This window comes from Bradyrhizobium sp. LeoA1Lang, from assembly GCF_055413685.1.
In genome coordinates, this window is the sequence record NZ_JBVAPG010000035.1 from 1 (window position 1) to 53,278 (window position 53,278).

The 53,278-nt window shown below is 63.4% G+C and carries 60 protein-coding genes (1 of these 60 cut by a window edge); 30 read left to right on the forward strand and 30 right to left on the reverse strand.

The window, feature by feature from the left end; translation table 11 throughout:
* Positions 1-518: 518 nt before the first annotated feature.
* Positions 519-962 (forward strand): hypothetical protein, encoded by a 444-nt coding sequence (locus tag ACZYOF_RS14460; RefSeq protein WP_463716171.1) that lies wholly within the window; start codon positions 519-521, stop codon positions 960-962.
* 176 nt (positions 963-1,138) lie between these two features.
* On the opposite strand, the gene chrA is transcribed toward ACZYOF_RS14460, so the two are convergent.
* Together chrA and ACZYOF_RS14470 are read right to left on the reverse strand one after the other, a co-directional pair.
* A complete protein-coding gene (chrA, locus tag ACZYOF_RS14465) occupies positions 1,139-2,371 on the reverse strand; it encodes a chromate efflux transporter (RefSeq protein WP_463716172.1) in 1,233 nt (410 codons plus the stop codon).
* 537 nt (positions 2,372-2,908) lie between these two features.
* The gene (locus tag ACZYOF_RS14470) at positions 2,909-4,387 is read right to left on the reverse strand and encodes a protein adenylyltransferase SelO (RefSeq protein WP_463716173.1); all 1,479 of its coding nucleotides are present in this window, start codon (positions 4,385-4,387) and stop codon (positions 2,909-2,911) included.
* A 192-nt stretch (positions 4,388-4,579) separates the two neighbouring features.
* On the opposite strand from ACZYOF_RS14470, the gene aspS reads away from it, so the two are divergent.
* On the forward strand, positions 4,580-6,352 hold the full coding sequence (gene aspS, locus ACZYOF_RS14475; protein WP_463716174.1) for an aspartate--tRNA ligase: 1,773 nt from the start codon (positions 4,580-4,582) through the stop codon (positions 6,350-6,352).
* 105 nt (positions 6,353-6,457) lie between these two features.
* Here the strand turns inward: aspS and ACZYOF_RS14480 are convergent, their stop codons facing one another.
* A complete protein-coding gene (locus ACZYOF_RS14480; RefSeq protein ID WP_463716175.1) occupies positions 6,458-8,434 on the reverse strand; it encodes a hypothetical protein in 1,977 nt (658 codons plus the stop codon).
* 244 nt (positions 8,435-8,678) lie between these two features.
* Here ACZYOF_RS14480 and ACZYOF_RS14485 point away from each other — a divergent pair, with 244 nt between their 5' ends.
* Positions 8,679-10,988 (forward strand): NADP-dependent malic enzyme, encoded by a 2,310-nt coding sequence (locus ACZYOF_RS14485; protein WP_463716176.1) that lies wholly within the window; start codon positions 8,679-8,681, stop codon positions 10,986-10,988.
* Between the two features lie 88 nt (positions 10,989-11,076).
* Complete coding sequence (locus ACZYOF_RS14490; protein ID WP_130579522.1) at positions 11,077-11,529, forward strand: DoxX family protein; 453 nt, start codon at positions 11,077-11,079, stop codon at positions 11,527-11,529.
* 106 nt (positions 11,530-11,635) lie between these two features.
* On the opposite strand, the gene ACZYOF_RS14495 is transcribed toward ACZYOF_RS14490, so the two are convergent.
* From ACZYOF_RS14495 to ACZYOF_RS14520, 6 genes are all read right to left on the reverse strand, one after another.
* Positions 11,636-12,196 carry a dihydrofolate reductase family protein gene (locus ACZYOF_RS14495; protein WP_463716177.1) on the reverse strand — a complete coding sequence of 187 codons (561 nt, stop codon included), beginning with the start codon at positions 12,194-12,196 and terminating at the stop codon, positions 11,636-11,638.
* A gap of 14 nt (positions 12,197-12,210) precedes the next feature.
* Positions 12,211-13,212 (reverse strand): polysaccharide deacetylase family protein, encoded by a 1,002-nt coding sequence (locus tag ACZYOF_RS14500; protein ID WP_463716178.1) that lies wholly within the window; start codon positions 13,210-13,212, stop codon positions 12,211-12,213.
* A gap of 144 nt (positions 13,213-13,356) precedes the next feature.
* Positions 13,357-13,932: a glutathione peroxidase gene (locus ACZYOF_RS14505; protein ID WP_463716179.1), complete on the reverse strand. Its 576-nt coding sequence runs from the start codon at positions 13,930-13,932 to the stop codon at positions 13,357-13,359.
* A gap of 140 nt (positions 13,933-14,072) precedes the next feature.
* Positions 14,073-14,468, reverse strand: a complete 396-nt coding sequence (locus tag ACZYOF_RS14510; protein ID WP_463716180.1) for a PIN-like domain-containing protein — start codon at positions 14,466-14,468, stop codon at positions 14,073-14,075.
* Positions 14,465-15,190 (reverse strand): DUF433 domain-containing protein, encoded by a 726-nt coding sequence (locus ACZYOF_RS14515; RefSeq protein WP_463716181.1) that lies wholly within the window; start codon positions 15,188-15,190, stop codon positions 14,465-14,467. The genes ACZYOF_RS14510 and ACZYOF_RS14515 overlap by 4 nt, the downstream gene beginning before the upstream one ends.
* A gap of 133 nt (positions 15,191-15,323) precedes the next feature.
* Positions 15,324-17,084 (reverse strand): L,D-transpeptidase, encoded by a 1,761-nt coding sequence (locus tag ACZYOF_RS14520; protein WP_463716182.1) that lies wholly within the window; start codon positions 17,082-17,084, stop codon positions 15,324-15,326.
* Between the two features lie 228 nt (positions 17,085-17,312).
* On the opposite strand from ACZYOF_RS14520, the gene ACZYOF_RS14525 reads away from it, so the two are divergent.
* Entirely contained in the window at positions 17,313-17,861 is a 549-nt protein-coding gene (locus ACZYOF_RS14525; RefSeq protein ID WP_394570259.1) for a CreA family protein, read from the forward strand.
* Between the two features lie 12 nt (positions 17,862-17,873).
* Here the strand turns inward: ACZYOF_RS14525 and ACZYOF_RS14530 are convergent, their stop codons facing one another.
* The gene (locus ACZYOF_RS14530; protein ID WP_245476304.1) at positions 17,874-18,089 is read right to left on the reverse strand and encodes a hypothetical protein; all 216 of its coding nucleotides are present in this window, start codon (positions 18,087-18,089) and stop codon (positions 17,874-17,876) included.
* Positions 18,090-18,543: 454 nt separating this feature from the next.
* Between ACZYOF_RS14530 and ACZYOF_RS14535 the strand changes: the two genes are divergently transcribed.
* The gene (locus ACZYOF_RS14535; RefSeq protein ID WP_463716183.1) at positions 18,544-18,705 is read left to right on the forward strand and encodes a hypothetical protein; all 162 of its coding nucleotides are present in this window, start codon (positions 18,544-18,546) and stop codon (positions 18,703-18,705) included.
* Positions 18,706-18,804: 99 nt separating this feature from the next.
* Positions 18,805-19,209 (forward strand): hypothetical protein, encoded by a 405-nt coding sequence (locus ACZYOF_RS14540; RefSeq protein WP_130579545.1) that lies wholly within the window; start codon positions 18,805-18,807, stop codon positions 19,207-19,209.
* A gap of 179 nt (positions 19,210-19,388) precedes the next feature.
* Here the strand turns inward: ACZYOF_RS14540 and ACZYOF_RS14545 are convergent, their stop codons facing one another.
* From ACZYOF_RS14545 to pdxR, 3 genes are read right to left on the reverse strand one after another with little or no spacing between them, the layout of a single operon-like run.
* Positions 19,389-19,643, reverse strand: coding sequence for a DUF6719 family protein (locus tag ACZYOF_RS14545; protein ID WP_282530506.1), 255 nt, complete (start codon positions 19,641-19,643; stop codon positions 19,389-19,391).
* A 16-nt stretch (positions 19,644-19,659) separates the two neighbouring features.
* Complete coding sequence (locus ACZYOF_RS14550) at positions 19,660-19,812, reverse strand: hypothetical protein (protein ID WP_165421152.1); 153 nt, start codon at positions 19,810-19,812, stop codon at positions 19,660-19,662.
* Between the two features lie 56 nt (positions 19,813-19,868).
* Complete coding sequence (gene pdxR, locus ACZYOF_RS14555; RefSeq protein ID WP_394568560.1) at positions 19,869-21,368, reverse strand: MocR-like pyridoxine biosynthesis transcription factor PdxR; 1,500 nt, start codon at positions 21,366-21,368, stop codon at positions 19,869-19,871.
* Between the two features lie 76 nt (positions 21,369-21,444).
* Between pdxR and ACZYOF_RS14560 the strand changes: the two genes are divergently transcribed.
* The gene (locus ACZYOF_RS14560) at positions 21,445-22,167 is read left to right on the forward strand and encodes a pyridoxamine 5'-phosphate oxidase family protein (RefSeq protein WP_394568559.1); all 723 of its coding nucleotides are present in this window, start codon (positions 21,445-21,447) and stop codon (positions 22,165-22,167) included.
* Between the two features lie 70 nt (positions 22,168-22,237).
* Positions 22,238-23,515, forward strand: a complete 1,278-nt coding sequence (locus ACZYOF_RS14565; RefSeq protein WP_463716184.1) for an ArgE/DapE family deacylase — start codon at positions 22,238-22,240, stop codon at positions 23,513-23,515.
* A gap of 118 nt (positions 23,516-23,633) precedes the next feature.
* On the opposite strand, the gene ACZYOF_RS14570 is transcribed toward ACZYOF_RS14565, so the two are convergent.
* Positions 23,634-24,422 carry a cobalamin-binding protein gene (locus ACZYOF_RS14570; RefSeq protein ID WP_463716185.1) on the reverse strand — a complete coding sequence of 263 codons (789 nt, stop codon included), beginning with the start codon at positions 24,420-24,422 and terminating at the stop codon, positions 23,634-23,636.
* 120 nt (positions 24,423-24,542) lie between these two features.
* Here ACZYOF_RS14570 and ACZYOF_RS14575 point away from each other — a divergent pair, with 120 nt between their 5' ends.
* Positions 24,543-24,941 carry a PaaI family thioesterase gene (locus ACZYOF_RS14575; protein ID WP_463716186.1) on the forward strand — a complete coding sequence of 133 codons (399 nt, stop codon included), beginning with the start codon at positions 24,543-24,545 and terminating at the stop codon, positions 24,939-24,941.
* 165 nt (positions 24,942-25,106) lie between these two features.
* Complete coding sequence (locus ACZYOF_RS14580) at positions 25,107-25,721, forward strand: N-acetyltransferase family protein (RefSeq protein WP_463716187.1); 615 nt, start codon at positions 25,107-25,109, stop codon at positions 25,719-25,721.
* 66 nt (positions 25,722-25,787) lie between these two features.
* On the opposite strand, the gene ACZYOF_RS14585 is transcribed toward ACZYOF_RS14580, so the two are convergent.
* A complete protein-coding gene (locus ACZYOF_RS14585; protein WP_130579531.1) occupies positions 25,788-26,090 on the reverse strand; it encodes a hypothetical protein in 303 nt (100 codons plus the stop codon).
* A gap of 293 nt (positions 26,091-26,383) precedes the next feature.
* Positions 26,384-27,073 (reverse strand): DUF2161 domain-containing phosphodiesterase, encoded by a 690-nt coding sequence (locus ACZYOF_RS14590; protein WP_463716188.1) that lies wholly within the window; start codon positions 27,071-27,073, stop codon positions 26,384-26,386.
* Between the two features lie 192 nt (positions 27,074-27,265).
* Between ACZYOF_RS14590 and ACZYOF_RS14595 the strand changes: the two genes are divergently transcribed.
* Entirely contained in the window at positions 27,266-27,973 is a 708-nt protein-coding gene (locus ACZYOF_RS14595) for a GrlR family regulatory protein (protein WP_463716189.1), read from the forward strand.
* 3 nt (positions 27,974-27,976) lie between these two features.
* Here ACZYOF_RS14595 and ACZYOF_RS14600 read toward each other — a convergent pair whose 3' ends face one another.
* Both ACZYOF_RS14600 and fabG read right to left on the reverse strand, forming a co-directional pair.
* Positions 27,977-28,177: a hypothetical protein gene (locus ACZYOF_RS14600; RefSeq protein WP_130579533.1), complete on the reverse strand. Its 201-nt coding sequence runs from the start codon at positions 28,175-28,177 to the stop codon at positions 27,977-27,979.
* A 14-nt stretch (positions 28,178-28,191) separates the two neighbouring features.
* Positions 28,192-28,872 (reverse strand): 3-oxoacyl-ACP reductase FabG, encoded by a 681-nt coding sequence (gene fabG / locus ACZYOF_RS14605; protein WP_463716190.1) that lies wholly within the window; start codon positions 28,870-28,872, stop codon positions 28,192-28,194.
* Between the two features lie 124 nt (positions 28,873-28,996).
* Between fabG and ACZYOF_RS14610 the strand changes: the two genes are divergently transcribed.
* Positions 28,997-29,707 carry an SGNH/GDSL hydrolase family protein gene (locus ACZYOF_RS14610; RefSeq protein ID WP_463716191.1) on the forward strand — a complete coding sequence of 237 codons (711 nt, stop codon included), beginning with the start codon at positions 28,997-28,999 and terminating at the stop codon, positions 29,705-29,707.
* Positions 29,708-29,806: 99 nt separating this feature from the next.
* Entirely contained in the window at positions 29,807-30,022 is a 216-nt protein-coding gene (locus ACZYOF_RS14615) for a hypothetical protein (protein ID WP_282530494.1), read from the forward strand.
* Between the two features lie 58 nt (positions 30,023-30,080).
* Here the strand turns inward: ACZYOF_RS14615 and ACZYOF_RS14620 are convergent, their stop codons facing one another.
* On the reverse strand, positions 30,081-30,830 hold the full coding sequence (locus ACZYOF_RS14620; protein WP_463716192.1) for a tyrosine-protein phosphatase: 750 nt from the start codon (positions 30,828-30,830) through the stop codon (positions 30,081-30,083).
* Positions 30,831-30,931: 101 nt separating this feature from the next.
* Between ACZYOF_RS14620 and ACZYOF_RS14625 the strand changes: the two genes are divergently transcribed.
* Complete coding sequence (locus ACZYOF_RS14625; protein WP_463716193.1) at positions 30,932-31,249, forward strand: MliC family protein; 318 nt, start codon at positions 30,932-30,934, stop codon at positions 31,247-31,249.
* A 90-nt stretch (positions 31,250-31,339) separates the two neighbouring features.
* Here ACZYOF_RS14625 and ACZYOF_RS14630 read toward each other — a convergent pair whose 3' ends face one another.
* Positions 31,340-31,540, reverse strand: coding sequence for a DUF2735 domain-containing protein (locus ACZYOF_RS14630; protein WP_130579538.1), 201 nt, complete (start codon positions 31,538-31,540; stop codon positions 31,340-31,342).
* Between the two features lie 548 nt (positions 31,541-32,088).
* On the opposite strand from ACZYOF_RS14630, the gene ACZYOF_RS14635 reads away from it, so the two are divergent.
* The 3 genes from ACZYOF_RS14635 (at position 32,089) to ACZYOF_RS14645 (ending at position 34,727) form a co-directional block, all read left to right on the forward strand.
* Positions 32,089-33,123 carry a glutamine synthetase beta-grasp domain-containing protein gene (locus ACZYOF_RS14635; RefSeq protein WP_130579539.1) on the forward strand — a complete coding sequence of 345 codons (1,035 nt, stop codon included), beginning with the start codon at positions 32,089-32,091 and terminating at the stop codon, positions 33,121-33,123.
* Between the two features lie 266 nt (positions 33,124-33,389).
* Positions 33,390-34,034 (forward strand): GrlR family regulatory protein, encoded by a 645-nt coding sequence (locus ACZYOF_RS14640; RefSeq protein WP_165421155.1) that lies wholly within the window; start codon positions 33,390-33,392, stop codon positions 34,032-34,034.
* Positions 34,035-34,040: 6 nt separating this feature from the next.
* Positions 34,041-34,727 (forward strand): substrate-binding domain-containing protein, encoded by a 687-nt coding sequence (locus ACZYOF_RS14645; RefSeq protein ID WP_463716194.1) that lies wholly within the window; start codon positions 34,041-34,043, stop codon positions 34,725-34,727.
* A gap of 109 nt (positions 34,728-34,836) precedes the next feature.
* Here the strand turns inward: ACZYOF_RS14645 and ACZYOF_RS14650 are convergent, their stop codons facing one another.
* Positions 34,837-35,037, reverse strand: a complete 201-nt coding sequence (locus ACZYOF_RS14650) for a hypothetical protein (protein WP_463716195.1) — start codon at positions 35,035-35,037, stop codon at positions 34,837-34,839.
* A 117-nt stretch (positions 35,038-35,154) separates the two neighbouring features.
* Between ACZYOF_RS14650 and ACZYOF_RS14655 the strand changes: the two genes are divergently transcribed.
* The 5 genes from ACZYOF_RS14655 (at position 35,155) to ACZYOF_RS14675 (ending at position 39,266) form a co-directional block, all read left to right on the forward strand.
* Positions 35,155-35,865 carry a GDSL-type esterase/lipase family protein gene (locus ACZYOF_RS14655; RefSeq protein WP_463716196.1) on the forward strand — a complete coding sequence of 237 codons (711 nt, stop codon included), beginning with the start codon at positions 35,155-35,157 and terminating at the stop codon, positions 35,863-35,865.
* An 80-nt stretch (positions 35,866-35,945) separates the two neighbouring features.
* Complete coding sequence (locus ACZYOF_RS14660; RefSeq protein WP_394568542.1) at positions 35,946-36,770, forward strand: tetratricopeptide repeat protein; 825 nt, start codon at positions 35,946-35,948, stop codon at positions 36,768-36,770.
* Positions 36,771-36,847: 77 nt separating this feature from the next.
* Positions 36,848-37,222, forward strand: coding sequence for a hypothetical protein (locus tag ACZYOF_RS14665; protein ID WP_463716197.1), 375 nt, complete (start codon positions 36,848-36,850; stop codon positions 37,220-37,222).
* A 50-nt stretch (positions 37,223-37,272) separates the two neighbouring features.
* Complete coding sequence (locus tag ACZYOF_RS14670) at positions 37,273-37,422, forward strand: hypothetical protein (protein ID WP_130582672.1); 150 nt, start codon at positions 37,273-37,275, stop codon at positions 37,420-37,422.
* 221 nt (positions 37,423-37,643) lie between these two features.
* Positions 37,644-39,266, forward strand: coding sequence for an ABC-F family ATP-binding cassette domain-containing protein (locus tag ACZYOF_RS14675; RefSeq protein WP_463716198.1), 1,623 nt, complete (start codon positions 37,644-37,646; stop codon positions 39,264-39,266).
* A gap of 33 nt (positions 39,267-39,299) precedes the next feature.
* Here the strand turns inward: ACZYOF_RS14675 and ACZYOF_RS14680 are convergent, their stop codons facing one another.
* Genes ACZYOF_RS14680 through ACZYOF_RS14695 form a run of 4 tightly spaced genes read right to left on the reverse strand, consistent with a single transcriptional unit; the run spans position 39,300 to position 42,041 of the window.
* Positions 39,300-40,349, reverse strand: a complete 1,050-nt coding sequence (locus ACZYOF_RS14680; RefSeq protein WP_463716199.1) for an HD-GYP domain-containing protein — start codon at positions 40,347-40,349, stop codon at positions 39,300-39,302.
* Between the two features lie 25 nt (positions 40,350-40,374).
* Complete coding sequence (locus ACZYOF_RS14685; RefSeq protein ID WP_130582669.1) at positions 40,375-40,566, reverse strand: hypothetical protein; 192 nt, start codon at positions 40,564-40,566, stop codon at positions 40,375-40,377.
* Positions 40,567-40,605: 39 nt separating this feature from the next.
* Positions 40,606-40,908 carry a PilZ domain-containing protein gene (locus ACZYOF_RS14690; RefSeq protein WP_463716200.1) on the reverse strand — a complete coding sequence of 101 codons (303 nt, stop codon included), beginning with the start codon at positions 40,906-40,908 and terminating at the stop codon, positions 40,606-40,608.
* A complete protein-coding gene (locus tag ACZYOF_RS14695) occupies positions 40,908-42,041 on the reverse strand; it encodes a DUF2336 domain-containing protein (protein WP_463716201.1) in 1,134 nt (377 codons plus the stop codon). Before ACZYOF_RS14695 ends, ACZYOF_RS14690 begins: the two co-directional genes overlap by 1 nt.
* A 302-nt stretch (positions 42,042-42,343) precedes the next feature.
* Between ACZYOF_RS14695 and ACZYOF_RS14700 the strand changes: the two genes are divergently transcribed.
* Complete coding sequence (locus ACZYOF_RS14700) at positions 42,344-43,288, forward strand: AraC family transcriptional regulator (RefSeq protein ID WP_282530501.1); 945 nt, start codon at positions 42,344-42,346, stop codon at positions 43,286-43,288.
* Between the two features lie 17 nt (positions 43,289-43,305).
* Here ACZYOF_RS14700 and ACZYOF_RS14705 read toward each other — a convergent pair whose 3' ends face one another.
* Together ACZYOF_RS14705 and ACZYOF_RS14710 are read right to left on the reverse strand one after the other, a co-directional pair.
* The gene (locus ACZYOF_RS14705; RefSeq protein WP_028165843.1) at positions 43,306-43,554 is read right to left on the reverse strand and encodes a hypothetical protein; all 249 of its coding nucleotides are present in this window, start codon (positions 43,552-43,554) and stop codon (positions 43,306-43,308) included.
* A gap of 114 nt (positions 43,555-43,668) precedes the next feature.
* Positions 43,669-45,753, reverse strand: coding sequence for a methyl-accepting chemotaxis protein (locus ACZYOF_RS14710; protein WP_463716202.1), 2,085 nt, complete (start codon positions 45,751-45,753; stop codon positions 43,669-43,671).
* Between the two features lie 98 nt (positions 45,754-45,851).
* On the opposite strand from ACZYOF_RS14710, the gene ACZYOF_RS14715 reads away from it, so the two are divergent.
* A complete protein-coding gene (locus ACZYOF_RS14715; RefSeq protein WP_463716203.1) occupies positions 45,852-46,442 on the forward strand; it encodes an NADPH-dependent FMN reductase in 591 nt (196 codons plus the stop codon).
* A 20-nt stretch (positions 46,443-46,462) separates the two neighbouring features.
* Here ACZYOF_RS14715 and ACZYOF_RS14720 read toward each other — a convergent pair whose 3' ends face one another.
* A complete protein-coding gene (locus ACZYOF_RS14720) occupies positions 46,463-46,807 on the reverse strand; it encodes a hypothetical protein (protein WP_463716204.1) in 345 nt (114 codons plus the stop codon).
* 120 nt (positions 46,808-46,927) lie between these two features.
* On the opposite strand from ACZYOF_RS14720, the gene ACZYOF_RS14725 reads away from it, so the two are divergent.
* Positions 46,928-47,113, forward strand: coding sequence for a hypothetical protein (locus tag ACZYOF_RS14725; protein ID WP_130582662.1), 186 nt, complete (start codon positions 46,928-46,930; stop codon positions 47,111-47,113).
* A 4-nt stretch (positions 47,114-47,117) separates the two neighbouring features.
* Here ACZYOF_RS14725 and ACZYOF_RS14730 read toward each other — a convergent pair whose 3' ends face one another.
* Positions 47,118-48,065 carry a hypothetical protein gene (locus tag ACZYOF_RS14730; protein ID WP_463716205.1) on the reverse strand — a complete coding sequence of 316 codons (948 nt, stop codon included), beginning with the start codon at positions 48,063-48,065 and terminating at the stop codon, positions 47,118-47,120.
* A gap of 195 nt (positions 48,066-48,260) precedes the next feature.
* The gene (locus ACZYOF_RS14735; protein ID WP_394569664.1) at positions 48,261-48,641 is read right to left on the reverse strand and encodes a hypothetical protein; all 381 of its coding nucleotides are present in this window, start codon (positions 48,639-48,641) and stop codon (positions 48,261-48,263) included.
* 231 nt (positions 48,642-48,872) lie between these two features.
* Here ACZYOF_RS14735 and ACZYOF_RS14740 point away from each other — a divergent pair, with 231 nt between their 5' ends.
* The 4 genes from ACZYOF_RS14740 to ACZYOF_RS14755 form a co-directional block, all read left to right on the forward strand.
* Positions 48,873-49,472: a L,D-transpeptidase gene (locus ACZYOF_RS14740; RefSeq protein ID WP_207234670.1), complete on the forward strand. Its 600-nt coding sequence runs from the start codon at positions 48,873-48,875 to the stop codon at positions 49,470-49,472.
* Between the two features lie 373 nt (positions 49,473-49,845).
* Positions 49,846-50,343, forward strand: coding sequence for a septal ring lytic transglycosylase RlpA family protein (locus ACZYOF_RS14745; protein WP_245476804.1), 498 nt, complete (start codon positions 49,846-49,848; stop codon positions 50,341-50,343).
* Between the two features lie 508 nt (positions 50,344-50,851).
* Positions 50,852-51,997, forward strand: coding sequence for a PepSY-associated TM helix domain-containing protein (locus ACZYOF_RS14750; RefSeq protein ID WP_463716206.1), 1,146 nt, complete (start codon positions 50,852-50,854; stop codon positions 51,995-51,997).
* Positions 51,998-52,319: 322 nt separating this feature from the next.
* A protein-coding gene (locus ACZYOF_RS14755) for a hypothetical protein (protein ID WP_463716207.1) crosses the window boundary here: on the forward strand, positions 52,320-53,278 show its 5' portion. 514 nt of this gene lie beyond the right edge of the window; only the first 959 of its 1,473 coding nucleotides appear in the window; it begins with the start codon at positions 52,320-52,322; its stop codon lies off the right edge, out of view.

Below are 53,278 nucleotides of genomic sequence, written 5' to 3' on the forward strand. Positions count from 1 at the left end.
AAAGCTCATCCACGGTTGTGGCCGGAGGGGTAACGGGCGACTTCGCCACGCGTCTTGGCCGGTGGCCACCGGCCAAGACGCTAAATCGCTTCCATCGCACAAATCATGCCCGTGCAGATACAAGGGGTTAATGGTGGGTGTGCGTGACGGTCGCCGGCGTGCGCCGCGATGATGAGGCTGGCACTGATGTGCCCCCTCATGGTGAGGAGCGCCAACGGCTCCGCGCAAAGCGCGGCCCGATGACAGGCTCCGCGCGTCCCCGGACGATGCTCCGCATCGCCTTGAGAACCATGAGGCCCCGCCGGTGGCCTCGCCCTTCGAGACGGTCGCTTCGCGACCTCCTCAGGGTGAGGGGATAGTGAGTGCCCATCCTACGGCTGCGGTTAGGCGCCCCTATGCGGCGCATATACGGCCGCAGGTCGGTCGCTCTCGAAATCATATCCGGCTGTGAAGATATTGCGCGCATCCGAGGTGCGGCCCGACTCGCGGGCGCGAGAGCGAATGGAATAGGTGATGTCATGTCTTCCCTTCAGGTTGGCACTGGCGACAGGATCATTGATCCGATGATCCAACTGGCGGGCTGCTCGATGCAGCACCGCATCGTCGTCGCCGGCTCCAAGAGCTTTGAATTGATGCTGGAGCTTCAACAGCGCGGCTATTCGCGCGCGGCCGCGACGGGCAATTGCGGGCGCCCCGCCGGTCAGTACGATGTCGCTTTTGTCGACTGGCGCCGACGCCCGTTGCGCACACTCGAGGCGACGCTGGACTGGCTGGTGAATTGCCTGAGTGCCAGCGGCGTGCTGGTGGTCTGGGTCGATGCCCAGAAGGCCGCTGTGAACGAAAGCCTGCGTGCCTCGCTGGAGAAGCGCCGCTTCGTCATCGAGCGCAGCACCATGCATGATTGCGGCTGCGCGCTGTCGGCGCGGCGCCTGCAGACCTATCCGCTGCAGAAGGCGGCCTAGATTCTTCGATGCTTCCAAACGAATAGCCCGGCAGCGTTGGCTGCCGGGCGCACGTAAATATGCCTACATGAACACCTTACCCTAAAACACGAAGGCGACCGAAATCCTATCCGGGGAAACACTGGTCGAGCGATGGAACATGCTCATAACGAGCCGAGCCGGCGCTGACAGAGGCATCACAGAATCGCCGCGCCTATTCCCGCGATAGCGCTGAAGGCGACGACCACGAGCGGTGGTGCGCGCCAGGCCATGAGCAGCACGAATCCGACGAGGGCAATCGCAAAATCCCTGGGCGTCTGCACCGTGCTGGTCCATACCGGATTGTAGAGCGCCGCGCCCAGGATGCCGACGACCGCCGCGTTCACGCCGCGCATCATCGCCTGGGCACTGGCACGTTTGCGAAAGCTGTCCCAGTACGGCAGCGCTGCCAGCAGGATCAGGACGCCCGGAAGGAATATGCCGAGCAAGCCGATGATGGCTCCGGCGATGCCGTGCGGCGACGTCTTGACGACGGCGCCCAGATAGGCGGCGAAGGTGAAGAGCGGTCCGGGAACGGCCTGGGCCGCGCCATAGCCGGTCAGGAACACGTCGTCGCCGACCCAGCCCGGCGTGACCACTGCCTCGCGCAGCAGCGGCAGCACGACATGGCCGCCGCCAAACACGAGCGCGCCGGAGCGATAGAATGCGTCGAACAAGGCAATGCCCGAGTACGGCCACAGCCGCGCCAGGATCGGCAGGCCGACGAGCAGGATCAGGAACGCTGCCAGCGCGGTGAGGGCGGCGGCGCGCGACACCGGCACGGCGAAATGGCCTTCCCCGCTCGGCTGCGCGGCGCGGCAGAGCCATAGTCCGGCAACGCCGCCGACCAGAATCGCGCCGATCTGCGCCACCGATGACGTGCTGAACAGGATGATGAGGGCCGCGATCGTCGCGATTGAGGCGCGCTCCCGGTCCGGGCACAGCGTCCGCGCCATGCCCCATACCGCTTGAGCGACGATGGCGACCGCCACGAGTTTGAGGCCGTGCACCAGCCCTGTTCCGACCGGCCCGCTCAATGTGCTGGCGCCATAGGCGAACAGCAGGAGTGCTATGGCTGATGGCAGCGTGAAACCCGTCCACGCAGCGAGCGCACCGCGATAACCTGCGCGCATCAATCCGAGGGAGAAGCCGACCTGGCTGCTTGCCGGGCCGGGCAGGAATTGGCAGAGCGCCACGAGGTCCGCATAGGATTGTTCGTCGAGCCATTTGCGGCGCTCGACGAATTCGCTGCGGAAGTAGCCGATATGGGCGATCGGACCGCCGAACGACGTCAGCCCGAGCTTGAGGAAGACCAGGAGCACTTCGAGCGGCGAGCCCGTGCGCGGGCGCGCAGGTTTGGCTTCGCTGTCTGAAATCCGCTCAATGTTCATCGTCCAGAATTCCCATCAGCGGAGCCGAAGTTCGATCGAGCTGTATCTCTTGCATCGGAGCATATTCGGAGAGTGTCCGACAACAAGCCTCCGCGAGGTGATCGATGCAAGAGCCGGATCGGGATCGGCGATCGCTCGCAATTCAGAAACGCTCGCCCGCAGTTGCGGCAAATCAATAGCGTGTGGGCCCGCTGCGCTAAAGTGTTGATGTAGCCGAACAGCTTGGCGGCCAGGTTGTTGAGGTTATGGGGCTCGGACTCCTAGGCACACCGGGCCCCGCCTTAAGAATTTAGTTTTGTGTTTTGTAGGATGAGCAATTGGTAGGGTGGGCAAAGGCGCTCTTCGCGCCGTGCCCACCATCAGCAGTTTGCTCGAGATGGTGGGCACGCTGCGCTTTGCCCACCCTACAACTGCCCGTCATTCCGGGATGCGCCGTGAGGCGCAGGCCCGGAATCCATTGGGCCGCCTGTGCCAGCGGCGAAATGGATTCCGGGCTCGATGCTTACGCATCGCCCCGGAATGACGGAAGGGGCCTTCTCACGTTCCGCAGAAGGTTTGCAGCACGCGCTGATCGGGCAGCGGCGGGGCGGCGTAAGCCGCGTATTGCGGCTGGTCGTCGTAGGGCTTTGACAGCACCGTCAACAGTTCTTCGAATGGTGCGTAGTTGTCGTCGTTGGTCGCGGCCGCAATCACCGCTTCGACGCGGTGGTTGCGCGGGATGAAGGCGGGGTTGACGGCGTGCATGGCGGACTGGCGCTCGGACGGGGTTTGCGGCTCGATGGCGAGACGCTCGCGCCAGCGCTTGGCCCATTCGTCAAAGGCGGTGGGATCCATGAACTGCGCGCGGACGTTCTCGTCGGCTGATGCATCCAGGGCTGCGTCGCCAAGGCGGCGGAAGGTGAGGGTGAAGTCGGCCTGGTTTTTCGCCATGGCGTCCAGGAAACCCTCGATCAGCGCCTCATCGCCGTCGCGTTCGGTGAACAGGCCGATCTTCCGACGCAGACCGGCTGCATAGGCCGCGCTGAATTTCTCGGAGAAGTCGCCGAGGATGAATTGCGCCTGTTCGATCGCCTTCTCCTGGTCGTCGGAGAACAGCGGCAGCAGGCATTCAGCCAATCGCGTCAGATTCCACAGCGCGATCCGCGGCTGGTTGCCATAGGCGTAGCGGCCCATCTCGTCGATCGAGGAGTAGACCTGCGCGGGGTTGTAGTCGTCCATGAAGGCGCAGGGGCCGTAGTCGATGGTCTCGCCCGATATCGAGGTGTTGTCGGTGTTCATCACGCCGTGGATGAAGCCTATCAGGAGCCAGTGCGCGACGAGCTCCGCCTGGCGCGCGACGACGCCTTCGAGCAAAGCGTGATACGGGCGATCCGCCTTCGCGATCTCCGGATAGTGCCGCGCGATCACATGGTCGGCGAGGGCGCGCACGCCATCGGTGTCGCCGCGCGCGGCGAAGAACTGGAAGGTGCCGACGCGGACATGGCTCGCCGCCACCCGCGTCAGCACGGCGCCGGGAAGCGCGGTCTCGCGGATCACATGCTCGCCGGTGATGACGGCGGCGAGCGAACGCGTGGTCGGAATACCCACTGCGAACATCGCTTCGCTGACGATGTATTCGCGCAGGACCGGGCCGAGCGCGGCGCGGCCGTCGCCGCGGCGGGAGAACGGGGTCGGGCCGGAACCCTTGAGCTGGATGTCGCGGCGGACGCCGTCCCGGTCGATGACCTCGCCGAGCAGGATGGCGCGGCCGTCGCCGAGTTGCGGAACGAACTGGCCGAACTGGTGGCCGGCATAGGCCATCGCGATCGGGTCAGCGCCCTCGGGCAGGCGCTTGCCGGCAAGGATTTCCGCTCCCTCCGGGGTTTCCAGCAGGTCCGGATCAAGCCCGAGTTGAACCGCGAGCGGCCGGTTGAGCTTGATCAGCCGCGGGGCGGCAACCGGGGTCGGCGCAACGCGGGCAAAAAAGTTCGCCGGCAGCGCCGCATAGGTGTTCTGGAAGGGGAAATGCACCGTCATGGCCTAAAGATAGGCGCAGGCCTCGAATAGGCAAACACTTCGCGCCGTCGGGGCCGAAAATGTCCGGTTCGGGCGCAAATCAGGGCGTTCCCTTGGTTGCCGCCCCTCGCGGCCTCGGGTAAACCCACCCGCAAAATCGGGCAGGCCGTTGGCCGCCCGATTCGAACCCTCCGACATCTGTTTGGGAAGTCCATGCATCGCTACCGGTCACATACATGCGGCGCGCTCCGCGAGAGCCATATCGGCGAGACGGTCCGCCTTTCCGGCTGGGTCCATCGCGTTCGCGACCATGGCGGCGTGCTGTTCATCGACCTGCGCGACCATTACGGCATCACCCAATGCGTGGCGGACCCGGATTCGGCGGCGTTCCACGATGCCGAAAAGCTGCGCTCCGAATGGGTGGTGCGGATGGACGGCAAGGTCCGCCGCCGCCCCGAGGGTACCGACAATCCGGAACTTCCGACCGGACAGGTCGAGATCTATGTCAGCGAGATCGAGGTGCTCGGCCCCGCCGCCGAGCTGCCGCTGCCGGTGTTCGGCGAGCAGGAATATCCTGAAGACATAAGGCTTAAGTACCGTTTCCTCGACCTGCGTCGCGAGAAGCTGCACCAGAACATCATGACCCGCGGCGCGGTCGTCGATTCCATGCGCAAGCGGATGAAGGAGCAGGGCTTCTTCGAATTCCAGACGCCGATCCTGACGGCATCCTCGCCGGAGGGCGCGCGCGATTTCCTGGTGCCCTCGCGCATTCATCCTGGGAAATTCTACGCGCTGCCGCAGGCGCCGCAGCAGTACAAGCAATTGATCATGATGTCGGGCTTCGATCGCTATTTCCAGATCGCGCCCTGCTTCCGCGACGAGGACCCGCGCGCCGACCGCCTGCCGGGCGAATTCTACCAGCTCGACGTCGAGATGAGTTTTGTCACGCAGGAAGACGTGTTCGCGGCGATGGAGCCGGTCATCACGGGCGTGTTCGAGGATTTTGCCAAGGGCAAGCCGGTGACGAAGAACTGGCCTCGGATTCCGTTTGCGGAGGCGATCCGCAAATACGGCACCGACAAGCCCGACCTGCGCAACCCGATCGTGATGCAGGAGGTCTCCGAGCATTTCCGCGGCTCCGGCTTCAAGGTGTTCGCGCGAATGCTCGAGGACCCGAACAACCAGGTGTGGGCGATCCCGGCCAAGGGCGGCGGCAGCCGCGCGTTCGCCGACCGCATGAATTCCTGGGCGCAGGGCGAGGGGCAGCCCGGCCTCGGCTACATCTTCTGGCGCGAAGGCGGCGAGGGCGCGGGTCCGCTTGCGAACAACATCGGCCCCGAACGCACTGCGGCGATCCGCGAACAACTCGGGCTGCAGGAAGGCGATGCGGCGTTCTTCGTTGCCGGCGAGCCCGACAAGTTCTGGAAGTTCGCCGGCCTTGCGCGCACCAAGCTCGGTGAGGAATTGAACCTGATCGATAAGGACCGGTTCGAGCTGGCCTGGATCGTCGACTTCCCGATGTATGAGTACAACGAGGAAGACAAGAAGGTCGATTTCTCGCACAACCCGTTCTCGATGCCGCAGGGCGGATTGGAAGCGCTGCAGACGCAGGATCCGCTGACCATCAAGGCGTTCCAGTACGACATCGCCTGCAACGGCTACGAGATCGCCTCTGGCGGCATCCGTAACCACAAGCCGGAAGCGATGGTGAAGGCATTCCAGATCGCGGGCTATGGCGAAGAGGACGTGGTCGAGCGCTTCGGCGGCATGTACCGGGCCTTCCAGTACGGCGCGCCGCCGCATGGCGGCATGGCGGCGGGGCTCGATCGTATCGTGATGCTGTTGTGCGGCACCACGAACCTGCGTGAGATCTCGCTGTTCCCGATGAACCAGCAGGCCGTCGATCTCCTGATGGGCGCGCCGTCGGAAGCCACGACGAAGCAGCTCCGCGAGCTTCACGTCAGGGTCAACCTGCCGAACAAGTGATGCGCGTAGCCCGGGTGGAGCGCCAGCGTAACCCGGGGGCATCTGCGTCGGAGTTTACGAGCGGTCCCGGGTTACGCTGGCGCTTCACCCGGGCTACGGCAGCATCTAGAGTCCCGTCGAGGCCTCGACGTGGAATTGCGCGAGCGCGATCAGCGGGTCGGTCTTGAGGAGCTGAACGAGCTGGAGTCCCGGCACCTTGCCGCGGGGCGCCAGCTTGATGATCAGCGTTTGTCCGGGGCTCTCGACAAAGCGGATCACGGCGTCCACTGCTGCAGTCGCATCTGGATTGGCGGCGATGGTTTGGCCAAACGCCTTGATCTGGTCGATGATGGCGCCTCTCGCCGCCTCGCGACTGACGTTCTGGGCGCGGGCATATTGCGCAACCGCAAGATCGACGCAGCCGCTGTCGCGCAAGCTGAGCTCGATGGCTCCGGCCTCAATCTGGCCGGCGAGGCTCGCTGCTTGCACCGGATCGGTGGAGAACACGGCTCGGGGCACATTGGCGAGCGCAATGCGGGCCGATGCCTTCAGCAGGTTGCCGATTTCGAGGCTTGCGGGCGCGAGCACGAAGGCGCCGGACTGTTCGGTCCAGCCGGCGCCGAGATCGATGTCGATGGCCGCCCGGTCGATGCCGGCCGCGACAAACGGCTGCATCGCCGGATCGGTGGCATCAATCGGGACGTTCAGCTTCGCCAGAAGATGCGCTTTGCTTGGGACGGGGCCGACGAACTGGCCCCAGCCCAGGCTGATGGTGTCGATATTGATGAGCTTGTTGGTGTCGCGGAAGGGCGTGGCGGCGCCCTTGACCTCGACGCCTTCGAACACTCTGAACAGACCGAAAATTTCATCCGGCGTGGGCTTTGGCTCGGCGTTGGCACGCGCCGCGAAGCGCATCAATTGCGGGATGTCGAAGGAATTCAGCGCAAGACGGTCGAACCTGAACGGCCCCTTTGGCGTCTCGACGTCCAGGCCTTCAAGCGCCAATTGGCCGCGGCCGTTTTCCAGATTGGCGCGGATCGCCGCCAGCTTGAAAGGTCCCTGCGGCGTCCGCATTGTGTGTCCGCGCAATTCCGCATTGCCGATGCGAATGCCCTCATAGACGCCAGCCATCTTCTCCATGATCTCGCGCGCCTGGGCCTGGGTCGGAGGGCCGGCTCCCGGCTGCGGCATCAGCGCGAGGATCGCCGCCAGTTGCAGCTTTGACGGCCGCACCGCGATATCGTCGACCGTGATGCTGTCGATCTGTGCCCGCATGCCCTGATCGGTGGCGAGCACATAGGGGCCGGCCGAGACTTGCCGGTAGATGCGGTGATAGCTGTCGTCGTTCGACCTCTCGGGATCGAGCACGGTGCCGGCCGCCGCCGCATCGAAATCATGGGCGACGAGATTGGAGAGAGTGCCGGTAAGCTTCTCGCGCTTGCCCGCCTGCGGCGTGTTCACCGTGAAAGTGAACCCGTCCGCCTTGGTGCTGGCGACCTTGCCAGCCCTGATGTCCTGCAGCGTAATGCCCGAATAGGCGAACTCGCCACCATCAGGCGTCGCCGCGCCGCCATTGATCGTGCCGGTCACCGAGGGGATTGTGACCGACGAGGCCGCGATGCCGGTGAACTGCTGAAGCGCAAAGCGATAGATGTCGAGCAGGGATTCCGAGGCCGGCAGTTGCGCCGGGTTGGAGGGGCCGGAATAATCCTTCACCGTGAAGCGCGGCACCTTGTAGGTGACCTTGGCCGGGACCTTGTCGGTCACCTCGGTTGCCAGCTCGATGTCGGTCAGTTCGATGCTGTCGGCCGAGATGCGGGCACGGTCGGGCTGGCGGACGCCGGTGGCGGTCAGGCTCGCGATCCGCAGCCGCGCCGGTGGCTGCGCCGCCGATTCGCCCACGATGTCCACGACCGTGACGGTGCGCGCCAGCATATCCACCGTCACCTTGCCATGGCTCGCCTTGCCGCCGGCGGCACGGACTTGCGCGAAGGCCGCCTCGATGCCGCTGGTCATGCGATGCTGCACGTAGAGATTGAAGCCGAGCAGGCCGGCGGCGGCGACCACGACCGCGGCGATGAGGCCGATCAATATCCGTATCATCCGGCGAGCTCCGAATTACCGATCATCCTGGGGACAAATTGCCATGTTCTCAAGGGGATGACCGGAGAAGGAAAGGGCGGTATGGCTTTAAATATTGCGCAGCCGGGCGGCTGTTGACGGGAGTGCGATCCGATGTTGCATCGAGGGGGCCCGGCGTGCTTCACATCCGGCTCCATCTGCCGGACAACTGGCCTTGTTAGACCCGCACAGAATAAGAGCTTGAGGCCGGAAACGCGAGAGTACGATGTCATCCTCTTCTGAAGATCTCCATTCGGCGGCGCTGGCCTATCACCGGCTGCCGCGCCCGGGCAAACTTGAGATACAGGCGATCAAGCCGCTCGCCAACCAGCGCGACCTCGCGCTCGCCTATTCGCCCGGCGTCGCCGCCGCCTGCACCGAGATCGCGAAGAACCCCGCCGAGGCCGCCTCGCTGACGGCGCGCGCGAATCTGGTCGCGGTGGTCAGTAACGGTACCGCAGTGCTTGGGCTTGGCAATATCGGCCCGCTGGCCTCGAAGCCGGTGATGGAAGGCAAGGCGGTGCTGTTCAAGAAATTCGCCGGCATCGACGTGTTCGACATCGAGATCAAGGCCGACACGATCGAGCGCGTGGTCGAGACGGTGGCGGCGCTGGAGCCGACCTTCGGCGGCATCAATCTGGAGGACATCCGCGGGCCCGAGTGTTTCGAGATCGAGGCGCAGCTCAAGGAGCGGATGAAGATCCCGGTCTTCCACGACGACCAGCATGGCACCGCGATCATCGTCGGGGCTGCGATCGTCAATGCGCTGCTGTTGAACGGCAAGAAGTTGTCCGAGGTGAAGATCGTCTGCTCCGGCGCGGGCGCGGCCGCGATCGCCTGCCTCAATCTTCTGGTATCGATGGGGGCGCAGCGCAAGAACATCTGGGTCTGCGACATCGACGGCGTCGTGCATGAGGGCCGCAACACCTCGATGGACCGCTGGAAGGCGGTCTATGCGCAGAAGACGGATGCGCGGGTGCTGGCCGACGTGGTTGGCGGCGCCGACATCTTCCTCGGCCTCTCGGCGCCGAATGTGCTGAAGCCGGAAATGGCAAAGCAGATGGCGGAGAATCCGCTGATCATGGCGCTCGCCAACCCGGTGCCGGAGATCATGCCGGACGAGGCGCGGAAAGCGCGCCCTGACGCCATGATCTGCACCGGACGTTCGGACTTCCCGAATCAGGTCAACAATGTCCTGTGCTTTCCCTTCATCTTCCGCGGCGCGCTCGACGTCGGCGCGACCGCGATCAACGAGGCGATGAAGCATGCGGCGGTGGACGCGATCGCGCAGCTCGCGCGCGATCCGCCCTCGGACGCGGTCGCGTCGCGCTACGACACCGGTGAGACGCAGGGTTTCGGGCCCGGCTCGCTGATCCCAAGCCCGTTCGACCCGCGCCTGATCCTGCGCATCGCGCCGGCGGTGGCGAGGGCGGCGATGGAATCGGGCGTTGCGACCCGGCCGATCAAGAATTTCGACGAATATACCGCGCTGCTCGAGCGCTTCGCGTTCCGCTCCGGTCTCGTCATGAAGCCGATGTTCGCGAAGGCCAAGACGCAGCCGGTGCGCGTGATCTATGCCGAAGGCGAGGACGAGCGCGTGCTGCGCGCCACGCAAGTGGTGCTGGAAGAGAAGCTGGCGCGGCCGATCCTGGTCGGGCGGCCCTCGGTGGTCGAAGCCCGCATCAAGCGCTTCGGCCTCGCGATCAAGGCCGGCAAGGATTTCGACCTCATCAATCCCGAGGACGATCCGCGCTACCGTTCCTATGTGCAGTCCTATATCGACGTCGCGGGCCGGCGCGGCGTGACGCCCGATGCGGCGCGCACGGTGGTGCGCACCAACAACACGGTTATCGCGGCGCTCGCCGTGGTACGCGGCGAGGCGGATGCCATGCTGTGCGGCGTCGAGGGCCGCTACATGAGCCATCTGCGCCACGTGCGCGAGATCATCGGCTTCCTGCCTGGCGTCAGCGACTACGCGGCGCTGGCGCTGATGATCTCGACCAAGGGCGCCTATTTCATTGCGGATACGCAGGTCCGGCCGAATCCCAGCCCGGAAGAGCTGTCGGAGATGGCATCGCTCGCGGCGATCCACGTCCAGCGCTTCAACTTCAAGCCCAGGGTCGCTTTCGTGTCGCATTCGGATTTCGGCAGCTACGACACCGAATCCTCGCGCAAGATGCGGCGGGCCACGCAGCTCCTTAAAGAAAAGCATCCGGAGATCGAGGCCGACGGGGAGATGCAGGGCGACACCGCGCTGTCCAAGGCCGTGCGTGACCTGGTGCTGCCGGCATCGAAGCTGGAGGGCGAGGCCAACATCCTGATCATGCCGAATCTCGATGCGGCCAACATCGCCTACCAGATGATCAAGTCGCTGGGAGACGCGCTTCCCGTCGGCCCGATCCTGATCGGCCCGGCACGGCCGGCGCATATCCTAACGCCGTCGGTGACGGCGCGCGGTGTCCTCAACATGACGGCGGTCGCCGCCGTCGAGGCGCAGGAGCGTGCGGGCCGCGCGCAGCCGACCTTGTTCGGCTAGGCGGAGACGAATTCGAATTGCTCGCGGCAGGCGGAACGACCATAATCGTTCCGCGCTCGGTTCACGACTGCGATCAATGGGGACGACCATGCCGGGGTTCATTGCTTTCGGACGGGTTTTGTTCGCCGTCCTGTTCATCTATTCGGGAGCAACCAAGCTGTTGGCGATCCAGGCGACCGCGGATTCCTTCGCCGCCAAGATCACCATTCCCGAGATTGCAGCGCCCTATGCGCACCAGCTTGAAACCTTGGCGGCAATGCCGATCATGCAATTGATCGCAATTTCGGTCGGCGTGTTCGAAGTCATCGCCGGCCTGATGATCGCATTGAACTGGCTGGTGCGATTCTTCTCGATCCTGCTCATCATCCTCGTGGTCGGCGCGACCTTCTACTTCCACGATTTCTGGAATCAGCCGGCGCCTGAAAACGCCCACACGCTGATGGAGGCGCTGAAGAACCTGTCGATCATCGGCGCGCTGTTCATCCTCGCCGGCTACGGCCGCACGCCGCGGAGCGCTGAGGCCGCCTACGGCGATGCGTGAGAGACTTGTAGCCCGGGTGGAGCGGAACGCGTAACCCGGGACGGCGGTATCCGTATTTGCGAGCGGCCCCGGGTTACGCTGGCGCTTCACCCGGGCTACGGCAGCCTCACGCTGTGTCGCGCCGCCACGGCGTGACGGTGACGCCTTGGTTCGCATCGAGGATTTGCGGCTCGCCTGGCTTCAATCCGTGCGATGCAAGGATTTGCTGCGGCGAGCGGGCGGGGACGCCGGGGAAACAAGGCTCCCCGTCCGGTAGGTTCACCCGCGATGCCTGCGACAGCCAGAACGTGTCGTAGCGGTCCATGAACATATCGAACACCGAGGGACCGCCGATGATCGCGACGGTGCCGGAGGTGACGCCGGCTTGCGCGCTCGCCGTCTCGAACGTGGCACCGGCGGGATTCCAGAGCGTGGCTTGCGGATTTGCGGGATCGGGCGTGGTGGCGCGCACTTTGCGCGTCACGATGATGCGTTTTCGCTGTGGCGAGTTCGGCTGGTCCTCGTAGGAATTGCGGCCATGCACGATCAAGTCGGCGCGGTCGAGGGCGGCGGAGAAGAATCTCTTGTCGCCCTCGAACTTCAATTGGTCCGGCATCACGTTATCGGCGCTGGCCAGCCGGCCATCGGCGGAGACGATCACATAGCCTTCGAAACGCAACGCCGGCACGATCGCTTCGCGCGCTATTCCGAAATCGTCGTCACGACGCTGTTGACCGGCCGCGCACTCACCGTCGGCAGCTTGGCGTCCTTGGCCAGCTCTTCCTCATATTGCGGCAGCACCTGCACCGGCGCTTTCGCGCGCATCGCCACGACCTTGTAGCCGCCGGCCTTCAGCCGGCTCAACAGTTCGGGCAGGGCTTCCGCGGTGTGCTTCTGGAAGTCGTGCATCAGGATGATGCCCTTGCCGAGCTTGTCGACCTTCTTCATCACGGTGTCGATCACCGTCTGCGGCTTGCTCGCCTTGAAGTCGAACGAGTCGAGGTCACAGGAGAAGATGGCGATGTTGCGGGTGCCGAGATAGGTCACCATTTCCGGCGGATGCTGCAGCGCCGGGAAGCGGAAGAACGGCGAAGGCGCGACGCCGAGCGCCCACTTGACCGCAGCGAAGCCCTTCTCGATCTCGTCCTTGCGCTGGTCTTCCGTCAGCTTCTTGTTGTTCAGGTTGGCATGCGACCAGGTGTGCGCGCCGACCGTGTGGCCGGCATTGTAAACCTGCTTGAGGATCTCGGGATGGTAGGTCGCGTGCTTGCCGATCGGGAAGAAGATGCCGGTGGTGCATTCGTCCGCCAGCGCCTTCAGCACGGCAGGCGTGTTGTTCGGCCATGGGCCGTCGTCGAAGGTGAGGACCACCTCGTGGTCGCGCAGGAAGTCGAGCTGCTTGAAATGCTCGAAACCGAAGCCGGGTCCGCCTGTCGTGTCGATCTCGACCGTGCGGCCGACGCCGAGCGCGTTCGGATTGTTGCAAGCGGCGCGCGCGGGCTGCGGTGGCTGCGCGGGGGCGGCCGCAGGAACCGGCGCTGGTGCCGCCTGCGGAGCGGCCGCCTGCTGTGCAGGCGCTGGAGCAGCGTTCGCACCCTTGGCGACGGGAGCACCTTTGACCGCGGGAGGAGTCTGCGACCAAACCGCGGTGGACGAGAGCAGCGAAACCACACCCGCAAAAATCAGACCTGCCGCAATGCGCATGGCTGTGTTCCCTAGAGCTATCGTGCGGATGAAGGTATCCAATACCCGCCCGAACTGCCTCCTACCCCAACTAATAGTAGCCTAGATGGTCACCCCCCGCCAATGCAACGGAGGCCGACTTCCTGCACAGGTAAATTGCAGGGATCAGGCCGCCGCCAGCGCCCGGGCGATGGTGGTCTTGACCCTCGTGTCCTCCGGCGCAACCGACTCAGGGAAGACGTCGGCGATGTAGCCGTCGCGGCCGATCAGATATTTGTGAAAGTTCCAGCGCGGGACATCCTTCGGGCGCGCCTCGGCAGCCCATCTGTAGAAGGGATGCGCAGTGGGGCCTTTCACGACGGCCTTGGCCGCCATCGGGAAGGTGATGCCATATTGGTGATGCGCGGTCTCGGCGATCTCGCTTGCCCCGCCTGGTTCCTGGCTGCCGAAATCGTTCGAGGGGACGCCGATGATGACGAGGCCGCGGTCGCGGAACTCCGTCCACAGCGCCTGCAGCCCCGCATATTGTGGGGTGAAGCCACAGAGCGAGGCGGTGTTGACGATCAGGAGCGGCCGGCCGGCATGCTCGGCAAGCCGGATGTCACCGCCCTGCAGCGCCGGAAACGAGAAGGCATACGCGGTGACCCGGCTCATCGCCGGCTCCGCCCGCAAGCTCCGGGAGTACAAAGGTTCGGCCAATACCGCCACCGCACCCGCGACAAAGATCCTGCGGCTGATCATGGCCATTCCCCTTCGGCGTGAAGATTCGGGGAACAATAACCCGGCGGGGTAGGGTGCGGCTTTCAACATGCCGTTACGGCGGCAGTTGCGGATCGGGCCATCAGGGGACCCGGAGTTGCCTCGGCGTGCGCTCCACAGATTCATTCTCGATGCGGGCGCAATTTGGAACCCGCGTTTATCGGTAGTTCGAAACGGCCACGATCGACGATTTCGACCTGCGTTGCCATCAAGGGGACCAGTCGGATCAGCCGCGCGGCGGTTTCAGGGACAGAATATTTTCGCCAGGCGCCTGACAGGAAGAAAAACACGATCTTGGACCGATCAAGGGCGAGACGCTCGTGCGGGCGTGATTGGATGCGAAGATCCTTGGTAAGGACGGCCCAACCTCCTTCGCGGTCCAGGTCGCCCATCCAATCAACGTCGTTAACGTTGGCCGCGAACTTGTCGCTCAAGGCGACGAACGTATGATCGGGAAATAGATGTTGCAGAGAGCGAGGTATCGCTGGGCTGAGGTTATGGTCAACCAACAACTTCACGCTGCAAGTCGTTGCTCAAAATCAAGAGCAGCGCGGACCTCGGTTTTGGGCACTTCGTAAAGACGAGCGACGGCGTCGAAGGAGCCTTCCACCTTCACAGCATCAGCCAAGACCTCGGTCGGAACGCCGCGTTGTACGATTGGGCGACCGAACGACCTCTTGGGATCAATGATCACCGCCCGATGCCGCATGCCGAGGGGAAACCATCGGGACACCGTAGAGGCATCGAATTCCAGGTCGCGGAGGCTCGGCTCGATTACAGAACGGAAGACCTGCTGCCTTCGCTTCAGATCGATCATCTTCCCTTCGTGATCCTTCTCAGTGATGTCCAGAAAGATCGTCTTGCCGTCCGTCCGGAATCGTTGTGTCGAAAAGGGTCGATCATCACGGACCTCGTCGACGGCGCGACGGTAGCAATCGCGGATTGTGTTGAGCCCGACTCCAAGATCGCGGAATGATTTCACGAACCTGAGCTCGATTAGATCACGAAAGCTGAGCTCAATTTGATCGTCGTCGTTCGTGTAGTCCGATTTCCAGAGCGGCTCGGAATAACTCGCTTCGCCATGCTCGTAGCCGCGCAGCCACCGCCCAACGGTCTGGCGCGAGACAAGGCGGGCGGGAGGAACTCCTGGACGGCTAAAATTCAGAAGACGCAGGCCCTCGACGGCACTATACGCGCCGCGTCCGAGAGCATCAGGTTCGTCAGGAACGTTTTTCGACATGGGGATATCAATAGCGCCCGATTCGGGGGACGAGAAGCCGCTAGTTCCCCTCCGGCCGATCTTGACCTCGCACCGGATGTTCGAATGGACAGAATTTTCTCCTGCCGGCAAGCGGGAGAGGTGACGACGAGACCTAGCGCAGCGGGATGATGAAGTCGGTGCCTTCGCCGGTTTCGCCCTGGTTGATGCCCTGGTCGGAGACGATGATCGAGCCGCCTGACGTCAGCGCCTCGTTGACGCGCGCCATTGCGTCCTGCGGGATGGTGATGCGGTCGAGCGCCTCCGCCGGGCTGTTGGCGAGCGGCTTGACCTCGGCGGCGGCGGTTGCGCCGCGGCGGCGCCGTCCCGGATACGCATCTTCCTCGAGACGCACGGCTGTGCGTGCAGTCGGCAGCGAGACCACCGACCAGTGCAGGAGATTGGGATCGCTCTTGTCGACCTGGGCGGTGAACACATGCGTGCCCAGCGGTCGGTCGCCAGGCGCGATCACCACGGGCACCTCGAACAGCGGCGCAAAATTCTGTCGCACGTAAAGCTTGGAATCCTTGCGGCTGATCAGGACGGCGATCTGGCCGGTCCGCTTCGGCTGATCGAGCTTTGCGGCGCTGGGCAAACGTGAAGCATCCTTCTTGACGTCGGCAGCAGGTGTTTCGCCCGGCTTGGCGGCCTCGGCGGGTGTCTCGGCAGCCTTTGTCTCGGGAGCCTTTGTCTCAGCAGCTTTGGGCTCGGTCGATTTTGCGGCGTCGACCTTGGGCGCATCCTGCTTGACCGCTTCGGCCCTGGTCTCGGCCTTCACGCGTTGACCAGCGGTGGCGTCGGTTTTCGAAGCTTCGGTGCTGGCGGTGATCTCGATCGGATGCTCGCCGGCTGATCTCGCTTCGCCGATCGTGCTGTCGTCCAGCCCGGCGTCGGAAGCGCTTACGGCGGCGGTCTTGGTGAGTGCAGATTCGGTTTCCGCCTTCGCCTCATCGGGCGCTGTGCCGTTCACTTGGCTCTTCAAAGCCTCGTCAGCCTTCGCGATAGTCGCTCCGGATAACGTGAGAGAGGGGCGGTCGGCGGGCATCGCACCGCTGGCGTCCGCGGTATGGGTCTGCTCGCGCAGCGATGTTTGCAGCTCGGCATGACCCACGGTCGCGCGCAGCTCGAGACCAGGTTCGTTGGCAGGCTTGAGCTCCGCGCCCTTGTCGCCTTTGTCGCCCTTGACGCCGAGCGGAGCATCCACCTTCGGTTCTTCGGCGACAGGTTGCGGCCCCACCTTTTGCGTGGCGAGCAGCGGATGCGAGAAAGCAGCGGGCGTGATCTCGCCGGGCGTGATGATGACGCGTGCGCCCATCTTGGTCCAATTCCACATCTTGATCGCGAATGCCATCGGCATCCGGATGCAGCCGTGCGAGGCCGGATAGCCGGGCAGCACGCCGGCATGCATCGCGACGCCCGACCAGGTGATCCGCTGCATATAGGGCATCGGCGCGTTGCTATAGATGTTGGAGTGATGGAATTTGTGTTTCTGGATGACGCTGAAGACACCCATCGGGGTGGAGTGGCCCTTCATGCCGGTCGAGACCGGGCTCTCGGCAAAGAGACCGTTGGCGTCAAAGACCCGCATCTTCTGGTCATGGATCGAGACCGTGATGATCAGCGGCGTCTGCGGCTTGATGCCGGTGTCTTTCTCAGGGGCTGCGGCCTTTGCAGCGGGCTTGCGGGGCTTCTGCCGCCGCGGCTGAATCTGCGGCTCGGGCTGGTAGTAGCTGGGATCATAGTTATTCCAGTAGTAGAGCGCGGCATCGGCCTGCGAGGCGGCGCCGAGCGTGCCTACCGTCGCCAGAAGCGCGATCTTCCAAGCCCGTTCACTTGCAGTCTGCAATGTCGAAATCCGACGTCCGCTCACGCGCATAGTCCTTAAGATTCCCAGTCCCGATATTGGTTGGTTGTCGCAGAGGCGAAATACGTTCACCAGCGCAGGCACTTTAACCCTTCTGTGATCGCGGTGCTTTTCATAGAAAGCGTAGCAAAAAAGCCTCACATTAGGTTAAACCGGCCACCGCGCCTCTCAATGCGCGCAGCCTTCCCCTGCAGCCTTTTCGCCATACATAGGCCGCGCCAACAACGTAGCGGAGCCATCATGCACGCCAAAGCCATCACTTCTCCGCAACTGCCTTGGAAGAGGCTGGCTTTGGCCACAGTTGTCCTGGCGCTGGGACTGGTGCAGGCAGCGGTCGCTGCCGACGAGCCCGACCTGATCTTCCGCCGCTCCACCGTATTCAAATGGATTTCGCCCAACGACAAGCTCGCGACCTATGGCGTCGACGATCCCGAGGTCGAGGGCGTGGCCTGTCATTTCACGGTGCCGGAGAAGGGCGGCTTCAAGGGCTGGCTGGGGGTGGCGGAGGAAGTCTCCGACATTTCGCTGGCCTGCCGGCAGATCGGCCCGATCCGCTTCAAGGACAAGATGAGCCAGGGCGACGACATGTTCCGCCAGCGCCGGTCGCTCTTCTTCAAGAAGATGCAAATCGTCCGCGGCTGCGATGCCAAGCGCAACGTGCTCGTCTACATGGTCTATTCGGACAAGCTGATCGAAGGTTCGCCGAAGAACTCGACCTCGTCAGTGCCGATCATGCCCTGGGGGGCGGCCGACACCGTCGTCCAGAAATGCGGCGACTTCATCCAGTAGTGGAAGAGGTGGCTAGAACTGCCGTTTCTTCAATTCAGATCCTCGCATGCCGGCCTGCAGGCGGGCTTGGGGATCGCGGCAGCCCACGAGGCGCACAAGCTTCTGCTGCGCGCATTCATTGTCACCCATGACGTGGATGTCCTGCTGCGACATCGCACCCACCATCTGCTGCTGGCCGGGTTTGCGGGGCGCGGTTTCCTTGCCAACATCGATGTTGCCATTGCCCACGACTGCGATCCTTCGTTGGATTGGGACAAGTAACTAACGCGCGACCATCAACAAAGGTTGCGAGCTGTGCGACTGAGTCGGCAGAGTAAGTTGTTAGGTTCAGTTCGCTGCAGCGCTCCTAGCGGCCAAAGATTAAGAACTCGCGACGTTGTTGATCGGCACGTTGATAATCTAGCGCCAAACCGTGGTTGCCGACGTTGATTTATGTCATTCGCGAGGTGAATCATTTCTTCGCCGGTGGCGAGATACGGCACGAGGGCGCTGGTGTACCAGAAATGCGGGTACTGAAATCATTGCGTTTTTCGCACCAATGTTTCGTCGCGCCGAGCCGACGAAACAATTCGGCAGTGGAATGAAACCATTTTGAGGTTTTGGCGCAGATGTCCGGAAACAGGGCGTGGCTATCAAATCGCCAACAAGACGGCGGGAACGCTGGAAGACCGGAGACAGTCAAATGCGGACGATCAGCTTCATCCTTGCCTTCGCCTTCGTTCTGGCTGGACCCTCAATGGCGGGGTCCTCCGACAGCGGCCTTCTGGGCATCGGCGCCTTCTCGTACACGGGTTCGCCGATTGTGAGCGCCACGACTCAGGCTATGGTCGTTGCCGCCAACTGAGCTCCTTGTTTGAGCATGATCTTTTCGGAAAACCGGTTTCCACTTTTTCCGGATCATGCTCTGAGAAGTCTGCAAGAAAGCCGACGGTAAATGAACTGCATGCTCTTGCGCACCTGTCTCGCCGTCATCGCAGCATTGATCGTTTCTGCCAGTTCCGCGCAGGCGCAGGCGCCGACAACGCATCAGACCCAGCCGGTGCAATTCCGCACCCTGTTCAAGGTGCTGCCCGACCCGCGTGGTGAATTCGTGCGCCAGTGCGCGCCCCACATGCTCGGCCGCTGGGCGCATCCGGAAGCCGTATGCGGCTGCCTGCATGATTATGCTGCCGCCACCGTCGAGGATCCCGATCTGCGCGAAGCCTTGCTGCGCGGGATCAGCGAGACCGGCGTGCCGACGATCGAGACCGACTGGGTGCCGCCGTCAAAGCAGTCTGAGATCGGCCCGACCTTCACCAAGATCGCCAAGCCGACGCTGCAGTGCATGTTCGATCCGGCGACGGAGTAAGCAGCGTTTCTCGATCATCCCACGAGGTCATCGCCCGGCTTGACCGGGCGATCCAGTATTCCGCGGCGCGTTCTGTGCGCACGACTGGCGATGTCGATTACTGGATGCCCGGCCGGAGCCTGTCATCGGGCTCGCCGGAGGCGAGACCCGGTGGCGGGGCGTGACGGAGGGGGTGTGTTCTAGCGCTTCTTGGTGCCGAGACGTGGGATGCATTTGCGCACGCGCGTCACGCCCTGGCTCGTCATCTGCGAGCCCGAGACTTCCTTGATCTGGCCCGCGGGGCATGATCCGTCGTCGACCATCACGCGCTGGCCCAGTCGCAAATCAATGATGTCCTGCTCGCGTCCCAGCACCTGCGCCGACGCTGACAGTGGCGATGCGAGCCAGCCAAGCAGCGCGATGCAGCCGACGCGCAGAACTCTTTCCGAAATCATCAGCGTCACTTGAGCGTCACTTCCCTTGGATCTTCAGCCCGTCGGGGCCGACATTGATCTGGAAACCTTCGGGCTGCTTCTTGGCCTGGTAGAGCTGGTAGCCGAGCACGCCGATGACGGCGAGCAGCACACCGATGATCAGATACAGGACGTTGCGATTGCCGGGCATCCGGTATCTCCGCCGTACAGCTTTTCATTTTCAGCTTAATGAGCCGCCGGCGATTCTCATAGAGCCGCGCGCGACGTTGGCGTTTTGGCGACGCGGGCTCTCGGCTTGCGGCGCTCGCGCAGCGCGGTGAGTGACGCCTTCGCCAGTCGCTCGGCCGATGCTTTCAGTTGCGGAAGGTCGTGGCCGGCAAACCCCAGCACGAAGCCGGGCAGGGGACGCGCGCGATGATAGGTCTCCGCAAGCAGCCAGCCGTCGACGCCGGCCGCGCGTCTGGCCTCTGACGCCACGACCGGGTCGGTCGACGGATCGAACCGCGCCACCAGATGCAGGCCCTGCGAGGGCACCGGCACCGACAGCTCACCGTCTGATGCCGCCGCCAGCGTCGAGGCCAGTACGTCACGCGCTTCGCGGTAGAGCCTGCGCACCTTCTTCAGGTTGGCGGCGAAGGCGCCGGAGTTGAGCATGTCAGCGACAGCGCCTTCCATCAGCGTGCCCGGAAAGCGGTCGAGCGCGGCGCGGGCCGCCGTCACCGGGCCGATCAATTTTTCAGGCAGCGCGCAGTAGCCGATGCGCAATCCCGGAAACAGCGTCTTGGCAAACGTGCCCATGTAGATGACGCGCCGGAGATGATCGATGCCGGCCAGCGACAGCAGGGGAGCGCCGTCATAGCGGAACTCGCTGTCGTAATCGTCCTCGAACACAAAGGCATCGGCGGCCTTGGCCCAGTCGAGCAGTTCCAGCCGGCGCGGCATCGACATCTGCACGCCGAGCGGAAACTGATGCGACGGCGTCACATAGGCCGCACGCGCCGCCGGCGCGCGGGCCCGGCCGTTCGCAACCATCATGCCCGATGCGTCGACCGGAACGGAAACCGCGCGATAGCCGCAATGCTCGATGGTTCGGCGCGCGATTGGGTACCCCGGATCCTCGCACCAGATCTGATCGCCGGGCTTGAGGATTGCGCTCAACACGATGCGCAACCCGTGCAGCGTGCCCGACGTCAGCATGATCTGCTCGGGGTCGCAGCGCAGGCCGCGCGCCGACAACAAATGATCGGCGATTGCGGCGCGGAGCTCGCGGCTGCCCCTGGGATCGCCGTAATGGAAATGCACGGCGCTGAAGGCGCGCATCCTTCGGCCGACGAAGGCGCGGAAGCGCTGCAGGGCGCGGCTATCGATATGCGTGCAGCCGAGCGCGAGCGCGCCTTGCTGGGGCGCATCGATGGTGATCTTTGGCTTCGGCGCTTCGCGGGCGCGGGCAGGGATGCGGGCCGCGACGAACGTCCCCGAGCCTGTGGTCGCCACCGCGAACCCGTCCGCGATCAACCGTTCATAGGCGGTGACGACCGCGTTACGGCGAAAGCCGGTCTGCCGTGCCAGCGTGCGGGAGGGCGGCAGCGGCTCGCCCGGTTTGACGATGCCGCCGAGGATGGCGTGGCAAAGCGCCTGGTAGAGGCGCTGCTGGGCGGAGGCGCCCGGTGTGATGTGCGGTCCGGAAAGGTCGAGCGGCAGTTCGGCCTTGCTCGGCGACGCAGAATTGGTCGAAATTTTTCGCATGGAATTGGCACTATCGCAGACCAAATCCGGCGCTACAACTGTTTCGAAACGTTCAAAATCCTAAACAGGAGTTACCGTGAGCGAAGGTGCTGCCGCCTCATATCCGCTGTCACCACGAAACCAGGTGAAGCGCCGCCATGATCGCGGCTTCTACGATCATGAAACCGTTCACCGCATCCTCGACTCCTCGATGCTGTGCCACGTCTCCTATGCGATCGACGGCCAGCCCTATTGCACGCCGACCTTCTTCTGGCGCGAGGGAATACGGCTGTACTGGCACGGCAGCAGCGCCAGCCGCATGCTGAGGAACCAGTCCGCGGGCCAGAGGGTCTGTCTCACGGTCGCGCATCTCGACAGCCTGGTGCTGGCGCGCTGCGGCTTCAATCATTCGGCCGACTACCGCGCGGTGATGGCGTTTGGGACGGCCTACCTCGTCACCGATCCGGACGAGAAGCAGCGCGCGCTGGTCGCGATGGTCGACCGCTTCTTTCCCGATCGCACCGCGAGCCTGCGGCAGAGCAATACGCAGGAGATCAAGGCGACATCCTTCATCGCGATGGAGATCGAGGAAGCCTCGGCCAAGATCCGCGCCAAGGGCGTCGCCGATGACGATGAGGATTACGAGCTGCCGATTTATGCCGAGCGCATTCCGGTGCGCACCGTGCTCGGCGCGCCGGAACCTTGCTCGCGGCTGCTCGACGGCGTGACGCGGCCGGCATCACTCGATGGCTATTCGGAAGGCCGTCTGCTCGAAGAAGCATTGCGAGATGCCTATTTTGCGCAGTACCCCGGTGGCTGAGATCACGCTATAGCGGTGTCGGGCAAGCGCCCGTGCGCTTGATGATCGAACCTGGAGTTGGAGCCGCCGCATGAATGCCGATACGCAACAAAGGATCCTGGACGCCGTTGATGCCGGCTTCGATGCGCAGCTTGCGACCACGAAGGAATTCGTCGCGATCCCCTCGACCCGTGGCGCGGAAGGTCCATGCCAGGACATGATCGGCGATCTCCTGCGCGCACGCGGCTACGAGGTCGACGACTGGCATATCAATGTCGACGATCTGAAGGATCTTCGCGGCTTCGGCCCGATCGAGCATGATTTCTCCAGGGCGCGCACGGTGGTCGGCACCTATCGGCCGCCTACCGATGGCGGCAAATCGCTGATCCTGCAGGGGCACTGCGACGTGGTGCCGACGGGCCCGCTCGACATGTGGGAGACGCTGCCATTCTCACCCACCATCAAGGACGGGCGGATGTATGGCCGCGGCGCCTGCGACATGAAGTCGGGCACGATCGGCGCGCTCTATGCGCTTGATGCGATCAAGGCTGCAGGCTTTCGCCCGACCGGGCGGATCCACTTCCAGTCGGTGATCGAGGAGGAGAGCACCGGCGTCGGCGCGCTCTCGACGCTCCAACGCGGCTATCGTGCCGATGCCTGCTTCATCCCGGAGCCGACCGACGGCAAGATGATCCGCTCGCAGGTCGGCGTGATCTGGTTTCGGCTGAAGGTGCGCGGCTTCCCGGTGCACGTGTTCGAGGCGGGCGCCGGCTCGAACGCGATCATGGCGGCGTATCATTTGATCCACGCGCTGGAGAAGCTCGAAGCCGAATGGAACGAGCGCGCCAAGGCCGACCGGCACTTCAAGGACGTCGCGCATCCCATCAACTTCAATCCGGGCATCATCAAGGGCGGCGACTGGGCCTCCAGCGTGCCGGCCTGGTGCGACGTCGATTGCCGCATCGCCGTGCTGCCGGGCTGGTCGCTCGCGGAGTGCCAGAAGGAGATTTTGGCCTCCGTCTCGGCGGCTGCACGCGACCATCGCTTTCTCTCCAACAATCCGCCTGAAGTGCAGTGGTCGGGCTTCCTGTCGGAGGGCTATGAGCTGACTGACGCGGCCGCGCCGGAAGCGGCGTTCGCGAAGGCGTTCGGCGCCGTCTATGGCGGCACGGTGGAAGACCGTGCCTTCACCGCGCTCACCGATACCCGCTTCTACGGATTGAACTACAACATCCCGAGCCTGTGCTTCGGCGCCAGCGGCGCGGCGATGCACGGCTTCAACGAATATGTCGATCTGGAGTCGCTGCGCAAATCCACCAAGGCCACCGCACTGTTCATCGCGGAATGGTGTGGGGTGGAGAAGGTGTAAGGCGCCGTAGGGTGGGCAAAGCCAACGGGTCGCGCGAACGCGCGCCCGATGACAGGCTCCGCGTGCCCACCATTCACGGCCGGTGCAAGAGAAGGTGGGCACGCTTCGCTTTGCCCACCTACGAATTCGACGGCCACAACGCCGCGACGATCGCATCCAGCCCATCGGTGAGCGCGGCGGGGCCCGGCTGCAAAATGATCGTCGACTTGATCTCGACGATGCGGTCGTTGCGCACGGCGGGGATATCGCTCCAGCCGGGGCGGTTGCGGATGCGATTGGGTACCACCTTCTTGCCGCACCAGGAGGCGAGGATCACGTCAGGCGCGGCGTCACGCACGACTTCGGGCGTGATGATGCGGTCTTTTGCCGCCTTCTGTAGCCGCAAGCCTGGCAGCGCGTCTTCGCCGCCGGCGATCTCGATCAGCTCGGACACCCAGCCGATGCCGCTGATCAGGGGATCGTCCCATTCCTCGAAATAGACTTTTGGCTTCGGCTGCGAACGCGGTGTCGCAGCGATGGCGGCGAGGCGCTGCTCGAAATCCGCGGCAAGCCGGTCGGCGCGTTCGGCGGCGCCGACGATGGCGCCGAGGGTGCGGATCATCGCCATGATGCCGGCAATGTCGCGCTGGTTGAAGACGTGGACGTCGACGCCGGCCCGCACGAGATCGGCGACGATGTCGGCCTGGATGTCGGAGAAGGCGAGCACGAGGTCCGGCTCGAGTGCCAGGATTTTCGGGATGTCCGCCGAGATGAACGCCGCGACGCGCGGCTTCTCGCGCCGGACCTGCGGCGGTCGCACCGCATAGCCGGAGACGCCGACGATGCGGTCCTGCTCGCCGAGCAGGTACAGCGTCTCCACGGTCTCCTCGGTGAGGCAGACGATCCGGCGGGGAGGGAAGTGGCGCATTGAAAATCTCTATCGTCGGCCGCATCGTCACGCCGGCCATTACCTCCGACGTCATTGCCTGATTTACCGGCTCCGTCCATTCTCTGCCGCTGCCGCGCGCACAACAAAACGGGAGGACGCATGACGCCGCTGGAAAAGATCCAATCGATGAAGATGCCGTTTGCGGAATTGAAGGGCGTCATCTTCACGGAGGCCGACAAGGACCGCGTGGTGGCAAAGATGCTGGTGCGGCCGGACCTCTGCACGCTGTATCACACCATCCACGGCGGCGCGGTGATGGCGCTTGCGGACTCGGTCGGGGCGGCCGCGACCGTGATCAATCTGCCCGAAGATGCCAAGGGGACCACGACGATCGAGAGCAAGACCAACTTCATTGGCGGCGCCAAGGAGGGGACCATCGTCGTCGCCGTCGCTACGCCCGTGCATCGTGGGCGGCGCACGCAGGTCTGGCAGACCCGATTGGAAACCGAGGACGGCAGGCTGGTTGCCATCGTAACCCAGACCCAGATGGTACTTTAGTATGCGCGAAGTCCTGAATTCATCAATAAATTCAATCCGAAAGATCAAGTGAATCCAAATGCGAGATTCGGTGAATCTTCGTACTTGAATTTCATGCTGCGACGCACAATATTGGGCGTCTAGGGATTCGACGCCTCCTCGAGGGCTACCACGAGGAGTTATGGAATGAATTACGATTCTACCCGTTCGGCGCCAGCCAAAGGTACCGTTCGGACCCTCAGCCAGTCAGAATTGCCGCTTTTGCGGGATCATCTGCTGAGGCTGGACCGAACCAGCCGCTATGATCGCTTCCATGGCTTCATGGATGACGGCTTCATCAAGCGCTACGCCGAAAAATGCGCCAGCGACGGCACCGTCATCATCGCCTATTTCGACAACGGCACGGTGCGCGGTGCGGCCGAATTGCATCCGCCGGAGCAATCGCCGGACGGCGAGCCTGAGATCGCTTTCAGCGTGGAGCGCTCGGCGCGCCGCAAGGGCGTCGGCAGCGTCCTGTTCCGCAAGCTGATCGCAGAGGCGCAGGCGAGGGGCTATCGCTCGCTTCGGATCACCACCGGTGCGCAGAACGAGGCGATGCGGACGCTCGCCAGCAAGTTCGGCGCGAAGCTGACGTTCCGCCACGGTGAATCCACCGGCAGCATCGATCTCGCGCGGCATGGCCAGCCGGAACCGGTCCCGGCGGCGGTTGCGCCGCTGGAGACGGCGCGCGCGATCGCCAATCTCAACCGCGCCTATTGGCAGATGGTGTTCAAGATGTACGGCTGGGGCCGCGCCGCCTGATCGGCGCGCCGCTACGCCCGCGCCGCCCCGGCAATTCGTTCAGATGAACGAGTTGCCAATCGCAGTTCAGGTGCCGGTGCGCTTGTCGTTACCGAACCGCCGGACCACGCGCCGCTCGACCACGACCGCGCGCTGCGCGCCTTGTTCGCCCGTGATCACACGGGTCGCCGATCTTACGCTGGTTCGCGCCGTCTTCTTCACCTCAGCCAGCACGTCCTCGTAAGGAAGGCCCATCAAGGCGGACGCGATCTCGGCCTGCTGCTCGAGGTCGTCGGTGATGCCGACGGCGGCGAAGATCGCTTCCTCCAGCGTCGGCGGATCGCGCCTCACGCGTCGGGGACCATATTTCGTTTGCCAGTCTTCGCTCATCGGGGCCTCGCTGGGAGCGCGACGACGGTTCCATGAATCGTCATCCGCCCGCCTCTTCGTTTTGAGCATGATCTCCGCGCAAACCCTTCGTGTCTGTCGCGAGGAAAAACCGGTAGCTACTTTTTCCGGATCATGCCTGGGCCGGATACCTAGGCGCCATATTGTTGCATTGCAATATGAAACTGACATGGCAATCCAGCCATGCACGGTAGACTTTCTCAAGTTTACCCCGACTCATCGCGCGATCGTTACCGGTTATGCACCGCAATCGTGCGTCGCTCGGCCGTCGTCACTCACATCAAGGCCGCCGTTTCGATAGCTGCGGAATCAACGGGCGGCTGCGGCCAGCGTTGCAACGCGGCGCGGCCTGCGTCGGTCAGCACATAGATCCCGCGCTCGGCGCGGTCGAACCAGCCGTAAACATTATGCAGCAGGATCTTGCCGGCATCCGGAATATCGACCCGGAGCTCGCGCACGCGCCGTGGTCCATTGGCGAGGGCCGACGCGCAGGCAAGCGCCTGCTGGCGGTAGGCGGTCATGATCGGCGAGCGCGTGCTGCCGCCCATCACGGGATCGCCCTTGCGGCGATTGTGCTCGGCAACCAGGCGCGAGCGCTTCTTCGGATCGCGGCGCGGCGCCGTGGTCGGCGGCTTCACCAGCACCTCGACCTCGCCGGCGCCGGTCACTCCCAGCATGCCGAAGCCGAGGCGGCGGCAGAGATTGCGGTAGCGCGCGTCGCTTTCGCGGCCCTTGCCGCGCGTCGATAATTTGGCGGCGATCCAGATCTCGTCGCAGGCGCCGGCGCGACCGACCGCCTGCAGGATCAGTTCCAGGTTGAAGGTGAGCTTCAGCTCACCGACCACGACGACCGGCGGATCGTCGCCGCTCAGCGCCACCAGGTCGCAGCCGCCGATCTCGCCCTTCACCGTGAAGCCGAGCTGTTCGAGGAACCGTTTGACGGGCAGATAGAGCGAGGTTTCCACGCGCAAGACTCCAGCCGCGGAATGCCGCGACTCAATTTCGAGGAGTCTACCGCAAAGCGTTTGCCGGGACGGTGGCAAAACGGTTAGTCTTGGTGCGGGACGACTAGACCAAATGGCGATCGGTGAGCCTGCGCGAGCAAACGGTCCGCGCGGGAACTGGTTGCGTTTGTCGCGTGAGAAGCAGGCGCCAGGGTGCTGCAGGGACTGTACAAATTCTCGTTCAGGACAGCGCGGGGCACTGGCTGCGGCGTGATGTTCGCAACCGCCTCCGGCAAGTTCTATGGCGGCAATTCCGGTTCGTCCTTCATCGGTAGCTACACGGAGGAAGGCGGCATCATCTCGTCCGAGGTGAAGATGACGCGCCACAACCACGATCCGGACTATGTGCCGATGTTCCCGGTCGACAACATCGTCATGACCTTCAAGGGCACGCACAAGGGCGACGAGGTTCATTTCGAAGGCGGGACCACCGCCTTGCCCGGCATCGTATTCACGGCGATCCTGACCCCGATCAACGACAAGGATGCGCCTGCGCCTGGCAGGGTCGGACCCGACGGCATCGGCAACGGGCTCTATTCCATCCACATTCGCATGCTCGATGGACTCGACGGCGGCAACACCGGCGTGATGATGCTGCATGACGGCCGCATCTGGGGCGGCGATGCTTATTTCGACTATATCGGCGCCTACACCGCCGCGAATGGCCGGTGGAAGGGCGAGATCGTCAATCGCGAGCATACGCCGAGCCTGGGCGAGCGGCCGCTGTTCGGCCGCCACGAAGTCGGCATTGGTTTCTCCGGCACCTACGATTCCGAAGGCGCCGAGGCTGAAGCCACTGCGCTCGCCGGCAAACGCAGCGTCCGCTTCAAGGCGGTCCTGAAGAAGCTGGTGGAGGCGTGAGGGTCAAAGGTCTCGACATCTGCCCGCGCGATAGGCGCTGATTGCTTCAGTGGCTAACGGATCAAGCTTGCCCGCGCGGGCGTTGCGCTCGATTTCCATATCGAAGCTGCCGGCATCGAATGCTTCAAACCATGCTCGAAAGCGCGCCAGCTCTCCAAGAGGGAGTTGCTCAACGGCTTGTGCAATGTCTTTGGCGGTCTTCATCTCGAAAACCTCTGCTAAACGCGCCCATTCACCGGCAACAGCGCGCCGGTGACTGCGCTGGCTGCGTCGCTGGCGAGGAACAGGATGACGTCGGCGAGTTCCTTTGGCGCCACCCATTTTGAGAAATCCGCCTTCGGCATGCTGGCGCGGTTGGCGGCGGTGTCGATGATCGAAGGCAGCACGGCGTTGACCGTGATCCTGCCCTTGTGCTCGGCGGCGAGCGCTTCGGTCAGGCGGTGCACGCCGGATTTCGAAGCCGCATAGGCGCCCATGCCGGCACCGGCCTGCAGTGCACCGAGCGCGCCGATATTGATGATACGCGCGGCGCTGGACGCAAGAAGGTGCGGGATCGCCGCGCGCGAGGCGTTGAGCGCGGTCGTGACGTTGAGCGCATACATCCGCTGCCAGGTTACGGGATCGCCGTCTGAGACCGTCTCGAAGGCAAAGCCGCCGGCGATGTTGATGAGCGCGTCGAGCCGGCCGAAATGTGTCGCCGCCGTGTCGATCGCCTTTTTCGCCTGGGCTGCGTCGGTCAGATCAACGCCGCCGAGCTCAATCCGGCTCGACGTCGGCGAAAGCGATGACGGCGCGTGATCAATGCCGGCCACGCATGCGCCGCGCGCCAGGGCTTCCTCAACGACCACCTTGCCGAGCGCACCGGACGCGCCGGTGATGACAATAACTTTTCCGTTCATGAGACAGCTCCGCACTACCCGGGCAGACAGACTAAACTCAGCAGAAATTCATTTGCAATGCCGGCAAAACCGTCGCGAAATAGGCATTCAACGTTAAATAGCAATCAATTTGTGAGGCCCCAAAATGGTTGACAATTTTGCAGATGCCGAATTGCCCGATCAGTTGATCGCCTTCAAGTATCCGCTGCCACGCCTGGCCGAGGCGCTTCGGCACGGCGGGCCGCTGAAGATCATCGCGATGGGATCATCATCGACCGCTGGTAGGGAAGATGTCTTGCCTTATCCATACTGGCTGGAAATGTATCTGAGGCGCGCCAGCGATAATCCAAGGATCGATGTGCTCAACAGGGGGGTAGGCGGCCAAGAGGCGATCGAAGAACTGGATCGTTTCGATTCGGACATTTTCGCCGAAGCACCGGCACCGTTACTGGTGATCTGGCAGGTCGGCACCAACGCCGTCTTCCACAAGGAGAAGTACAACGTCGACGACGTCGCGGCGAAAATTGCCGTCGGTGTGGACCGGCTTCGTGCCCATGCAGGCCAGATGGACGTGCTGCTGATCGATCCGCAACATGTCCCGGCGATGTTGATCGACGACAAGGCGGAGCTTTCCGAGCGCATGGTCTCGCTGATCGCCGCAGTGGCAGAGCGGGCAGGAGTCAATGTGTTTCGCCGCTGGACGCTGATGCAGCATTGGCACGCGCAGAACAATATCGGTTTCGATCGTATGCTCGACCCGACCGATCCCGATCGATTGCATCAGAACGACGGCAGCACGCTCCGGATGTCCAGGGGGCTTACGGATGCTATCCGGAAAGCTGCCGCCGTAGCGTAGCGATCCACGTAAGACGACGGCCTTGCCGTTGATCGGTAAAATTTGCGCGACTTCTGTAAGTCGATTGCAGAATCCGTTCGCTACAAGCGAGGTCCCATCATGGCAGGGGATCAGACCATGGGAAACTTACCCGATCACGGTTTACCGCTCGTTCAGCTTAAGGAGCAGCGGCGGGACTTGGTCGTCGCGTTGCAGAATCGCGCCGGTCCGGTCAGCGGCTGGGAGTTGATGCAGATCGCGGCCGTACAGCAGGCGATCTCGGCCTTCGAGGAGGTCATCGCCGACCTCGACGCCGAACTGGAAGCGGCTGCTTAGAGCTTGCTTTGACGCGTTTTCTTCACGCGAACCGGTATCCACTTCGCTCGAAAACGCTCTAGACCTTCTCGAGATAGAGCGCGGAGAGTTGCGCGCGCTCAGCCTCGCCGATGCCAAGTCCGTCGCGGACATAATTGTCGAGGCCGCCGTAATCGGCGTTGATAGCCTCGAACGACGTGGCCAGGAACGCCGCACGCACCGTCCCGATCACCTGCAGGACACTGTCGGGCAGATCGCCGGTCACGATGGGATCGCGCCGATAGAAGCGGTTGGTCAGCAGATAGTCTTCCGAGATCGCCTCATCGGGAACGCCGAGCGTGTGCAGGATCAGCGCGCAGGCGAAGCCGGTGCGGTCCTTGCCGGCGCTGCAATGGATGACGAGCGGCGCGCGGTCCTCCAACAGATGCGCAAACAGCGCCCGGAAGCGCGGCGTGTTCTCCTGCACATAGCTGCGGTAGGAATCGCGCATCACCTCGATGGCGTCGTTCTCGGTCGGCGGACTGCCGCTGGCGGCGATGGCGCGGAGCGCGGCGATCACCGTCGGTTCGACCGGCAGCGAATGCACGGTGATTTCGGCGACCCCGCACAGCCCCTCGGCGCGCTCCTCGCGGCCACGGAAATCGAAGGCGCTGCGGACCCCAAGGCCGCGGACCACTGCGACATCGTCGTCGGTGAGGCGGCCGAGATGGTTGGAGCGAAAGATCTGGCGCCAACGGACGCTGCGGCCGTCGCGCGTGGTGTAGCCGCCGAGGTCGCGGAAATTGCTGGCGCCGGCGAGATTGAAATGTCGGGCAGGGGAATCTTGCATCGGGCTGACTTAAGCAATCTTCTACGGCAAGCAGATGACCGGATAAGAGATGGTGCGCATCCCGTGCTCGTCTATACTCAAGCCAGCTCCGGGGGCGAAGCATGAATCATCGGCAGGCAGCGATTTTTGCGGTGGTGTTGGTGGCGGGAACCCTCGCCGGCAGGTCGCAGGAGGCCTCGGCCCAGAGCTCGTTCCGGAACTATCGCTGCTCCGACGGCACGCAGTTCATCGTCGGATTTTTCCAATACGATTCCCGCGCCCATCTGCAGCTCGACGGCAAGGCGGTGACGCTGTTGAAGCGGCTGACCGTGTCAGGCTCGCGCTACTCCGGCGGCGGCGTTACGCTGAGGATCACCAAAGCCGGCCTCGCCACGCTCAAGCACGCCACGCGGCCGGCCACGGCCTGCGAGCTGGCATGAAAAAGGGCCGAAACGCGCTCGCTCCGACCCTTTTCTACGCTACCGATCCCCGACATTCCCGTCGGGACGCTATCCGACATCCACCCGGCATTAGTGGTCACGCGTTGGCTTGGATTCCTCGATAGCCGCTTGGTGGTACCAGCTACCGCTGCAATCGGCCTTGTTCACCTGTGAGGCGGCAATCTCGAGCGCCGACTTGGTCTCACCGTAGCGGTGTCCCGCGATGGAGGCCCGGCCGCCGACCGGAAATTGGTAGATCTTGGCAGATCCCTGATTCAAACCCGAATTCATGTGATTCTCTCCTCTCATCGGAGCTGCGATCCTCCATGGTGCGCCCGACTTGTTCTCGTGTGGTTACCCGGACCTGCGATATCAGCCGTGCCCCGCTCGGATGCAAGATGATCAAAAAAAGTCACTAGATGATCATTCTGTAGGCATTTTCGGTTTTGCTTCGCGTGAGGCACTAAGCAGATGGCTAACTCGTAAGCCGCGGCGAAGGTTGCGGGTGCGGGGCGGCGCATCCAAGGAAAGTTGCTTGGGCGTGCCAAGGCTTTAATCGGACCGTAGGCACCTGGCCAAAATTGCCGGAGAATCAGGCGCCGGTTACCGCCTCAAAGGGTCATTTGGCCGCCTGACGCGCATGCCAGCCGCGCTTCTATGTCGCAGCGAAAATAGCGTCTCGCCGTCTGGACTTTTCCCCAGAGGCTCGCTCCCGCACTGCAGCGATTGGCATTCAAATTGCTTGGTAGATTCTTGGCCGATGGTGGCCGGGTACGCGTGGGGCAAGACCGACTGGCTTTTCGGCCCCTCGCGTTTTGCATCATCAACAGAGAGGCTCAATGACCAAGTACAAGCTCGAGTATATTTGGCTCGACGGGTATACGCCGACACCGAATTTGCGCGGCAAGACTCAGATCAAGGAATTCGCGTCGTTTCCGACGCTCGAGCAGCTTCCGCTCTGGGGCTTCGATGGCTCCTCCACCATGCAGGCTGAAGGCCACAGCTCCGATTGCGTGCTGAAGCCGGTCGCCGTCTATCCGGACGCTGCGCGCACCAACGGCGCGCTCGTGATGTGCGAAGTCATGATGCCCGATGGCGTCACCCCGCATCCGTCCAACAAGCGCGCCACCATTCTCGATGACGCCGGCGCCTGGTTCGGCTTTGAGCAGGAATATTTCTTCTACAAGGACGGCCGTCCGCTGGGCTTCCCCTCGAGCGGCTATCCCGCTCCGCAGGGCCCGTACTACACCGGCGTCGGCTACAAGAACGTCGGCGATGTCGCCCGCAAGATCGTGGAAGAGCATCTTGACCTCTGCCTCGCCGCCGGTATCAACCACGAAGGCATCAACGCCGAAGTGGCGAAGGGCCAGTGGGAATTCCAGATCTTCGGCAAGGGCTCCAAGACCGCTGCTGACCAGATGTGGATGGCGCGCTATCTGATGCTGCGCCTCACCGAGAGCTATGGCATCGACATCGAGTTCCACTGCAAGCCGCTCGGCGACACCGACTGGAACGGCTCCGGCATGCACGCCAACTTCTCGACCCAGTACATGCGCGAAGTCGGCGGCAAGGAGTACTTCGAGGCGCTGATGGAAGCCTTCAAGGCCAACCGCGCTGACCACATCGCGGTCTACGGTCCGGACAACCATATGCGCCTGACCGGCAAGCACGAGACGGCCTCGATCGATACCTTCTCTTACGGCGTCGCCGACCGCGGCGCTTCGATCCGCGTTCCGCACTCCTTCGTCAACAACAGCTACAAGGGCTATCTGGAAGATCGCCGTCCGAACTCCCAAGGCGACCCCTACCAGATCGCTTCGCAGATCCTGAAGACCGTCGCTCAGGTCCCGACCGGCAAGAAGGCCGCGGCCTAAGACGCTCCCGGCCCGGGCTGGGGGCGCCCGGGGCCGCAATCAAGTCCGCCAAAGCCGTCTGGCTTTGGCGGACTTCCGCATTTTAGTGGCATTGGACTGGTTGCACTTCCGAACCGTCCACACGCTTTGTTCAGCGCAAGCCGGTATCGACCTCACCGAAAGCGCGCTAGACTTGGTCTGGATGGCGCAGGCCGGGGACCGACGTGGGTTTCGGAGGCTTCTATAAGGTCAGATTTCAGCTCAACGATGCGGTCGGCCGCAGCGTGATGCATGCGCACGACGGCAAGATGCTCGGCGGCAATTCGGCCTTCGCCCATATCGGCACTTACGAGGAAAGCGGCGACGATGTCTCGGTCGTGGTCAGGACCGTGCGCCACAATCCGGATCCCAACTATCCCGCCATGGCCGGCACCGATGATGCGACGCTGGTGGCGCAGGGCCGGCCCAATGGTGACACCTATCGCTTCGAGGGAGGGTTGCGGGAGGTGCCAGGCGTCCCGTTTCAGGCAGTGCTGACGCCGATCGAGGAGCAGGAGATTCCGATCGCCGGCGGCGTCGGCGAGGGCGGGATCGCCAACGGCCTCTATTCCATCGATCTTCGTCTGCTGGATGGGGTCTCAGGCGGCCTGACCGGCGTGATGCTGCTCAAGGATGGCCGCATCGTCGGCGGTGACGCGTGCTTCTATTATCTTGGTACCTACTTCTCGGAGAATGGCCGCTGGAAAGGCCAGATCCTCAACCAGGAGCACACACCGGCGAGGGGCGAGAATCCGGTCTTCGGCGGCCACGAAGTCGGTATCGGCTTTTCCGGCACCTGTGATGACGAGGGAGCGGTGCTGGAAGCAACCGCGCTCGCCGGCAAGCGCAGCCTGCGATTGACGGCCGTGCTGAAGCTGATGCGCCGCCTGTAAGACGCGATGCCAGACACCATTCGCCTGCTCTCTACGCTGGCGCTGAAAGGCGCAGTTGCCAATCTTGCCGGACTGTATGAGGTGTCCAGCGACGTACGGATCGACGCCGATTTCGCGCCGACATTGGCGCTGCTCGACCGGATCAGGCGCGGCGAGGGCGCCGACATCCTCATCCTGACGCAAGAGGGGCTCGCCGAGCTCGTGCGGGAAGGACGCGTGGCCGCGGAGAGCTGCGTCGATCTCGCGCGCTCCTATGTCGGCATCGCCGTGAAGACCGGAGCCATTCATCCCGACATCACCAGCGAGGCGGCATTGCGCGCGACGCTCCTGGCTGCGCGCTCGGTGGCTTATTCGCGGATCGGCGCCAGCGGCATTTTCTTCGCGCAACTGATCGAGCGCTTAGGCATCGCGGCCGAGATCAACGCGCGTGCGACCATTATTCCGTCGGGATTCACCGCAGAGCGGCTCATCACTGATGAGGCCGATCTCGCCGTGCAGCAGATCAGCGAATTGAAGCAGGTTGCGGGCATCGAGGTCGTCGGCGCAATTCCGCGCGAGTTGCAGACGCCGGCGGTGTTCTCAGCGGGCCGCATGATTGGCTCGGAGAAGGCGGGCCAGGCCGACCGGCTGCTGCGCTATCTCGCTTCCGCCAAGGTCGCGCCGATGCTGCGCGAGTCGGGGCTTGAGCCTTGATGTATCACGGTGGACGCTGCGCTGACCCGCCATCGCGTTGCTGCGAACTTTAGGTTGTGCAATGCTCGTGGCATTCATTGGAGGGAATGCCATGGCCAAGAAGCGGAAATCAGCCGGCGGCAAAACGCCATTCCACGCCGTCGTCGAGAAAATCCAGAATCGCAGCATCAGCGATGCCGACATTTCGAATTTCTTTGTCGTCCAGCCCAATCCGCGGCGGCCATTCGATTTCAGAGTTGGTTTGAACCGCTCCGCCGTTGATTTTCAGGGCATCGAGAAATCCGCCAAGCTGGCCGACGCCCTTGCGCATGATGCGTCGATTGGCCGAGATGAAAAGCTTGCTCCGACCACGCCACCGAAGGGTTTTGGTCGCAAGGTCCCGGTTGTCGCCGAGGGCGATTCATGGTTTCGGCTGCCGCCGCTGGTCATGCCGCCCACGCTGATTGACGTGCTCCAGCAAAGTTACGTCTATCCCATCAGCAATCTGGCGCATTGGGGAGATACGCTCACCGAAATGATCCAGGCCGGCCAGTTCTGGCCCGCGCTGATCTCCGGGAAGGCGGATACGTTTCTGTTTTCCGGCGGAGGAAACGACATGCTTGGCGGCGATGCCGGCATCGCGCGCTTCCTCAATCTGTTCGATCCCGATCACGCCAATCCGTCGGATGCCGCCTACTACGTCAAGCCGGAATTCTACGCAAACCTCAAGCTGGTCCTGCAGGACTACGAGTCCCTGATCCAGCGCGTCCATCTGCGCGCGCCTGATGTGATCATGGTCGGCCACGGCTACGACTACGCGATCCCGCGCAGCAGCGGCCCCTGGATCGGAAATGGCATGATGTTCGTGGGACTCGACCCGACCTTTCAGGCCGACCTCTGCCAGGCGATCATGCGCATCATGACCGATGCCTTCAACAAGGGGCTTGCGGGCTTCGCCGCGACCTATTCGAATTATCGTTTTGTCGACCTGCGCGGGGCGGTTGGCAAGAACGAATGGCGCGACGAATTGCATCCGACGGCCGCCGGCGCCGCAAAGACCGCCGCCCGATTTGATGCGATGCTGAAGAGCCTGCCCAAGTCCGGCACGTTCGAGACGCCGGCGATTGCGTCGCGCGCGCTGTTCGGGCGGGCCGCCTAGATCCCTCAAGGCTGTCGAATGCCGGCTTTGCCGCCATCGGCAGCCTTGAATTTGCCGGGCCGTCGAAGCAACGTAGCGGCATGAAGAAACGACTTTCCTGCTGCCTGTTTGCTGCGCTCATGGTTGGCGTGGCGCCAGGCCATGCCCATGCGCAATCTGCCGACCTCGTGCTGTGCGACCGCCTTGCGGCCGATCCCTCCGATCCCGACAAGCCCGCCGACGTCAAGGGCGTGCCGGAGGTCGCCTCGGCCGACATCGCGACCGCGATCAAATACTGCGCGACTGCCACGAAATCCTCGCGCCGGGCGATGTATCAGCTCGGCCGCGCCTATGCGGCCAATCGGCAAACGGCGGAAGCGGTCGCGGCCTGGCGCAAGGCGGCAGACAAGGGCTCGACCTCGGCGATGGTCGAGCTCGGCGTGCTCTATGGGACCGGCGCGGGCGTCGCGAAGGACGAGGCGCAGGCGCGCAAACTGTTCGAGCGCGCGGCGCAGGCCGGCAATCCGCGCGGCGTCACCAATCTCGCCGCGCTCGGCGGCTCCTCGGCGGCCGACCCGGCGCGCGCCCGCGAATTGCTCGCGAAGGCCGCCGAGACCAACCCCGAGGCGCAATATCAGCTCGGCCTGATGCTTTCCGAAGGCACCGGCGGCGAGAAGGATGATGTCGCGGCGCGCGCGCTGTTCGAGAAGGCGGCGGCGCAAAATCATCCGGGCGCGCTGGAGCGGATGGGCGCCTTCGCGCAATCCGGCCGCGGCGGTCCGAAGGATTCGGATGCCGCGAAAGCCTATTACGAGCGCGCCGCAGCCCTCGGCGACGAGGACGCCAAGAAGGCGCTGGAGCGGGCGCGATGTCCGATGACGATCAAGGACAAGCGCGGCAACGTCGTGACGAACCTCTGCTTCTAGCGCGATCAATGGTAGCCCAGCCGTCATTGCGAGCGTAGCGAAGCAATCCATCTCTCAAAGCTTGCGGTGACGATGGATTGCTTCGCTACGCTCGCAATGACGTCTGTGGTGCGGCTTGTTCGAATTGCGTAAGCCGCTTTGCCGCCACGGCCCAGAATTGGGAGCTCGCGGCCTACGAACTGAGCCAGCTCGAATCCAGCCTTGCGGAAGCAGCCATGCTGTATTCCGGTATCCCCGTCAGCAATGTCACCACGCTGAAGGATCCGTTGCAGTCGGTTTCCGACGCGATCGCCGCGAAGGGTGGCCGCAAATTTGCGAAGGCCTTTGGAAATCTGACCGAAGGCTGCAATTCCTGCCGCACGTCGATGGGCCGAAGCTTCATCGCCATCCGCGTTCCCACTGGACCGCAGCCATTTGGCAATCAGCTATTTCCACCTCAGCGCAAGCCCTAATGGAACCGAGAGGGTGGGGCGCGGTTGATCGGGCAAAAGGAGACCCGACCATGATCCGCAAGCTACGATCCGGCGAATACCGCCTCTATTCGCGGAAGGTCAATCCGAAGACCGGTAAACGCCGCAATCTCGGCACCTTCAAGACCCGGGCCGCGGCCGAAAAGCACGAGCGCGACGTGCAATATTTCAAGCGCCACTAGTCGAGACTGTCCTGCGCGACGTCGCCTCTCTCCTCGTCATTGCGGGCGTAGCGAAGCAATCCATGCCCCCACTTGCCGCGCTATGGATTGCTTCGCTGCGCTCGCAATGACGGGCGAGGCGCCGAGTCCGTGTTTTCGGCGGCTGGCCCGATATCTCCGCTCGCGCTGGCGGGCGAAATCGACTAAGAGCGCCCCGCACAGATGTCCCACCAGATAGCGCAATGATCCGTCTCGATAACGTCAGCAAGCAGGCCGGCCACCAAATCCTCTTCATCGAAGCTTCCGCAGCGCTCAACCGGGGTGAAAAGATCGGCCTCGTCGGGCCGAACGGCGCCGGCAAGTCGACGCTGTTCCGCATGATCGCAGGCCAGGACGTGCCCGACGAAGGGCAGGTCGCGGTCGATCGCGGTATCACGATCGGCTATTTCAGCCAGGATGTCGGCGAGATGTCCGGCCGCAGCGCGGTCGCCGAGGTGATGGATGGCGCGGGCCCCGTCAGCATCGTTGCGGCCGAGCTGAAGGAGCTCGAGGCCGCGATGGCCGATCCTGATCGCGCCGACGAGATGGACGACATCATCGCGCGCTATGGCGAGGTGCAGGGACGGTTCGAGGAGCTTGACGGCTACGCGCTCGAGGGGCGGGCGCGCGAGGCGCTGGCCGGCCTTGGCTTCAGCCAGGAGATGATGGACGGCGACGTCGGCGCGCTCTCGGGCGGCTGGAAGATGCGCGTCGCGCTGGCGCGCATCCTCTTGATGCGTCCGGATGTCATGCTGCTGGACGAGCCGAGCAACCATCTCGATCTCGAAAGCCTGATCTGGCTTGAGCAGTTCCTCAGAGGGTACGAGGGCGCGTTATTGATGACGTCGCACGACCGCGCGTTCATCAATCGCGTGATCGGCAAGGTGATCGAGATCGACGGCGGCGCGCTCACCACTTACTCCGGCGACTACGAGTTCTATGAGCAGCAGCGCGCGATGGCCGACAAGCAGCAGCAGGCTCAGTTCGAGCGCCAGCAGGCGATGCTGGCGAAGGAGATCAAGTTCATCGAGCGCTTCAAGGCGCGCGCCTCTCATGCGGCCCAGGTGCAGAGCCGTGTCAAGAAGCTCGACAAGATCGAGCGGGTCGAGCCTCCGAGACGCCGCCAAACCGTGGCGTTCGAATTCCAGCAGGCGCCGCGCTCCGGCGAAGACGTGGTCGCGCTGAAGAACGTCCACAAGGGCTATGGCAGCAAGCGAATCTATGAAGGACTGGACTTCATGATCCGCCGCCGTGAGCGCTGGTGCGTGATGGGCGTCAATGGCGCCGGAAAGTCGACTTTGTTGAAGCTGGTAACCGGCTCGACCGAGCCGGACAACGGCACGGTCGTGCTCGGCGGCAGCGTCAAGCTGGGGTACTTCGCGCAGCACGCGATGGATCTGCTCGACGGCGAACGCACCGTGTTTCAGTCGCTCGAAGACGCGTTCCCGCAAGCCGGGCAGGGCTCGTTGCGCGCGCTTGCCGGCTGCTTCGGATTCTCCGGCGACGATGTCGAGAAGAGGTGCCGGGTACTGTCGGGCGGCGAGAAGGCGCGGCTGGTGATGGCGAAGATGCTCTTCGATCCCCCGAACTTCCTGGTGCTGGACGAGCCGACCAACCACCTCGATCTCGCGACCAAGGAGATGCTGATCAACGCGCTGTCGGAGTTTGAAGGCACGATGTTGTTCGTCTCGCACGACCGGCATTTTCTCGCCGCGCTCTCCAACCGTGTTCTGGAGCTGACACCGGACGGTATCCACCAATTTGGCGGGGGCTATACGGAGTACGTCGCTCGCACCGGCCAGGAAGCACCGGGGCTGCGGAGCTAGCTTTCGGCCGTCGGCGACGACTAGGAGGGCGGGTCAACGGTTCAGGGCGACGTCCCTGAACGCCTCGACCAGCGGCCGCTCGAGCTTGCCCTTCATGCCCTGCAGGACCTCGTAAGCCGCCGCCCGCGACATCGCCTGTTTGTAGGTCCGCCGCTCGATCAATGCGGAGAAGATGTCGGAGATGGTCAGGATGCGCACGATGTCGGAGATGCTTTCGGCGCAAAGCCCGTCCGGATAGCCGCTGCCGTCAAGAAACTCGTGATGGTGCCGTACGGCATCGAGGATTTCGGCCGAGACGCCGGGCGTTCCCTTCAGCACGGCGTGCCCGGCCGCAGGATGGGTTTCTATCAGCGCGCGTTCTTCGGCATCGAGCTTGCCGGGTTTGTCCAGGACGGCGAGCGGAATCCTTGCCTTGCCGAGATCGTGAAACATCGCCGCTGCGTAGAGCCGCTCGATATCGGCCTTCGCCATGCGAAGGCTCAGGCCGAAATCGACGGCGATGCCGGTCACCAGCAGGCAGTGCTGGTAGGTCCCCTCGTGGTGACGGCGAACCGTCGCCAGCCAGTCGGACAGCCCATGCTCGGCGATCGTCTCTGCGATCACGTTGCCGGCGTCCTTGGCCTCCGCGACGTTGACGGCCCAGCCGCAGGTGACCGCCGAGAACATCGAGGCGAAGCTGACCGCTCCGACCGACGCCGCCTCCCGGGCGCTCGAGGCGGGTTCGCTCGGAACGATCGATGGGGTCTCGCCCTGTGCGAGCTTTGCCAGTAACTGGGCCGGCTTGACCGGACCGAGCAACGCATGCGTCGCGCCGAGCGCGTAGGCTTGAACCACCGCGAGCCGGGTCCGCTCATTGACGACGAAAATGCGTTTTGGGATTCGCGAGAACGCGCCCGACATGGCTTTCAGCGCCGTGATGTTGTCGACGACACGCAGGTCGGCGTTGACGATAACGGTCGCGATGTCATTGCCGCGAATGCTGGCCGCTCCAAGCAGGTCCCCTGTGACGGGATGCTTCGGCTCCAGCATGGCGCACAAGGACGAAAGCCCGGCTTGCGTATCGGCTACAACGTAAACAGACATCGAGATGGTGTTGCCGGCATTTGCTTCAGATGTTGTCGAAGGCGCGCTGTTGGGCCTGGGTGAGAAAATGATCGAGGTCGCTGCAGAGACTGTGCGCGACATCCTCGTTGAGTTCGAATCGCAGCGTCTTTCCGGCCATGTCGATCTCGACGATTCCGCGCAGCGGCTCCGCGCAATTCGTGGTGACGGAAAAGGCTGCGATCTTGTGGACGGCCATCGGTGGTTCCTCCCTGAAAAAGTTGCGTCGCGCGCATGATCATTTTGGAATGATGGCGCGCCCTTTCTTCTTTCGTTCGGCGACAAACTTCACACCGATCTGCATCCCGTCGACCCGGACCAGTTCGCATCGCCGGAACGCAAGTCCTCTGGATGACAGGATCAGGAAGAATTCCTGCGCCCGCAGCACGTCGAGCGCGCCCTCGACCTCGAGCTTGGCGCCGGTCTGCGACACGTCGAGAAGAACGCAGCTTCGTTGCCAGGTGCCGTCAACGCCCATCAGGTTGACCGCATAGCGGTGCTCGAAGTGAACCCGCTCGGCTTTTCGGTTTCCGTAAGCCATCAATGCACTCCCCCAACTGAAGCTGTATCGGCGGACAAGGGCCTGGCGCCGATGTCGCTTACGGATCCGAAGCGGATGGCGCGCTGCGCGGTGGAAAGCGAAAGCGTGTCAAAGGCCTCCTTGGCCTGTTCGAGTTGTTGCGGCGAAACCGGCTTGACGCCCTTGCGGCTCCTGATGATGGCGACCGCGGTCTGCCAATCGAGCCGCGACGCCCGGCAGGCGAGGACCAGGCCGTAGCAATCCTGCGTCTCCATCAGCGGCTCGATGGTTTCGATCGGGACGGTTGCCAGCAGCGACAGCGCGGCGATGACACTGGGATGGTCGCGCCGGATCGCAAAACGGTTGACGATGGAATCGTTCAACTGGCCGGCATTGTTGAGAGCGAGCACCGTCGCCTTTGCCTCGGAATAGTCCACGGCAACAGGCTTGCGAGCGCGCCCGCGCGCGGCGGTCTCTTCGATCAGCGTTCTGATCGCGACATGCCGCTCGGGCGGCGCGGTCTTGAGCAGGCGGGCCTGCGCGGAGGGGCTGCACTTCGCCACCAACTCGCAAAGCACATCGCGCGGCAGATCCGGCCGCTGCACCAGCGCGTCGGCGATATCATCGTCGCGCAGGGCCATGTCGACCAGGGTTGCAAAGCCCACAACAGAGAACTGCGCGCTGGGATTCCTTGCGAGGATGCCGCAGATGGCGGCGTCGCCCCGCATCAGCAGGGCATCTGTGAGCCTGCGGCTCACCGCGCTGCGTTCGGCGATGGCGCCGAGGTGCTTTTCGCCGCGGGTCCTGATGACCTCGATGAGGTCGTCTTCGGAAAGGCATTCGCACTTGCGAAGGATCGGGACGGCGACTGCCGCGTCCTCGTGCTGGGCGAGGCGGCGCACCGCCTCCCTCGGGGCCGACCTCAGATCGGCAAGGGGGGCGCTGAGCTTGGTCAGCGTGCGCGCTTCGACGGCCCCGATCAGACGGACCAGGACGTCGTCGAATATTTCGATCTGGTGCTCGCTGAGCCGGTCGGCGTCCGCGAGGAACAGGCTCGCCACCTGCCGCAATATCCGGATGCGGCGTTCGGGGGAACCGGCTCTGACAACATCTTCGAGTTCCGCAATAAGCTCAGTCGAGGCAATGGCAGTCATGGCGGCACCAATAATCCGCTGCAGGACGTCGCTGTCCCTGAGCCGATTTCGCGCCTAGATTGTTAATTACCACTGTAAATTGGTCTCCTAGGGTTGTGTCTCCTTTAAGATTCTACCAGAAAACAGTATCGAAATTAGGCAATGGTATTTTGCCGCGTTGTCTTTCGCGGTCGCTGCGCTCCAACTAGGGGGAATAGAAGAAGAGTACGAGACGAGTCGTCGAGCGAAGATCGCCGCTTTTTTGCGGTGCGGCATGATTGCCGTGCCACCGACCGGTGTTGCTCTTACAAGAACTATTTTAAATGAACGATCATTCACCGGCGCTAACGCTGGTGCCGAAGATATTTCGATTCGATGATATCGACACGTTTCGGAGCTTTATTCGAAACGTGCAGGTGGAGTGCATTCCGCTTGCCCGGGAGATTTCGGCCGAGCAAACCATCCTGAACTTGCCGGGTTGCGACCTTAACTACACCAAGGCGTTTCCACGGGTCATCGACGTGCAGCTTGCGCCGAACACGACCGCCGTCGGGTTCCCGATGGATGAGGGCGCTGCCATTCGCTTCAATGGTATCGAGCACGATCGGTCGTTGCTGGTGATCGGCAGCGGTGGGGCTGCCTATAGCGCCCTTGAGAGAACCCCCCGGCAGTATGCCTCGATCGTTTTCAAGCCTAAGGTCGAGGATCGCGGGTGGCCGAAGACTGGGCTGAGCTTCAATCTCTATGAAACCAGCGAGACGGCGAAACGGCGGCTGCGCCAACTGGTGCGGGAGATCCTGGCGATCGCGCCGCACTTGGCCGAAGCGCCTGAGGTTCCCGGAGTAGCGGTCGCGATCCGCGAATCCCTGATGGCTGCGATCGACCATGCGTTCGCCGAGGTCGTGCCGGCAAAGTGGACGGCGCGGGCGAACGCTGCCCGGCAGTTCAAGGTTTTCAAGGATGTGCAGGCTGTCCTGTCCAGCGATCTCGCACGGCCGATCTATAGCGGCGACCTTGCCAGGGAGATCGGCGTATCAGTGCGTACCATGCACGATGCGGTGCAGCGCTATCGGGGGATGAGCCTGCACCGATATCTCCGCCTGCGGCGGCTGTGGCTCGTTCGCCAAAACCTCTTGGCCGGCGCCCACAGCGTCAAGGCCTGTGCGCTCGCCTGTGGCTTTTGGCACCTCAGCGACTTCTCCAGGATATACCGGTCGCATTTCGGCGAATCGCCGTCCGAGACACTTTCGAAGTCGCGGCGATCCTGAATAGCTGGGCCGCGCGGTTATGCGCCGCTCTGGCACTTCTTCATGAAGCTGGTCTTGGCGGCGCCGGCGAGCTTCTTGCCATCGGACCCGACCGCTTTGGCCTCGCAGGACTCGGTAGTGCATTTCTTCATGAACGAGGTCTTTGCCGCGCCCGACAGCGGTTTGCCGTCCTTGCCGACGGCCTTGGTCTCGCAGGACTCCTGCGCGAATGCCGAGCCGATCGCAAAGGTGGTGACGACCGCTACCAACAATATCCGTTTGAGCATGGGCTTCTCTCCCTGTTTGCCAAAATAGCGGGGCGGATTGGATATCGGAATCTTGCGCCAATCAAGTTGGTAGCGCGCGGATTCCTCCGCCAAATCGACAACCCATACCCGCGACTACGCCGCCCGGACTTCCGCCAGGAAGCGGTTGACTTGGCCGGCGAGATCGCGCGACTGCGCGGAAAGCTGTTCGGCGGCGCCGAGTACCTGGCTGGCGGCGGATCCGGTGTCGTCGGCGGCACGCTGCACGCCGGAAATGTTCGAATTGACTTCCTGCGTGCCGCGCGCCGCTTCCTGGACGCTGCGCGAGATCTCCTTGGTGGCCGAGCCCTGTTCCTCGATCGCGGCGGCGATCGCGGTGCCGATCTGGTCGATCTCAGTGATCACGTCGACGACGTTCTGGATCGCCTTCACCGTCTCGTCGCTCGCGGCCTGAATGGTGGCAATCTGCTCGGAAATTTCGGTGGTCGCCTTCGCGGTCTGGCCGGCCAGCGACTTCACCTCCGAGGCGACCACGGCAAAGCCGCGTCCGGCATCGCCGGCGCGCGCGGCCTCGATCGTCGCATTCAGCGCCAACAGGTTGGTCTGCGCTGCGATGTTCTGGATCAGCGTGACGACATCGCCGATCTTCTGTGCACCTTCGGCGAGCGAGCGGGCGGTATCACCGGTGCGGCGGGCGTTGTCCACAGCGCGCGCCGCGATCTCGGTCGACTGGGTGACCTGGCGGCCGATTTCCGAGATCGAGGACGTCAGCTCTTCGGTCGCGCTCGCGACCGTCTGCACATTGGTCGAGGTCTGGTCGGAGGCCGCCGCCACGACAGCCGCCTGCCGGTTGGTGGCTGACGCCGTCGAGGACATCGACTGCGCGGTCTCCTCCATGGTGGCAGAGGCGGCTGAGAGCCCGCCGACGAGCTCGCTGACCTTCTCCTCAAACGTGTGGGTCAGGTTGTCGAGCACTTGCGCGCGGCGCATCTTGACCTGGTTCTCGGCTTCCTTCTCGGCCGCGAGGCGATCGGCCTTGATCATGTTATCCTTGAAGACGCGCACGGCCTGCGCCATCGCGCCGATCTCATCGCTGCGTTCGGCGCCGACGATCTCGTCCGCAACGTCGCCGGCGGCAAGCCGCGACATCCTGGCGGTCAACTCCACGATCGGCCTGCAGATCCGGCGGCGCACCATCATGACCAGCGCAACGCTCGCCGCGAGCACGGCGATGAGGCCGGCGAGCGCGACCAGGAAGCTGACACGTGCAGAGGAGTAAGCGGACGAGAGCACCTGCTCGGCATTGTCATAGAAGGCGTCGCGCACCCCGATGATCGAATTGAGCCCATGCTGCGATTCCACGTAGAAGGCATCGACGTCGTGCTCGTACTTGCCGCTGGCCGCGCCTTCCTTCACGAGCTTCAGCTCCTTGCCGAACCGCTCGACATAGGCCTCGTTCATGCGGTCGAGTGCGGCTGCGACATTGGCGGGCAGGTTGGGATTGCCACGCAGTTCCTGCAGTGACATCAGCACCTGGTCCGCGCGGCCCTGGGCGCGGGCGAGATCGACCTTCTCGGTCTCGGTCGCCGCACGCCTGGCGCCGACGAGGTTCTTGTGCTGGCTCGCATTGAAGCCGCCGACGTCGCGCAGCGACCAGGCGATATTGGCGTAGACCGCCTGCCGATAGGCGTCGCCGTCGATCAGGGCCATCTTGCGCACCTGGCCGTCGAGCAGGGACGCTGCGGCATTGTTGAGCACCGCATTGTCGGCGACGATCTTCTTGGCGGCGTCCTTGCGCGCTTCCGCTGGGCCGTCGATCGCCTTGTCCATCGCCTCGCGCAGCGCGTTGAATTGTGCGTTCACTCCATCGATGCCGGCGCCGATCGCTTGGCCGTCCTCGAGCGAACCGGGCAGCGCTTTGCGCAGCGCCATCATCTTGTCGCGGGCGCGATCGGTCGCTGTGCGCACCTTCTCGTTCAGATCGGCCCGCTGCTTCGGATCGACCGTCGGCGGCCCAAACAGGATGTTGGTGGCGAAGCCACGCTCCGAATTAAGATAGCGCGGGATGTCACTGATCGCGCGCACGATTGCGAGTCGCTCCTGCGCTACCGACACGTTCTCCATGGTCTGGTATTTCGAGACCGCGACATAGACGGCGAGTCCGCCGCCCACGGCGGACAGCGAGACGATAGCGGTGGTCAGGAGGGTTCCGATTTTCATCTGACTGGTGCCATTCTGGACGATAGAGGAGCATTCGGTTCCATGGTGACCAGCGCGGATTAAATCCGCGTTTACGCTTTCCGATCGGAGTGGCCGGCATGGCTCATCGCATCCTCGTCTTCTACGGCTCCTATCGCTCCGACCGCATGGGCATTCGGCTTGCGAGCTTCGTGGTCGAGGGTCTGCGCGCCCGCGGTGAGGACGTCGAATTCATCGACGCCAAGGAGGTCGGATTGCCCATGCTCGACCGCATGTACAAGGAATATCCGAAGAGCGCGGCGCCTGCTGCGCTGGAGAAGCTTGCGGGCCAGATCCGCGAGGCCGACGGCTTCGTGTTCATCACCGGCGAATACAATTGGGGCATCCAGCCGGGGCTGAAGAACCTCACCGATCATTTCCTGGAGGAGTGGTTCTGGCGGCCTGCCGCGATTGCAAGCTATTCCGCCGGCCGCCTCTCCGGCGCGCGCGCCGCGACCGCCTGGCACGGCACGCTCTCTGAGATGGGCATGGTGGTGATTTCAAGCACGATCGGCGTTGGACCGATCGCGCAGACGCTGTCGGCGGATGGAAAACCGATCGGCGAGGGCGGCAAGGCGCTGGAGCGGGCCTTTCCGCGCTTCGCCGATGACCTCATCTGGTGGGTCGAAGCCGCCAAGGAGCAGCGGGCGCGCAAGCAGCCGCCTTACTGAGTTGAGGCAAGGGCCCCTAACTAACGCGTTCGCTGATCCGAATTTCCCGTGGCTGATTTGCGCTTGGTTTCGGCAGGCGCGCCCATCTCCTGGCAGGGCATCTGCTGCCATGAACCGTCGGCTGCTTTTTGATAGGCACGGCAGGGCGATGTCGCCTGCTTGTCGTCGGCCTTCTGGGCGTCCGGCTGGGTTTCCGAGTTCTTCGCGAGGACCGGCGTCGCAAAATGCGCGAGCGCGGCCACCGAACCGGCGAAGATCACTGCTGCAATCCGCATCGGAGGTTCTCCTTTCGATGCAAATTTTTCTAGAAGCAATTGTGGAAAATTTTTGCCGAACGGCCCGATGCGCCGGACTTTGCTTAACAATCGGAAAATGACCGAAGAGCCAAGGCCCGGGGAACGAGGCTGTCGTTCGGCGGTTTAGAACAAACTGCGGCCCAACCACGACGGTGTGACGACCGGCGCAGGCAACATCGGGAGAGCGACATGATGCCAGAGACGCAGATTCACGTGATCGCGCGGCAGATGTTGGAGCAGCACGGCTTTGAGGCGATCGCCCGTGCGGCGCAGAAGGCGCAAGCCTGCGAGAGCCAGGGCGAGGCCGACGAGGCCCGCGAATGGCGCCACATCGAAGCCGCCATGAAGATCATGCGCGGCCCCAACCAGAGCTGACAAGCTATCGCACCGGCATCGGCGGACGCACCACTGGTCCGCCATCTTGCGCCGGCGGCTCGGGCACCGTTTGCAGCGGAGCCGGCGCGGGCGGTGGCGGCAGGGGCGGAGCTGCAGCGGCGGTTTGCGCGGGCGGATATGCCGGCGGCTTCGGCCTGCGCACGGGCGCTGCGACCGGCCGCGGCGGCGGCGCCGGGCGCGGCTGCACGGCTTGTGCCGAAACCCTGGCCTCGGAATTCCTGGCCATGTCGCGGGCGATCTGATCCTGCCCAGTCTTGAGCTGCGCGATGCTGGCTTTGAGTTGCTCGATCTGTTGGCCCATCGTCGCGAGATCGTGCGCCATCGACTGCAGCAACTGCGCGGTGTCAGGTGGAAGGGCTGCGGCGGTCGCCGGCGCGGCGGCTTGCGCAGGCTGTGCCTGAGCAGGGGTGTCCGGCTGAGCGACTGCCTGATCGGTCGAGGCGGTTTGAACGGCGGGTGGGGCCGGCTGCTCTGTAGCCGCCTGATCGGCGGGCGGGGCGGATTGCTCCGCGGGCGCCGTCGAGTTACCCGGCGGTGACGAAGACAACGACGACAACAGCGAGACCTGCGGTATCCAGTCCGCAATCATCTGCTTGGCAGTGTCGCCATGATGCTTCCAGGCCGCCGCCGCGAAAGCGCTGAGCAGAGCGAACAGGAAGCCCATCGCGGCGCGCCTAGCCCATTTGGCGAGCGGCGAAGGCTCGCTCGGGAGCTGGATGTGATCGCTGGCCGTCACGCGAAACGCGGTATCGAGCGATGGCGCCGAGGCGCCGGTTGCCACGTAGCTCTGCGGTGCCGGCGCCTGGTTCACTTCGGCACGCGTTGGCGGTGCACGATCTCCGCGCGCGGCGAGCACGACTTCGGGGTCGATCACGAAAACATCGTGCGGATCGGATTCTTTAGCAGGATTAGTGTTCAGCGTGGAAAGCATTGGCGCTCCATCTTCAGTCCAATGCCACCCGCTCTGGAAGCGGCCGGCGGATTTACACTACGTCAACCATCCTCTGCCCAGCCCCACGACTCCAGCCAGGTGTGACCAAAGCAAGGCAAGAGGAGGGAGAGTCTGGGGCCGCCCACGGCGACTGGCTTCCCCGGAACTCGGGAATCAGTCGCGGAAGAGGGCGTGCTAGTTCTTCGGACGGATGAAGCCGGCAAGGTGAGTCTTCTGCGCTTCGCACCAGGTCGTCATCCCCAGCCGCCGCTGGTCGAGATCAGTCGCCTGGGTGGCGACCGCGACTTCGGCCATGAGCTCGTCGTCCTGGCGCTCGCCCATCTTGCCGCCGGTGTGCATGAACGCGATCGCCTTGCGCACTTTCTCCGTGGTGCCATCGGGCAGGTGCATCTCCTCGGCCTTCTGCACTAGGTCCTGATAGACGAGATCGGTGTTGGGACACTCGACCTTGGCGGCAAACGCCTGCAGCACCAGCGTGACATAGGCCGAGCGCGGATCGGCCTGCGCGGGCTGAGCAGCAAGCAACAGTCCTGCGATCAACAAAGTATAGCGCATCCTTGGGAACCTCCTGTTTTTTGAGGAGGCTAGCGTCGACACTCGCGCCGTGCAACCGAGGCAAGGCAGAACGTGCTGACGCAATCAAACAGACGTGTTTCCACAGCCTTTGCCATGATTTCAGCACTATTCTGGCAGCAACTAGGTAACAGGTTAACGCAGGGGAGACGTGCGGTGTCGAGATTGGGGCTCGCAGTTTTGCTGACGGGGGCGGTGTCGCTCGCCGGCTGCATGCAGACGACGCTGTCGCCATCCACAGATGCCAGCATGACGCCGCGCGATCGGCAATTGTTGGCCCATCCACCCTACGCGCAGGCTTCCATTCCGGAGCAGTTCCAGCGCCATATCGTCGACTACACGCGCAAGGAACAGCCGGGCTCGATCCTGGTCGATACCGATGCGCGCTATCTCTATTACGTGCTGCCCGATGGCAAAGCGATCCGCTACGGCGTGGCGGTGGGCGAGGAGGCGATGGCCTTCTCCGGGGTCGCTACCGTTGGCCGCATGTCCGAGTGGCCCGACTGGGTTCCGACCAAGGATATCCAGGAGCGGCTCGGACCTTATCCGTCGCGTGTCGCCGGTGGCCCTGCTAATCCGCTCGGTGCGCGGGCGCTCTATCTCTACCAGGGCAACAAGGACACGCTGTACCGCATCCACGGCACCAATCAACCGGAATACATTGGGCAGGCGATCTCCTCCGGCTGTATCCGCATGGCCAATTCCGACGTGATCGATCTGTTTGGCCGGGTGAAGCCGGGCGCGACCGTCGTCGTGCTGCCGCCTGCTGCTGGCACGGCGGCGATCGGACCGTTCAGCCCGCGCCGCGGCTGACTTGATCTAAGCCAACTCACCATCCCTCATTCCGGGGCGACGCGTTAGCGTCGCAACCGGAATCCATTTTCCCGTTGTGCCTGCGGCCCATTTGATTCTGGGCGAGCATGCTTCGTATGCATCCCGCCCATAATGACAGCGCCGGCTGTGGCGCAATCACCACACCTTGCGGGAATCGTGCAACGGCAAGCGTGCCCGACGCTTCCTGCCCCGGTTAAGCCCGATTGGAGTCCGCCCTTAACGATGTTGGATTTCGGCTTGGGCTAGGGGCGCGAGTTGGGGATGCAACATGTGGTTCGACGCTGCCGCAAATTCGTACGTCGACATCAGGGGGCGCGCGCAGGTTGATGCGCACCTGGTCTCATCCGGTTCTATGTGGAGAGCCACGCGGCTCATCGCGGTGGTTCTCGGGGCCGCTTCATTGGCGGCCTGTGCGCAGTCAACCGTCGTCAGCCAACGATCGGAAATCGGCGCGAGCAGGCAGGCATCGTACGTGCACACCCGCACGGCGGCGGTAGCGATGAAGAGGCGGGTAGCGGCGATGCGGAAGCATACGCGTCTGGCGTCGCGCAAGGGTGGCGATGCCAAGGTCGCATCCCAGGGTGTCGCGAGCTTCTACAGCGAGGACTCGCAGACTGCGAGCGGAGAGAAGTTCGACAAGAACGAATTGACCGCGGCGCATCCGACCTTGCCGTTCGGCACCAAGCTTCGCGTCACCGACGTCAAGAGCGGCCGTTCGGTGACGGTGCGGGTCAACGACCGCGGACCGTATGTGCGGGGACGAGTCGTCGACGTCTCCTATTCCGCCGCGCAAGAACTCGGAATGGTCGGCAAGGGTCTCAGCAACGTCAAGCTTGACGTGGTCCACTAACCGTTGGTCCCACACGTCGGGAATTTTCTCTGTCGTCGTCGGGAAAATCTCCCTCGCGCTCGGCGCTTTATTCAGGTTGCCGGCAGCTTTCGTCACGATAAGATTCTAAACGCTACGTCCCGCGCCTTGAACTTATCCATTGCGTGCGGATTTCTTACCCAATGAACTTCAACCCCGCCTTCCATTCGTGGAGGCGGGGTTTTTCTTCCTGTTCTTCATTAGACCAATTCCAAGCAACGTGGCGCCTCCGAGACAGCCCGGTTCTGGTTGCGCGACAACGCGCGTCCGTCTATGTGGATTGCATTATCAAGGACGGCGCGCTGGACGGCTGGGGCTTCGGCGGTGGTATCCGCTACCATTGCCGTTAGCCGAACGGCATCAACTTGGCACTCAACGTGAAGAGCATGACCGACCGCGTCACCATGGCCTGCACCAGGAGTGGCGGCGACCAACACACGCGCCCGCGCACCATCGTGCGCTCGGCCAGCGATCGCAGGTAGACGCACCGATGCGACCGAAAACGATCCGGCTGTGGTCGCGCATTCACACATGGACTTCGCTCGTCAGCATGGTGTTCCTGCTGATGCTGTGCGTGACCGGCCTGCCATTGGTTTTCCATGACGAGATTGACGATCTGCTCGAGGAGGAGATCGCGGCGCCTGAGATGCCGGACGATACGCCGCGTGCATCGCTTGATCGGGTGATCGAGGTCGCGCGGCAGCGCTATCCCGGCGAGTTCGTTCTCATCGCCAATCTGAAGCAGGCGGAGCCGCTGGTCACGGTCGCGACGTCGCCGACCGCCATGCCTGCGCCCGGCCAGTTTCATCGCGTGACCATCGATGCGCGCACAGCCGAGGTGCTCGGCGAGGAGGCGCCGCATCAGGACGTGATGGATATCGTGCTGCGCATCCACAAGGACATGTTCACGGGCCTGCCGGGCGAATTGTTCCTCGGCGCAATGGGCGTTGTCTTCGTCGTGTCACTGATCTCGGGGACCATCGTCTACTGGCCGTTCATGCGGCGGCTGGATTTCGGCACGATCCGACGCGGCTCGTCGCCGCGGCTCAAATGGCTGGATACGCACAATATGCTCGGCATCGTCACGGTGACCTGGGCCGTGGCGGTCGGCTTGACCGGGACGATCAACACGCTGGCGACGCCGCTGTTCGATCTGTGGCGCGCGCAACTGGTGCCGGTTCTGCTCGCCCCGTACCAGGGCAAGCCCGTCGCGGCGATTCCCTCCGTTCAATCCGCCGTCAGCCGCGTGCGCGAACGATTTCCGGATCGATTGGTGACCTCAGTCACCATGCCGACATCGGCGCGCTTCGGCAGCCCGCAACATGTGATCGTCTGGACCAAGGGCGCAACGCCGTTCACGGCGCGCATGCTGCAGCCGGTGCTGGTCGATGCCAACAACGGCGAGAATATCCTTGCGCCGCAGGTGCCCTGGTATCTGAGGGCGCTGCAGGTCTCGCGACCGCTGCATTTCGGCGATTATGGCGGGTTGCCGCTCAAGATCGTCTGGGCGTTGCTCGATCTCGTCACCATCATCGTGCTGGGCAGCGGCATCTATCTGTGGTTCGCCAAGCGGCGCACCGCGCCGGCGCGGATGAAGCTGCCGGATGTGCGGCCGGCTGTGGAGAGCAAGGTCTAGCCATATGGGGCGGGCCGTAGGGCGGATCTACGGCGTCGTCGCACGCTCCGCTGTCGTCCCCGTGAAAGCGCGCGAAAGCGGGGGGCCCATAACCACAGGGAGGCGTTGTGGCGCGGGCAAGCGGTTGCAGCGGAGCGCACTACAAAGGCCTGTGGTTATGGGTCCCGGGTCAAGCCCGGGACGACGCGGGGATGGGTTTTTGATTTGAATTTCAAACAGCGGAGAGGATGTGAGTTCGCATTCTCGCGGCGCTGTGCGTCCGAGGTTTGCTTCACTTTCCACCCTCCTCGATATTATATAGTAAGGGGGGCAGCAGTCGAAGATGATCCTAGTCGTTCTCTTATTGGTATTTCTCTTCAACGTGTCGCCAGCGACGGCCGAGGTGCTGACCGCGCGCGATATTGTCGATCTCGGCAAATTCGGAACGAAGATATCGAGCATCAGTTGGTGCTCCGATGAAACCTTGACCTTCATCGATAAGCAGGCGCCTCAAGGGCCGGGTGCTGCGACGTCGCCGAGCGGTATCGTGTACATGCTGTCTCTGGTCGGCGGCGATCCTCATCCGCTGGTCGTCTATCCGGCCGCCTATGCGCGCGCGGATTGCGTTCGTGGGGGGCAGTTCGTGTATGTGTCGGGTGTGGCGCATCTCGCCTACAGGCCCGGTGAAGTGCCGACAAGCGAAACGGTCATTCGACAGTCCTTCCATCATCTGGTTCGAGCCTTGCGCGACGAGAGCGGCAGAAGGTGGCCCTCGACAATCCATATTCGAAAGAGTGGCGGAGGTCCCGAAGGGCCCATGCAGACCGATGGCGCCGGCAACCTGTATAGCCGAAGCAACGGCGGCGCAGTCGAACTCAGGGACATCAATCCAGGCGGCCTGAAGCCGCGCCAGACCGAGCCGCTGAGTTATTCAATCGAGAAGGACGGCTTTGAGTTCATGGTGTTCGCCTCGGACCAAGATAGATACGGACCGCGTGATCCGAAGATCGGCATCTACGGGGTGTCGACGCCGCAGATCGGCTCTCGGAGTCTCGGCAGCTACCAATGTCCGACCCGGGCTCCCAGGCCCGGCTGCGCTAAAGACAGCAAGTCGAAAAATGTCGTCTATTACACGCTTGCTGCACATGCCACTTCGCAGTTGTCGGGGCCTGACGGGGCTCTGCCCGGCTACCAGGCCCTCTATACGGTCGTACCCGGAAAACGTCCGCTCATGCAGTACTGGCAGATTGTTGGTGCCGGTCCGTTCAAGCTTCCATATGAACTTACGGTGGCCGATATTGC

What these genes read in the sequence shown, in the direction of transcription:
- ACZYOF_RS14645 (WP_463716194.1), top strand. Translation starts at nt 34,041, where the DNA reads ATGCCAGACACCATTCGCCTGCTCTCTACGCTGGCGCTGAAAGGCGCA.
- ACZYOF_RS14505 (WP_463716179.1), bottom strand. Translation starts at nt 13,932, where the DNA reads ATGATCAGCCGCAGGATCTTTGTCGCGGGTGCGGTGGCGGTATTGGCC.
- ACZYOF_RS14550 (WP_165421152.1), bottom strand. Translation starts at nt 19,812, where the DNA reads ATGCCCGGCAATCGCAACGTCCTGTATCTGATCATCGGTGTGCTGCTC.
- ACZYOF_RS14695 (WP_463716201.1), bottom strand. Translation starts at nt 42,041, where the DNA reads ATGACTGCCATTGCCTCGACTGAGCTTATTGCGGAACTCGAAGATGTT.
- ACZYOF_RS14635 (WP_130579539.1), top strand. Translation starts at nt 32,089, where the DNA reads ATGACCAAGTACAAGCTCGAGTATATTTGGCTCGACGGGTATACGCCG.
- ACZYOF_RS14615 (WP_282530494.1), top strand. Translation starts at nt 29,807, where the DNA reads ATGGCAGGGGATCAGACCATGGGAAACTTACCCGATCACGGTTTACCG.
- ACZYOF_RS14675 (WP_463716198.1), top strand. Translation starts at nt 37,644, where the DNA reads ATGATCCGTCTCGATAACGTCAGCAAGCAGGCCGGCCACCAAATCCTC.
- ACZYOF_RS14735 (WP_394569664.1), bottom strand. Translation starts at nt 48,641, where the DNA reads ATGCGCTATACTTTGTTGATCGCAGGACTGTTGCTTGCTGCTCAGCCC.
- fabG (WP_463716190.1), bottom strand. Translation starts at nt 28,872, where the DNA reads ATGAACGGAAAAGTTATTGTCATCACCGGCGCGTCCGGTGCGCTCGGC.
- ACZYOF_RS14680 (WP_463716199.1), bottom strand. Translation starts at nt 40,349, where the DNA reads ATGTCTGTTTACGTTGTAGCCGATACGCAAGCCGGGCTTTCGTCCTTG.
- ACZYOF_RS14535 (WP_463716183.1), top strand. Translation starts at nt 18,544, where the DNA reads ATGCGGACGATCAGCTTCATCCTTGCCTTCGCCTTCGTTCTGGCTGGA.
- ACZYOF_RS14620 (WP_463716192.1), bottom strand. Translation starts at nt 30,830, where the DNA reads ATGCAAGATTCCCCTGCCCGACATTTCAATCTCGCCGGCGCCAGCAAT.
- ACZYOF_RS14650 (WP_463716195.1), bottom strand. Translation starts at nt 35,037, where the DNA reads ATGCGCAAGGGCGTCGGCCAGCTTGGCGGATTTCTCGATGCCCTGAAA.
- ACZYOF_RS14670 (WP_130582672.1), top strand. Translation starts at nt 37,273, where the DNA reads ATGATCCGCAAGCTACGATCCGGCGAATACCGCCTCTATTCGCGGAAG.
- ACZYOF_RS14660 (WP_394568542.1), top strand. Translation starts at nt 35,946, where the DNA reads ATGAAGAAACGACTTTCCTGCTGCCTGTTTGCTGCGCTCATGGTTGGC.
- ACZYOF_RS14640 (WP_165421155.1), top strand. Translation starts at nt 33,390, where the DNA reads ATGCATGCGCACGACGGCAAGATGCTCGGCGGCAATTCGGCCTTCGCC.
- ACZYOF_RS14730 (WP_463716205.1), bottom strand. Translation starts at nt 48,065, where the DNA reads ATGCTTTCCACGCTGAACACTAATCCTGCTAAAGAATCCGATCCGCAC.
- chrA (WP_463716172.1), bottom strand. Translation starts at nt 2,371, where the DNA reads ATGAACATTGAGCGGATTTCAGACAGCGAAGCCAAACCTGCGCGCCCG.
- ACZYOF_RS14545 (WP_282530506.1), bottom strand. Translation starts at nt 19,643, where the DNA reads ATGATTTCGGAAAGAGTTCTGCGCGTCGGCTGCATCGCGCTGCTTGGC.
- ACZYOF_RS14490 (WP_130579522.1), top strand. Translation starts at nt 11,077, where the DNA reads ATGCCGGGGTTCATTGCTTTCGGACGGGTTTTGTTCGCCGTCCTGTTC.
- ACZYOF_RS14715 (WP_463716203.1), top strand. Translation starts at nt 45,852, where the DNA reads ATGGCTCATCGCATCCTCGTCTTCTACGGCTCCTATCGCTCCGACCGC.
- ACZYOF_RS14630 (WP_130579538.1), bottom strand. Translation starts at nt 31,540, where the DNA reads ATGAATTCGGGTTTGAATCAGGGATCTGCCAAGATCTACCAATTTCCG.
- ACZYOF_RS14570 (WP_463716185.1), bottom strand. Translation starts at nt 24,422, where the DNA reads ATGCGCCACTTCCCTCCCCGCCGGATCGTCTGCCTCACCGAGGAGACC.
- ACZYOF_RS14565 (WP_463716184.1), top strand. Translation starts at nt 22,238, where the DNA reads ATGAATGCCGATACGCAACAAAGGATCCTGGACGCCGTTGATGCCGGC.
- ACZYOF_RS14725 (WP_130582662.1), top strand. Translation starts at nt 46,928, where the DNA reads ATGATGCCAGAGACGCAGATTCACGTGATCGCGCGGCAGATGTTGGAG.
- ACZYOF_RS14690 (WP_463716200.1), bottom strand. Translation starts at nt 40,908, where the DNA reads ATGGCTTACGGAAACCGAAAAGCCGAGCGGGTTCACTTCGAGCACCGC.
- ACZYOF_RS14750 (WP_463716206.1), top strand. Translation starts at nt 50,852, where the DNA reads ATGCGACCGAAAACGATCCGGCTGTGGTCGCGCATTCACACATGGACT.
- ACZYOF_RS14745 (WP_245476804.1), top strand. Translation starts at nt 49,846, where the DNA reads ATGTGGAGAGCCACGCGGCTCATCGCGGTGGTTCTCGGGGCCGCTTCA.
- pdxR (WP_394568560.1), bottom strand. Translation starts at nt 21,368, where the DNA reads ATGCGAAAAATTTCGACCAATTCTGCGTCGCCGAGCAAGGCCGAACTG.
- ACZYOF_RS14610 (WP_463716191.1), top strand. Translation starts at nt 28,997, where the DNA reads ATGGTTGACAATTTTGCAGATGCCGAATTGCCCGATCAGTTGATCGCC.
- ACZYOF_RS14655 (WP_463716196.1), top strand. Translation starts at nt 35,155, where the DNA reads ATGCCGCCCACGCTGATTGACGTGCTCCAGCAAAGTTACGTCTATCCC.
- ACZYOF_RS14685 (WP_130582669.1), bottom strand. Translation starts at nt 40,566, where the DNA reads ATGGCCGTCCACAAGATCGCAGCCTTTTCCGTCACCACGAATTGCGCG.
- aspS (WP_463716174.1), top strand. Translation starts at nt 4,580, where the DNA reads ATGCATCGCTACCGGTCACATACATGCGGCGCGCTCCGCGAGAGCCAT.
- ACZYOF_RS14520 (WP_463716182.1), bottom strand. Translation starts at nt 17,084, where the DNA reads ATGCGCGTGAGCGGACGTCGGATTTCGACATTGCAGACTGCAAGTGAA.
- ACZYOF_RS14700 (WP_282530501.1), top strand. Translation starts at nt 42,344, where the DNA reads ATGAACGATCATTCACCGGCGCTAACGCTGGTGCCGAAGATATTTCGA.
- ACZYOF_RS14540 (WP_130579545.1), top strand. Translation starts at nt 18,805, where the DNA reads ATGCTCTTGCGCACCTGTCTCGCCGTCATCGCAGCATTGATCGTTTCT.
- ACZYOF_RS14500 (WP_463716178.1), bottom strand. Translation starts at nt 13,212, where the DNA reads ATGCGCATTGCGGCAGGTCTGATTTTTGCGGGTGTGGTTTCGCTGCTC.
- ACZYOF_RS14575 (WP_463716186.1), top strand. Translation starts at nt 24,543, where the DNA reads ATGACGCCGCTGGAAAAGATCCAATCGATGAAGATGCCGTTTGCGGAA.
- ACZYOF_RS14480 (WP_463716175.1), bottom strand. Translation starts at nt 8,434, where the DNA reads ATGATACGGATATTGATCGGCCTCATCGCCGCGGTCGTGGTCGCCGCC.
- ACZYOF_RS14625 (WP_463716193.1), top strand. Translation starts at nt 30,932, where the DNA reads ATGAATCATCGGCAGGCAGCGATTTTTGCGGTGGTGTTGGTGGCGGGA.
- ACZYOF_RS14485 (WP_463716176.1), top strand. Translation starts at nt 8,679, where the DNA reads ATGTCATCCTCTTCTGAAGATCTCCATTCGGCGGCGCTGGCCTATCAC.
- ACZYOF_RS14600 (WP_130579533.1), bottom strand. Translation starts at nt 28,177, where the DNA reads ATGAAGACCGCCAAAGACATTGCACAAGCCGTTGAGCAACTCCCTCTT.
- ACZYOF_RS14740 (WP_207234670.1), top strand. Translation starts at nt 48,873, where the DNA reads ATGCAGACGACGCTGTCGCCATCCACAGATGCCAGCATGACGCCGCGC.
- ACZYOF_RS14470 (WP_463716173.1), bottom strand. Translation starts at nt 4,387, where the DNA reads ATGACGGTGCATTTCCCCTTCCAGAACACCTATGCGGCGCTGCCGGCG.
- ACZYOF_RS14580 (WP_463716187.1), top strand. Translation starts at nt 25,107, where the DNA reads ATGAATTACGATTCTACCCGTTCGGCGCCAGCCAAAGGTACCGTTCGG.
- ACZYOF_RS14515 (WP_463716181.1), bottom strand. Translation starts at nt 15,190, where the DNA reads ATGTCGAAAAACGTTCCTGACGAACCTGATGCTCTCGGACGCGGCGCG.
- ACZYOF_RS14710 (WP_463716202.1), bottom strand. Translation starts at nt 45,753, where the DNA reads ATGAAAATCGGAACCCTCCTGACCACCGCTATCGTCTCGCTGTCCGCC.
- ACZYOF_RS14460 (WP_463716171.1), top strand. Translation starts at nt 519, where the DNA reads ATGTCTTCCCTTCAGGTTGGCACTGGCGACAGGATCATTGATCCGATG.
- ACZYOF_RS14705 (WP_028165843.1), bottom strand. Translation starts at nt 43,554, where the DNA reads ATGCTCAAACGGATATTGTTGGTAGCGGTCGTCACCACCTTTGCGATC.
- ACZYOF_RS14585 (WP_130579531.1), bottom strand. Translation starts at nt 26,090, where the DNA reads ATGAGCGAAGACTGGCAAACGAAATATGGTCCCCGACGCGTGAGGCGC.
- ACZYOF_RS14525 (WP_394570259.1), top strand. Translation starts at nt 17,313, where the DNA reads ATGCACGCCAAAGCCATCACTTCTCCGCAACTGCCTTGGAAGAGGCTG.